We start from the raw sequence: 57,671 nt of genomic DNA, 5'->3' as shown, positions 1-57,671 counted from the left end.
ACATGACGTTCGAGGAGTGATAGACGCCCTCGATCATCGGAATTGTGCCCCAACCAACATCATTGTAATCCTTGATGACCGTTCCTTTGTAATTATAGCTACCCGATTTATACTTCTCGTTCGGACGGAAGACTCCCGCATCAATCGCTGCTGCGAGCGTAAAAATCTTCATCGTTGAACCCGGTTCGAATCGTGAGGATACGGCGAAGTTCGTAAAATCTTTCATGTCACGTAAATTCGGGTTGAACGATGGCCGATCCGCCATGGCAAGGATTTCACCAGTCTTCGCATCCATGACGATACCCGTTGCGTTTTTCGGCTTATACGTGTTGTACATTTTTTGCATCTGTTTCTCAAGCGACTGTTGAATGCGATGATCGATTGTCAAGTACAGATTCGATCCGTCCTTCGGTTCATTCGAGACACGTGAAGAACCTTGGATCAACGGATTACCACTCCGGTCTTTCTCGAAGACGCGTGCACCGTAAGACTCACTCAAGGCATTATCATACTGTTTTTCGATCCCCATTTGTCCCTGTAACGCGACACGACCATTCTCCTCGGTGATCTTTTGGACGAATCCGAGTGTATCGGACAAGAAGATACCGTTCGGATAGTATCGTTTTGGCTCTTCGATCATCCGGATTCCAGGGAGTTTTAACTTGTCGATCTTCTCTTTTTGATCGAGTGTTAAGTCATTTCCCTTTTTTCCGAATTCGATTTGCGAACGTTCTTTGTTCTCAATCAAATAGGTTTCCAGTTCTTTCGTCGTCATTCCAAGTATCGGTGCAAGACCTTCAGCCGTCTTTTTGAAGTCGACGATCGTCTCATCCGGATCCTTGACGCCACCTAGTCGGTAAATACCAATCAGGTGATACGACGGAACATTAATGGCGATTGGAGAACCGAGACGGTCAAAAATTTCACCGCGTTCTGCTCCAAGCGTCTCCTGGGACTCCCATCGCTTTTTCTCAGCATAGGCAATCATATCTTCCCCATGGAATTGTTTAGTTGTCGCTAAGTATAAAAATCTGCCAATAAACACAAAAAAGAGAGTAGCAAATATCACCATGATAAAGGCTACTCTCCAACGGGATTTTTTCAGTGGATTCATTTAGGAATCACCTTGATGTTCCCTTTACGCATATCAAGACCCTGTTCTTTTGCAATCTTATAAATCCGTTCCGGAGAGCTTAAGTTCGTGACCTCTAGTTGTAAACGTTCATTTTCTTTTTTGAGTGACTGTGTGACTTGGTTTTCTTTCGCTAAGTCACGACTGACATTGTACGCCTCGTTGTGCGTACTGATCGTCAAACTCCCAAATAACACAAGACCACCAATCATCGCACTGTATAAGAATTTTTCAAAGGGATACAAGCGATACTTCGGACGGACGGCGACGCGACGTGCGATATCTTCCGTCTTCCGTGGTTCCTGAACAGGTTGTTGACGAACGGGTTGAACCGTTTGGACCGATTTACGAAGTGGTTCTGCCATTGGAATGCTCCTCTCAAGATTCTTTCATTTTTTCAGCGATTCGTAATTTTGCCGATCGAGCGCGACGATTATCATCCAGCTCTTCGACACCAGCTGTAATCGGCTTGCGTGTGACGAGTCGGAGTTCGGGCTCCATCTCGACCGGTATCATCGGCAATCCCGGTGGAAGCTCGGGTAGTGATGATTTTTCTTTGATCGCCTGTTTACACATGCGATCTTCAAGTGAATGGAACGTAATGACACATAAACGTCCACCAACCCGTAATACATCAATTGCTTGGTGTACCGCACGGTCAAAGACGTTCAATTCGTCATTGACGGCAATTCGGATCGCTTGGAACGTCCGTTTCGCAGGGTGACCACCTTTACGTCGTGCTGGTGCTGGAATCGCATCCTTGATCAATTCGACGAGTTCGAACGTCGTCTCAATCGGTTGCTCTTCCCGCGCTTTTTCGATTTTGCGTGCAATTTGTTTTGAGAACTTCTCTTCCCCGTATGTAAAGAAGATACGTACGAGATCATTGTAAGACCATTCATTGACGACTTCGTAGGCAGAAAGTGGAGAAGATTGATCCATGCGCATGTCGAGACGTGCATCGTAATTGTAACTAAATCCCCGTTCCCCTTCGTCTAATTGTGGTGAAGAGACACCAAGATCGAATAAGATGCCGTCTACTTTCTCGACGCCATGTGCTGCTAATTGCTCTTTTAGATAAGCAAAATTACTCTTTATTAAAGTAAAGCGACCTTCATACGCCGCGAGACGTTCTGCTGCATGAGCAAGGGCGACATCATCTTGATCAAATGCGTATAGATGACCTGTCGTCAGTTGTTTGACGATCTCTTCGCTATGTCCTGCTCCACCTAATGTACAATCGACGTAAATACCGTCGGGTTTAATCGCGAGTCCTTCGATTGACTCCCATTTCAATACCGTTTCATGCTCAAACATGTCCTGCCTCACCTTTCACTGTCCTTGAAGGACGTTACTCTTTTTCAATGTATCACATTCTCTCATGAAAACGTTACGAAAATGAGACAGTTTCCTTGATTTATTTAACTTTTGTGTAATTTTCGCTAAAAAATCAAAAAAACCTGCTTGTTTCAGCAGGTTTAAAGGAAAATTTTCAGTTGTTCAGCCGCATTTGCCTCATAAGCGTTCCTTAAGTCCCGAACAAAATCAGGACCATGATGATTCAACCACGGTAAGATGGAGTGAATCCTTTCTTGTGGCGCTCCATCCGGTAGCAAATGATAGGCCGTTTCTTTATACTGTCGCGTCTGTCGATCAAATTGACGTCGATCTTCTGCTAACAAACTAGCAATCGATTGTTCGAGTTGTTTCTTGATTTTCTCACTCTTACTCGAAGTTCGCAGTAGCTGATGTTCGAGCGAAAGAAACTCGGAGACGAAGCTATCTTTCAGCATCGCTGCCGTCTGCACGCGCCCTGTCATCTGCTCTTCCGAATAGACGGGAATCGGAACGCCTGACCGGACGATCTCTTCGAGTGATACGTCGAGTTTCATAAGCCGTTTTTCATCGCTATGACGCACGAGTAATCCGCCCATACGAGGGATTAATAACGGCATCGTCCACTTCAGATGGTGAAACAGTGGGCGTAAGCGCGTCCAGTAAGCTAATTCTCCCGGTCCACCAATGTAGGCAAGCGTCGGGAACAGATAATCCTGCATCAATGGTCGGGTCACGACACTGTTTGAGAATCGTTCCGGACTGGCGTACAGTAACGCGATTAATTCAAGTTCTGTATACTGCTTCCCTTGTTTCGTCTCAAATCCGCTTGCTGTCGGATAAAGCAACTGACGACCGTGATCATCGATGAAAAGATGCGCGGCCTCCTCGTTCAAGAATGTGTCGGGTAATTCTTTCGTCTGTGTTATTCCGTCCGTCAATGCCTGTCTGAATTCCGCATTGTCTTGAATCAATCGTTCAAAAAACGGAATCTCGAGTTCACGGACAGGGTGTGTATCAGCATCAAAGAAGACGATATCGAAATCGATCAATTCGCCGATTAATTGTGAGAAAAACATGCCATACGATGTACATTCTTCAACGAGTTGTTTCAGCCGCGCAACTAATCGTTTCGTGTGGATCGTCTCCGGCATTGCCCGGAACGTTTCTTCAATGATTTCTAGAAGTGCCGGCTGATCAAAAGACAAGCGACTGACCGAGCGGGCAATCGTTTCCGCAGGGGCGACTGCGATTTTTCGCGTTTGAAAATCTGCTGTCGGAACATAAACATGATTGATCTCATCAAAATCGTGATCTTCGGTCGCGAGCCAAAAAATCGGAACGACAGGGCGATCAAGTGTCGCTTCCGCCTGCTGCGCGACCTTAAGACAGGTCAACAGTTTATAGATGGCATATAATGGTCCGCCAAAGATGCCGGTTTGTTGCCCTGTGACCACAGCTTGTGCCTCACCTGTACGAAGTTTCGCGACACGCTCCCGCAATCGCTCCGTCATATTTGGATTTTGGCGTTCGAGTTCGTCCGTTAGCGCCGCAAGATGCGGATAGTGACGCTCTTCAAGTAAGCGGCTTCTCGACGCTAAACCACTCGTTCCGAGGTGATCGACATATGTTAAGAATTCTTCTCGTGAAGCACGATGCATCAGCGAGTTGTCATCATATAAGGCTTCAAATGGTTGTACCTTCAAACAAAATCCCTTCTTTCTTACCTAACTCGTCAGCTGATGAACAGTTGACGTATACCGAGCACGAACAACACGAAATGAACGGGTAACGCTAGCAAGATGATGATCCGCCAACTGTGCCGAATCATTTGTCTTAAATCGACATCAAGTTGCCGAATCCGTTGCCAGAGCGCGTTCAACGCAAACACTACCAACACGACGATGACGATCCATCCTAAGTAATTTGTTCCGGTCAAGGCAATCAATGCGACATGAATGGCATATAGAACAATGAATGTCCCAACGTCGAGTGCGAATCGGACTGCCTTCCCGTGTTTTCGAAACAGAAGTAAAAAGATGAGATACAACGCAAGTAGGCTGAATAAAGGAAAAATGATGAAGACCGTCACTGCGGACCCTCCCTCTGTTTGATCTGTTCATAATAAAAAGATAAACGTGGCGTCGCAGTCGTCGCCTGACGTAACGCGTATCCAAGTATCGGTTCCACTTCTGTTTGGCGTCCTTGCTCAAGATCTCGTAACATCGAAGAACGATTTTTACTCGTGTTCTCCATGATTCGCTCGATTTCGGAATAAGTAATGCTATGATTCGGAAAAATCGTCTGCATTTCGTCAAATAATTGACGTGCTTCTTGTCGATAAGGCATTTCTAACAAGGATCCATTCTCAACACCGTAATATGCCGTCACTGGATTGATGACGACGTTGATGAACAGTTTCGTCAATAAGACCGCTTCCATATCCGACTCGAATTCAAAACGGAGCTGTATTGACGACAAGTTCGAAATTTCTTGATTTCCATATCGAATACGTCCTTGTCCAGTATGCCTGACTTCAAACGGCGCAGTGCGCATGGCTCCATGTTCGACGACACCGAATAAGACTTGCGGCAATTGCTCTTTCCATTTCAAATGATCCATTCCATTTTGCAGGAACATGACGGGACACGTCAGCCGTTTGAGGAATGGAATCACACTTTTTATATCATACGACTTTGTCGCTACAAACACCAAGTCTTCTGACTCGAGTCGATCAATCTTCCGGATTCGTACAAGTCGACTTGCCTGTCCATCGCGAATGATCGAACGTTCCTCTTCTTGTTCTTGTCGAGTATAGAGCGTGACTGCATGCTCTTCCGATAAATAAGAGGCAAGCAATAAACCGATGGCTCCCGCGCCAATGATTCCAACGTTCATCTTCATCATTTCCCCTTTCATGAAAAAAGCGACCCCAAAACCGATTTCTCGATTCGAAGGTCGCTTTTATACCGATCAATCAGCTTACTTGCTGACGATTTCTTTACCTTTGTACGAGCCACATGCTTTACAAACACGGTGTGAAAGTTTCATTTCACCACAGTTTGGGCACTCGACCATACCTGGTACACGGAGTTTGAAATGAGTACGGCGAAGACGTTTGCGTGTTTTCGACGTTCTGCGGAATGGTACTGCCATCGTTGTCCACCTCCTTGAAAAAATACACTCGCCTTTACTTCAGAAATCAGGAATCCTGATCTTTTTTAAAGAACTGAGCGAGACCCGCGAGTCGCGGATCGATTTTTGGTTCGGTTTCCTCTGGATCCTCTTCAGAAAGAATCGTCCAGCCTTCCCCCTCAACCAACTGATTCTCTTCATCATCCCCATGCACTTGCACTGGCACATGAAGTAAAATCAATTCTTGCACGAGCGGTCGAAGATCGACCGTATTCCCGATCGGCACGTTGATGTCATCTGCTTCGTTCGAAACAGCATCAACCTCGAGCAGGAATGGCTCGATGGATTCAATCTCGAATGGATAAGCGACGTCATTTAGCGTCCGGGCATCCGGAAGCGTCATTTCGCCGGTAATCCGGAGATTGAATATTAATTGATTCGATGTAAACGATGCATTTGCACGAACGTGCACAGGTTGCACCGCCCGGATATCCGGATGGAGGGCGACTAGCTCATTGAGCTCGATCGTCTCGTTAACCTGAAGTTGACCCAGATTGCGCAATTTATTCAATTGCATCAGGGACCATTTCATCCGAATCACCTCAATTGCAACAATATGAATTATAGAGAGGACATCTTGTTTTGTCAATGTTTTTTCTTTACACTGAAATCGCTAGAGAACGAACACTTTTGGACGTCTTTATCCATATTACCGCACTTAATTCGGTTTGCAAAGGAGAAAGTTTTCATGAGGATGACAGCTATCATTTCAGAGTACAATCCGTTTCATAATGGACACTATTATCAAGCGACGACAGCACGACGGGAAACGGATGCCGACGTCATCGTCGCCATCATGAGCGGGACGTTCATGCAACGTGGGGAGCCCGCTTTTACAGACAAATGGACACGTGCTCAAGCAGCAGTCGCAAGTGGTGCCGTTGATCTCGTTCTTGAACTCCCCTTTTATTTTGCCGTCCAACGCGCAGATCGGTTTGCGCTCGGTGGGGTGACGATCGCTGAGACGATTGGTTGTGAGTCACTTTCGTTCGGAAGCGAATGTGGAGACATCCATCCCTTTTTGCATGCGGCATCGGAACAAATTGAAGAGACTCTTGCATATAAGCAAGCGTTACGTGACGGATTAACAGCTGGTCTTTCTTCTGCTCACGCTGCTAGTCAAGCGTTCAAGAGTGTCTCACAGACGCTTGATTTGACACAACCGAACAATACACTTGGTTATTATTATGCTCGCGCCGCGAAGACCGTTTCGCTTCATACGACAAAACGAATTGGAAGTGGCTATCATGACCTATCAACCGGAGCTATCATGAGCGCCACTGCGATACGCGCCCATTACCAGACGCACGGTCAGCTGCTCGCACTTCCCGAACAGACGGAGGACGTCCTTACAAACGCTTCTTTCGCTCATTTTTCGCACTATTATCCATGGATTCGACAACGCCTATTGACGACTCCCGTATCTGAGTTGATACGAATCGCCGGAATTGATGCTTCACTAGCTCCTCGTCTCATCGAAGGTGCCAAACAAGCAGAGACGTTCGATTTCTTTTTAAATCACGTCAAAACACGTCGTTATACGCGTACAAGCCTGCAGCGTGCCATTGTCTATCTGTTGACTTCAACGACAACGGAAGAGGTCGCACGGATTGATTATGATCATGTTGATTTCGTTCGCCCCCTCGCTTTTTCAGAACAAGGACGACTGGCACTTAAGAGTATCAAAACGCGTGTCCCTGTTTTAAGTACGTTCACGAGCCATCCTTGGCTAACAAAAGAAAGCCAAGTGACAGCTGCATACGCACTGCCCTTGGCTCGCTACGACGCGTTGCTCGAACACCGTCGTTTTCCTTATTTCGCTGGAAGTTCTTTTAAATAATCAATCGCATCTTCAACTGTCTTGATCGGAACGAGCTTCATGTTCGTTCCGAGTTTTTTAATGGATGGTTTTGCTTCTTTGTAGTTCTCTCCTGCTGGTACGAACATGATTTCAGCTTCTGCCTCGTCAGCAGCGACTACCTTTTGCCACGCACCACCGATCGGTCCAACTTTACCGCCTTCTTCAATCGTTCCTGTACCGGCAATCTTATGTCCTTTCGCCAAATCACCCGGCGTCAATTGATCATAGATTTCAAGCGTGAACATCATTCCTGCAGAAGGACCACCGACATCCTCGATCTGAAACTTAATAGCGGGGTCTGTCGTTACGTTTGAGATCGGTAATGGTTCATAAATACCAAGTCCGACACGTTTGACTTCTTTCGACAACTGATCCACTCGAATCGTCGTCTTCTTGACTTCCGATTTACGCGTGAACTGAATTGGAACGGCTGTTTTTGCTTTTTTCGATTGAATCGTCTTCATGAAGCCATCAAATGACGTAATCGATTTCCCATCGACGCCCGTGATCCGGTCTCCAGCTTTCAGTTTCCCTTCGGCTGGACCACCTGGAATGACACCGGACACATAGACCCCTTTAAAGTCGATATCGACCTTTTTATCAGCTAATTCATAGGCCTCGATCGTCGCATTATGTTGTGCTTCTTCCATGTATAGTTTCTGACGTGTTTCATACTGTGCATCTGACTCTCCGTCGTACAAATAATCACTTACGCTCGACGTTTCGGAAAACGGTAGGAAGAGGCTTTCTACGAGGAAGTAAGGGGTTGCTCGACGTTGGGCGATCGTCAGCATCATCAAATCGCCTGGCTCCTTGTCACCCCCAGACACATCAATCAAATCTTCAGTCGATGTCGCATCACCTGGATAGGAGATAAAATACGGAAGTGGCACGAAAAACACGAGCAAGGCAGCAATGACCGCTGCTAAGGCGGGTTTCCAAGCTTTCATCACAGTTCTCCTCTCGTATATCTCTGACGTAGCGCCTCTTCGACGGAAGATGGCACGAGATCAACGACGGAAGCACCGTATTTGGCCGCTTCCTTGACGATCGAAGAACTTAAGAAGGAATACTGGTTATTCGTCATCATGAACAGTGTCTCGATTTGATCGTTCATCTTTTTGTTGATGGATGCGACCTGCATTTCATACTCAAAGTCCGAGACCGCCCGTAGACCACGGACGATCGCGGTTGCGCCGACTTCCGCTGCGTAATCGACGAGCAAACCATTGAAGGAATCGACCTTGATATGTGGTAGATGCGACGTCACATCTGCAATCAACTCCATCCGTTCCTCAACAGAAAAGAGCGGTTGCTTCGAAGAATTGTTCAATACGGCAACGATGATCTCATCAAAAATCGGAACAGCCCGTTCAATGATGTCTAAATGTCCGTTCGTAATTGGATCAAAGCTCCCTGGGCAAATGGCGATTCGTTTCATACGTGGTCTTCCTCCGCTTCCATAAATTCATATAACGTGATTGAGATGACAGCGGAATAACGAAGTCGACGAACGACCTCTAGCCGTCCGATCCGGTCCGGTAATACAACAGCAGAGTCATGTTCACACACGATGACACCATTGTCTGTCAGCATGTCGTGTTGCTCTATGTACGTGACGTGTTCCGTCAATCGTTCTTTTGCATAGGGAGGGTCTAAATAAATTAATTTAAATGGCTTTTCGGAGGCTAGTTCCGTCAAGGCGATCGTAACGTCTTTTTTCAACACACGTGCTTGATCCGTATAGTGCGTCGTCTGCAAGTTATCTTGAATGGTCTGAATGGCTTTATGGTGTTGGTCGACGAATACCGCCTCATCGCATCCTCTCGAAAGAGACTCGATGCCAAGACCACCACTACCCGCAAACAGATCAAGCGCTCGTCCTCCATTGAAATAGGGACCGATGACGTTGAACAACGATTCTTTTACTTTATCCGTCGTCGGTCGTGTCTGATCCCCTGGTACTGCTTTTAGCCGCGTTCCTTTCCGTTCCCCTGAAATGACTCGCATTTCCTTCATTCCTTTCAACAAAGAAGCGACGAGGATGTCCTCATCGCCCCTTGGATTATGCTTCTTCTTGCATTTTACCTTTTTTATTCGCGAACGTCTCCGTGATGAACGGTCGTTCTGAACGTTTGATCGATTCGACGAACGGAAGAGTCGAAATGACTTCCATCACCTGTTCATGCTGATCTAAATCGACATACAGATGCACGTATCGTTCACGTTTAGACGTAAAGTAGACGTTCCCGTAACGGCGTAATTGACGGGATGCTTTCATCGCATTGACATAGACGATGAGTCCCACTCGTTCCTTGATCACGCCAGCCTACCCCCTTCATCTTCATTATCCGCTACAACTGCAACTTCCACCGGTCGAACAGCCTCCGGCACATCCTTGGTCAAAGAATGGATTCCCCGTTGGTACTTTGATTTGCGGTGATACTTCACCAGCGAGTTTCAGACTAATTTGTCCAAGTAGCGTCTCGAGTTGTTTTTCTGCTTTTTTAAACTGCGCGACTTCCTCTTGTAGATCAAGTCGACGTTTGACTTCATGGACCTTTTTTGTGATCGTCTGATAGTCCGGATGGTACCGTCCAAATCGTTGCACGAGCTCGTAATCTTCTTTGACTTGATGAAAGTCTCGAATGACGGACTGTGCCTCCACTGACTCTTGCTGTGCTTGTTTCGCACATCTATATGCTTGCCCCGTTTCACTTTGAGCGAGAGATCGAATGAGGTCTTCCGCTGCGTTGATGAGGTCAATCGTCTTATCGGTATATATCACAACGAATCTCCTCCTTAACTTTACCATCTTATCATAACATTTCTCTCCCTCCTAGCCCGTTGAATTGTGTATAATTTGTTCAGAAGGAAGGAATGAACTTTATGCAACTGCTCTCTTTTAATATGTTCCGGACGATTGGAATCAAGACGGAACATGCCAAATCAGATTATCACTTTGATTCCTTGAAAAAGATTGAACAGGCGGATGTCGTCTTGTTCCCGGAATACTGGCAAATCCACTCGATCATCTATGGAATGAAGAAGCCGATTTTTCCATCTGCCGCTACGTTCCACCTAGGTCATGACAAAATCGAGATGACTCGGATTTTTCAGACCGTCATTCCGGACAATATCCCTCGGACAGGCATCTACGGGAAAAATGAGTTCACAGTCGATCGAGTCTTACGTGAATTTTCGTTTCCGTTCGTCGCTAAGACAGTCCGTAGCTCGATGGGGCAAGGTGTTCATCTCATCAAAAATGAAGCGGACTGGAAGAAATACACGGATACACACGAGACGTTCTACATCCAAGAGTACATTCCGAACGAAAAGGATTTACGTGTCGTCGTCGTCGGTGATCAAGTCCTCGCGGCATATTGGCGCGTCGGTGGTGCACAGTTCTTAAATAACGTCGCTCAAGGTGGCGTCCTTGATTTCGATGATGTGCCACAAGGTGCAATTGATTTCGTGCTCGCGCTTGCGAAACAGCTTGATATCGATCACGCTGGTTTTGATCTTATCATCCGCGACGGACAATGGTACGTTCTCGAGTTCAATGTCTTCTTTGGTGGTGAAGGACTTAATCACCTCGGCATTCATGCACCAGATACGATCCTTGAGTACGTTGAACGAAAATACGGAAGTTCATGAATTCTTCAAAATGACTTCACAACTTTTACGTCATCGTTTCATTCATTATGGTATGATAGTTTGGAAAGACTAGTATCTACTAGCAAACTGGGGTATAGGGGGATTCAAACATGAAGTTTGAACAATATGGCATCGAAGGCAAGGAACTGAAGTTCGGTCTTCTTGAAACAATTATGGATCATCACCGTTTTGTTCGCGAAGGACAATGGGATTACGAACGTGCGATGTACGACATGAAATACGAAAAACAATCAACAGGCGAAGTATTCTATCTCCGTGTTCCAGTCTATGCGATCCAAGGTGAGATCGAAGACCGTCACGCTGTCGTCCGTATGATGACACCACTTCTAGGGAAACATTACTATCCACACGGCGTCGAGTATGATGAGACGTTCCCACCGGAAATCGTCAAGGACTGCGAACGTCGTTTAGCAGCACTGCTTGAAACACTTGAAAAATAAGCTACACGTAGAGGTTCCAATCGGGACCTCTATTTTTTTCGGTCTTTTTTCCAATAAAAAAGCCGATGACTTCGTACTACTTATGAAGTCATCGGCTCATTACCTATCTGTATAGTGATTGCGCAGCGTTCGTGTGTTTTATCTTAGCGCGTGACGAATTGTACGTAAGACACGACGTCATCGCCGAGTTGAATCTTAAGTTGTTGACGTACATGTTGATAGAGCGCATGCAGTGACGTCGCTGAGACATCCACTTTTACACTAAAAGCAATCTCTTCCCAGTCCATCCGTTTAATCCGATAGTGTCGAACCCCGTAATCTTCGATCGTACAAGCGAGTAACTCCTCGATTGCTTGAACAGAGACGATCACATCTCCTTGCATGTAATCTTCATAAGTCATCTTCCTTCACTCCTTCGCTAGTTGTGTGACTGAAGACATGACTTCTTCCAAGTCGACTGGTTCGTCCGGTGTCTTCGCCATCGAAGAGATCGCCCGAACTTTGTTCTCACGGTCTAAAATAAACATTTGTGTCCCGTGTGTCACTAAGCCGCTTTCTGCTTTTGAATAATAGAAGTTCAACTGACGTGTCAGACGATCGATGACGACTGGGTCTCCTGTCAGTACTCTCCATCCTTCAGCATCTGCTTCGAAGTTGGAAGCATACGTTTTTAAGACTTTCGGTGTATCGACTTTCGGATCGACTGTCACTGCAACGAGCTCGACGTCACTTCCATATAGCTCTTCGCTACGAAGCTTTTTCTCTAGTTTCCGATAATCATTTAGCGTCAATGGACAAATATCAGGACAGTTCGAATAGAAGAATGTCAATACCTTGACCTTTCCATCTTCCGAGTTAAACGACTTACCGTTCACGGCGTTCGTTAATTCAAATGGTGTCGGCTCAGCGATAACAGGCAATTTTTCTTTCATGAAGAAATAATAATATCCCCCGGCTGCCGCAACTAAGATGAGGACAACGGCAGCAACCGTCAAGTAACTATTTTTTTTCAAGTTGGCTCCCCCTTAATGACTCCAGATCGCCCGGAATACGTTCGTCGTCTCACCAGGATCGTAGACGACATATAATAAGCAATAGACGATGACGCCGGTGATTGCCGTCAAAAACCAAATGATCGAAGCAACTGGTCCGATTTTACGATGACGCACAAAGTTCTTCTTATAGGCATGATAGAGCGCCATCAATCCAAGCACCCCACCGGATGTCGCAAGTAGGATGTGGAAAATCAAGAATCCTGTGTAATATGGCTTGACGGATGCAGGACCACCAAAAGCGGTATTACCAAGTAGAATCGTCCGTAAGGCGTACATAATGAAAAACAGTAAAGCGAGTGCAGCAGCGATTGTCATCACGGTTTGGTGAGCTTTCATGTTGCGACGTGTCTGAGCAATCAAGAACCAGCCAATCGCTACGAAAATCGCACTGATGACAATCAGCGATACACAAATCAACGGCAAATAACTCATGTTCCAACTTCCTCCAATTTAATCCGCTTTTGGTGTGAAGGACATGCCTTCATCCACGGCAGTACTTTTCGAACGGCGTACCCATGTAAAGAAGGTCAATCCGAAGAATAGACCGTATACGAGTTCTTGACCGAGCTTCATCAGGACACCACCGAAGCGTTGATCCTCTAGTAAGTCATCAGTCGTTCCAAGCAATCGTTCCAGATTCAACCCGCTCAAATCATTGTTCGGCATACAGTAAGCGAGTACTTTCGCGAACGTCGCTGGATCCTGATACGCTTGATACTGGAAACTTTGACTGAAGATCATGAACGCACAAGCAGGTGTCAATAAGACACCGTTCGCGACGATATAGACCATCTTCTTCAGGTCAGACAAACTATCGTTTTCGTTGACGGGTGCAATGATCGGATACCACATCGTCATGCTCAAGAAAATAAGTGTTCCATGGAACAGACGGTGAACGGTATAGTTCGTCAGGACATAATCAAAAATAAATGGCATATGATAAAACGTAAACAAGGCATTAAAGACGACGAGTGCAATCAACGGCTTGACGAAGAAACGAAGAATCTTCCCAAGATACGGTATATTGAACAAGCGCTTATAAAGCCACTCTGGTAGTGCAATCAACAAGAGCGGCGGTGCGACCATATAGACGAATACCATCTGCAACATATGTGCAGAGAAGGTGATATGCGCTAGCAGGTCTAACGGACTTCCAAAACCGATGTAAAAAACGACCAATGCCGCGAGCATCGAAAATTTTTGTCCGAGCGTTGTTTCCGGCTCGTCCGGACGACGCAGCTTTTCTGTCACGACAGCATATAGGATATACAATCCAACGAGTATCAACGCATAATACGGACTCCATAAGACAGTCCATTCGAATTGCGAAAGTGCTCCCCTTAAATTGCCTAACATATTTCTTCACCCCGTTCCTTTCTCTTACAAACTAAGATTACCGTTCCCCTATTTCATTGTAAAGGTTTCTCATAAAACGATTCCAAAATAAAAGACCATCCTGCTAAACGTTAGCAGAATGGTCACATTTCTTACCAGATTAACAGACGGAGCGTTGCGACGATCGTCAAGGCGACGAATATACCAAGACCCATCATAACTTTGATCCATGTGTTGCCTTTATTGTTCATGTGCATGAACATATAAAGCTGGAGATAAACTTGAACGATTGCCATGATGATCAAGAATCCACCAGCTGCCCAGTGAGGCATGAGATCTGCCATGACTGCACCGAAAGCGATGAGCGTCAAGAAAATCATGAGTGCGAAACTGATGAGTTGCAGTTGAGTCTCACGACCACGTTCTGCTTTCATTTCGAGTTCGACTTGATTGCGTGTTAATTGCGGTTCGTGTTTTTCCATCTTATTTCACCATCCCCATGAGGTAGACGACTGAGAAGATAAAGACCCAGACGACGTCAATGAAGTGCCAGTAAAGACTTGAAACATAATACTTCGGCGCGTTCACGACTGTAATGCCACGATTCCAGTTCCGGATCAACAATGTCGAGATCCAAAGAAGACCAAATAAGACGTGTCCACCGTGGAACCCAACGAGTGTATAGAAGGCAGAACCAAATGCACTCGACGTAAACGTATGACCGATGTGGTAGTAGTGATTGAACTCATAGATCTCACCACTTAAGAATCCAAGACCGAGAAGCAATGTGATGATGAGCCAAAGCTTCATCTTTTTCACATCGTTACGTTTCATTGCCATCATTGCAAGAACGCTTGTCAACGAACTTGTCAAGAGGAGCATCGTCATGATGAAGACGAGACCCATTTCGAAGATGTCATAACTGCGTAGACCTTCTTTAGCACCGGAGTTATGAAGTCCGATGTATGTTCCGAAGAGAGAGGCGAACAAAGTCGTCTCTCCTCCAAGGAAGAACCAGAAGGCTACATATTTATTCTTACCCTCAAGTGTTGCTTTTTCAACATGATCCGGAATACCCGTGATCGGGTTGTTTGGTACTGAATGATGACCCATCTTACTTCGCCTCCTTTTCTGCTTCAAGGCGTAGATCTTCTTCGACGACTGATTTCGGGATGTAGTATCCTTCATCGTCGATCCAAGAACGGAAGAACATCGCGATGAATGTCATCGCAAGACCGATCAAGGCAATGACCAGACCGACAGTACCGTAATCTAGGCGAAGAATGAATCCAAGACCTGCAAGGAACAGACCGACTGACATAACGAACGGCAAGATCGAGTTGTTCGGCATGTGGATATCACCGACTTCTTCCGAAACAGAGACTGTTTTGTTACCTGCCATTTTTTCGAGCCAGTACGTATCTAAACCTTTGACGAGTGGAATTTGTGCGAAGTTGTATTCTGGAGTTGGAACAGGAAGTGTCCACTCAAGCGTACGTCCATCGCCCCATACGTCACGTTTTACATATTCTTTTGACATCAATGCGGCAACGATCGAGATGACGAGAATGATCGTCGACACACCCATGAAAGCTGCACCGATTGAAGAAAGTAAGTTCATTGTTTCCCAGCCTTGGTTTGGCAAGTACGTGAAGACACGACGTGGCATACCTGTAAGACCAAGAATATGTTGTGGGAAGAATGTCAAATGGAAGCCGATGAAGAACAACCAGAATTGAATTTTACCCCAGAACTCGTTGAGTTGTTTCCCGAACATGAGTGGGAACCAGTAGTAAAGACCTGCGAAGAGACCAAAGACGACCCCACCAACGATAACGTAGTGGAAGTGGGCAACGACGAAATAACTGTCGTGGTACTGATAATCGGCAGGTGCTACTGAAAGCATGACCCCTGTCATACCACCAACAAGGAATGATGGAATGAAGGCGACCGAATAAAGCATCGCGACTGGGAACGTCAACTTCCCGCCCCATAGCGTAAAGAGCCAGTTGAAGATCTTGACCCCTGTCGGTACAGCGATCGCCATCGTCGCTACTGCGAAGATCGCGTTCGCAACCGGACCGAGACCGACTGTGAACATGTGGTGAACCCATACCATGAATCCGAGGAAACCGATCAACATCGTCGCAAAGACCATCGTCGTGTATCCGAAGAGACGTTTACGAGCAAACGTAGGGATGATTTCAGAGAAGATACCGAATGCCGGTAAAATCAAGATGTAAACTTCCGGGTGACCGAAGATCCAGAAGAGGTGTTCCCAGATGACGATGTTCCCGCCCGCTGCCGGGTCAAAGAAATGCGCTCCGAAGAGTCGCTCGAACGTCAAGAGGAACAATCCAACCGTAAGTGGTGGGAATGCGAAAACGATCAAGGCAGAAGCAACGAATGCTGTCCATGTGAAGAGCGGCATCCGCATCAGTTTCATACCTGGTGCACGCATGTTCAAAATCGTAACGAGGAAGTTGATCCCCCCCATAAGTGTACCGAAACCAGAAATCTGTAACCCGAGTGAGTAGAAGTCAACACCAAGCGACTCTGGTACTGTCGAGAGTGGTGCGTAAGCTGTCCAACCTGCGTTTGGCGCAGCGCCGAAGAACCATGAAAGGTTCAGTAAGACTCCACCAAAGAAGAACAACCAAAAACCAAGTGCATTTAAGAATGGGAACGCAACATCGCGTGCTCCGATTTGAAGCGGTACTGCTGCGTTCATGTAACCGATCAACATCGGCATCGCTGCCAAGAAGATCATCGTCGTACCGTGCATCGTGATCAATTGGTTAAAAAGTTCACCGCTGACGAAATCGTTCATCGGTTTAATCAATTGAAAACGAATCATTAGGGCTTCTACGCCACCAACTAGAAGGAAGAACAATCCAGAGATGATGTAGAGAATCCCGATTTTCTTATGGTCGACTGTCGTTAGCCAGTCCATGATGCCGCTTTTTTTCTGCGGCATACCCATAGTATGTGTCCCCACTATGATTCCCCCTTAAAAAATTATTGGAGCTTTTTGTCCAATAGATAATCTGCCAATTCGCTCAATTCTTCATCGCTGATCTTATCTTCAGAGAATCCAGGCATTTTTGTACCTTGTTTCTCTTTTTGTGGATCGCGAATCCATTTTTCGAGGTTTTCTTTATCATGCTTGAGGTAACCCGCGATACGCTGACGATCACCGAAGTTCGTCAAGCTAGGTGCGACTTTCCCGCCGCCATGACAGCTGAGACAGTTCTGGGCGTAGACTTGCTCACCAGTCGTCCAGTTCTTTTCATTCTTTTTATCAAGCTGTTTTGTTTCTGCTTCTTTTGCAGATTTCATGTCTTTCAACCATTTGTCGTAGTCATCCTGCTCCATCGCAACGACTTTAAAGTCCATCAATGCGTGAGAAGGACCACACAACTCGGCACATTTACCGTAGTACGTGCCTGCTTCTTTTGCTTGTAACCACATTTCGTTATCAAGACCTGGGTTTGTATCTGTCTTACCAGAAAGAGCCGGTACCCAGAATGAGTGAATGACGTCTTTAGACGTCAAGTTAACCGCAACACGTTTACCGACTGGGATGACAAGTTCTTGTCCTGTCGAAACACCTTTGTCTGGATATTCGAATTCCCACCAGTAAAGGTTCGCTGTAACGTTGATTTGTTCGTTTTTCTTCGCTTCTTTTGCATCCGCAAGTTCAACCGTTGTTTTGATCGTCGGAATTGCAAGAACGATCAAGAGAAGGATCGGAATAACTGTCCAGATGATTTCAAGCGTGTGGTTCCCTTCGACTTGCTTCGGAACCGTGTTATCACCTGATTTACGACGGAATTTCATAAGTACGTAAATATAAATGACGGCTACGATCGCAAGGACGAACAACATGACCCACAAGCTAAGCTTGATGATCTCAAGTTGCATTTCAGCGCCTTCTCCGCGAGGCTGTAGCGCAGACAATTCCGGAATTCCACAACCTGATAACATGAGTGCCATCAAGCCGATTGGAAGAAGCCGGAAGAGCATTTTTACTGATTTTTTCACAACCATCCCCACTTTCTTTGTCCCCAATTTTGTCTTTCGTAATGGTGTACGTGAATTATGTCAAATCGTTTTAGAAAGAAACGAGTACGACCGTCACGATCCAAGCCGTGAAATAAAACAGTGAGAAGAAGAACATCTTCGACGCCCATTTGATTTCGGCTTGTTCATCTTGGATCTTCAGACCTTTCAGTCCCATATAGAGCCAATATCCACCGAGCAATGCCATGACGATCATGTAGATGATGCCATAGTGTGCTAAGAGGAGTGATGATGGAATAAGTACTGCAATCCACCATACAATTTGTCGTTTCGTGATCGCGAATCCGTTTACGACAGGTAACATCGGGATACCTGCTGCCCGATACTCCTCTGTCCGTCGCATCGCGAGTGCGAGGAAATGTGGTGGTTGCCACACGAACATGATGAGGAATAAAATCCACGCATCAATGTGAAGCGTCGGAGTGACTGCCGCAAATCCAATGATTGGTGGCACAGCTCCTGATATACCACCTACGACTGTATTGATCGTGTGTGTTCGCTTTAACCACATCGTATAAATCACGACGTAAACGAATGATCCGATCAATCCGAACACTGCCGCCACATGGTTGACGATCAACAACAATACCGTACCGGTCGCAAGAATCCCGAGTCCTAGCGCGAGTATTCGCTGTCCATCCATCTTCCCAGTAACGCTTGGTCTTCCCATCGTCCGTTCCATCTTATAATCGATGTCCCGGTCAATGTAGTTATTGAGGTAGCAACTTCCGGCAATGACTAATCCACTCCCGAGAAGCGTCCACAGTAACATCCACTTGGTTTGCCATAGATACAATAGGACATCATCCGTTATGTACGATGCCGCTACGACATACCCTGCGAAGACCGTAATCAGATTGGCACGGACGATCCCCATTTTTGCTAGGGTGATATAGTCCTTGAATGTGGGCTGATCCGCCTGCTCGATTGCCATATCCAGTGCCTCTCCAGTAACTTTCGCCATGCTGTTCCCTCCTTTTCACCATCTGCTTCCGTGTAGCACCTAGGCTTCACGTAATTTCTTCACAGAAATAACACAGACATGCCACGAAACGTCCTTTTCTCTATAAAAGATACCACATATTTAGGACCGTGACGTATGAAAATACTTTCGACATAATGAACAAAATGTGAAATCTATGTGATTTTCATCACAGTTCACCATATTTACCTAATACTAGAATAGCGTTGTTCTAAAAGATTGCAAGCGTTTCGAGACTTTTTATGCGATACTAGTCCTATGGAAATCCATGTATTTCGTATTTTTTAGAAAGGTGGTGTCCAAATCTTGAATCGAAAGCTTTCGATGTTTTCAGCCTTCGTCACGTTTACGATGATGATCGTCTTGCTGATGGGTGGGACAGTCACAAAAACGGACTCGGGAGATGGCTGCGGAACAGATTGGCCACTCTGTCATGGGGAACTCATCCCGACAAACCCAAGTGTTGAAACGATGATTGAATATAGTCACCGCGCTGTGACCGGAGTCGTTGGACTCCTAATCATCGCCTTATGTCTCTGGACGCTCGTTGCCTTTAAGGATCGATTAGATACGAAGATTTTTGCATTTCTTGCCTTCATCTTCATGTTGATTCAATCCATCGTCGGAGCAGGAGCTGTCGTTTGGCAACAATCAGATCTCGTCATGGCGTTACATTTTGGTATCTCCTTGATTTCCTTTGCTGCCTTATTGATTTTAACGATATTGATCATGGAGCGTCCTGGTCAGGAATTCAGGGAATCTGTCCCAGCATTCTTGCGGAAGCTCTTGTACGGTCTGCTCGTCTACACGCTGATCGTCGTCTATACTGGTGCTTACGTTCGCCATGTTGGCGCTACATATGCGTGTGTGGGTTGGCCCGTTTGTTCCCAACCGTCGATGACGTTCGAAGCCTGGGTCCAAATGATTCACCGAATCATGGCTGGGCTATTATTCCTCTATACGTTGTTCGTTCATATTACAGCCATTCGCTTAAAACACCGGACGACGACAATCGGCATGGCATTCGCGACGTTCTTCATCTCGTGTCAAGTTGCTACAGGTGCTTGGATCGTTCTCGGTGGACATGCAACATATGTACCGTTACTGCACGCCTTCTTGATTACGTGTTATTTCGGTGTCTTATCTTACTTGACGTATCATGCATTCCGAACACGTAAAGCAAATAGCCGTCTTCAATAAGGTCGTAAAAAAAAAAGGATGTTCCTCCGCTGAGGAATATCCTTTTTTCATTATTTGAATCGAGCGATTGCACGCTTTCGCGCTTCATCATGTGCAACGATTGGTTCTGGGTATCCAGAGTCTTCTCGTTGTTGCTGCGTCGGTTCATGAATATATTGCTTCGACAGATCTTTGATTTCCGTGACATACTGCCGAATGAACTCTCCGTCCTTATCGAACTTCTTTGATTGTGTCGTCGGATTGAAGACTCGGAAGTACGGTACGGCATCCGTCCCGACCGATGCCGCCCATTGCCAACCACCGATGTTCGAAGCCGCTTCATAATCGACGAGTTTCTGTTGGAAATAACGTTCCCCTTTTTGCCAATCGATCAATAGATCTTTTGTCAGGAACGACGCGACGATCATCCGCAGACGATTATGCATCCAACCGGTTTGGTTCAATTGACGCATCGCTGCATCGACGATCGGATAGCCGGTTTTTCCTTCACACCAAGCCTTGAATCCGTCCTCGTTTTCTTCCCACTCGATTTCTCGGTACTGGGTGTTGACCGCTTGTCGTTTCGATTCCGGGAAGTGCATTAAAATCATGTAATAGAACTCACGCCAGATGAGTTCGGTGATGAACGTCTGCTTCCCTTTCGACTCTTTTGCATCTTGAATAGCTGCATAGACCGTTCGAATCCCGATCTCACCGGTCCGTAGATAACGTGAGAGTAAACTCGTACCGTCCATCGCTGGAAGATCACGATTCTCTTCGTAGTTTTCAAGCGATTGCTCGATGAATTTCTTTAAGCGTTGTTTCGCTTGCTTCTCACCCGGATGAAATGCCGCATCAGACTGTGCCTTTTTAAAATAGGCATCAATGAAACTATTAGTGTGCTGGCGCTTATGATAATGATCCCGTAGCGTTTGCCACTTCACTTCATAGGGTGTTGGAATTTCTTTTTTCATGAACGCATTCTTATACGGCGTGAATACTTTATAGAACTTTCCATCCTGCTTTTTAATGTCATGTGGATGGAGCAGATGCCGGTCTAACAAGCGCTCCGTTTGTCGTTTCTTACGTTTTTTGATGATTCCCTCATCCCGCGCCTTGAATGGTTCGACATATTCCGCGTTGAATAACAAAACGTCCGCATCATTGGTTGCATCTAAGAAAGCTTGTTCATCGCCTTCGATGAAGCGAATCGGCATCTCTTTTTCTTTACAATCATCTGAAAACAATTCGAGCGCTTGAAAGAAATATTGTTGCCGCGCTTCATATTCTCCAATGTAATCTGGATTGAGCCAAAAGACGAACTCGACTGTCGCTTTTGGATTTTCCTTCAGTAATTCAATCGCACGTGCCAACATGTGGTTGTCTTGTAATCGAAAATCGCTTCGAATCCAACAAATAATGTTCAACCGTATCCTCTCCCATTACATATTGAATGAAAAACAGGCAGCCCGCCGAGCGTGCGCCTGTTTTTCATTGTGACCTTATACGAATTCAATCAATAAGTCTTGACTCGCAATAGCTTCGCCTTCTTTAACATGGACGGCTTTGATCTCACCGTCTTCTGGTGCTTGGATCGTCGTTTCCATCTTCATCGCTTCCGTAACGAGAAGTTGTTCTCCTTTACGGACACGAGTGCCTGTCTCAACGAGTACCTTCAGCACACTACCCGGCATCGACGCACCGATCTGTTTTGCGTTACTTCGATCTGCTTTTGGACGGCTTGATGAACTTTCCTTAATACTGATGTCCTTGACTTCGACTTCACGAGGAACACCATTCATCTCATAATAGATTGTCCGCATCCCGTGATCGTCTGGCTGACCGATTTGAATCAACTTGAGATATAGTGTCTTCCCTCGTTCAATTTCGACCTCGATCGTTTCGCCTAAGCGCATACCGTGGAAGAATGTATTCGTATCAAGAACCGAGATATCGCCATATCGCGCGACATACGAACTGTAGTCCATGAAGACTTTTGGATAGAGCGCGTAAGCGAGAGCATCAAATTCCGTGACTGGTCGTTCAAGTTTCTCAAACAACTCATTTTTTATTGCATCAAAGTTGAGTGGTTGCATCATCTTACCAGGACGTTCCGTCAACGGAGCAGCTCCCTTCAAGATGGCACGTTGTACTTCTTGCGGGAAACCGTCCGGCGGAGTTCCGATTTCGCCCTTCATCAGTTCAACGACTGAATCCGGGAAATCAAGTCCACTTGCTCGGTGCAGTACGTCTTCTTCCGTCAGATGATGTTGGACCATGAAGAGCGCCATGTCTCCAACGACTTTCGACGACGGTGTGACTTTGACGATATCGCCAAACAACATGTTGACACGCGCATACATTTCTTTGACTTCAGACCAACGATCCGCAAGCCCGACCGCTTTTGCTTGTTGCTGTAAGTTCGAATATTGCCCACCCGGCATCTCATGATCGTAGACGGTTGGATTTGGTGCGATCATATCAAGTTCGAATGCTTGATACAAATGACGCACGTCCTGCCAATAGTCCGAAATCTGTTCGAACTTCTGTGCTGAGACGAGTGGTTGACGTGGATGACCACTTAGGGCATGAATCAAGCTACCACCCGCTGGCTGACTCGTCAGTCCTGACATACTTGATGCCGCGACGTCAACGACGTCGACCCCGGCATCGATCGCACGCGCATACGTATAAATCCCGTTTCCACTCGCATCATGGGTGTGAAGATGGATTGGTAACGATACTGCATCTTTAAGTGCCGATACAAGCGCATAGGCTGCTTCCGGTTTCAAGAGACCCGCCATATCCTTGATGGCAATGATGTGAGCACCGCTCTCTTCCAGTTGTTTCGCCAGATTGACGTAATACGGCAGATGATATTTCGGACGATTCGCATCGAACAGATCCCCTGTGTAACAGACAGCTGCTTCCGCGATTTTACCTGTTGGCAAGACCGCATCGATGGCGAGTTGAATTGATTCCGGGTTGTTCAAGCTGTCGAAAATCCGGAAGACATCGACTCCCGCTTGCGCCGCTTCCTTGACGAAGGTATGGATGACATTGTCTGGATAGTTCTTGTAACCAACGCCGTTCGCACCGCGAAGTAACATCTGAATCAGGACGTTCGGCATCTTTTCACGCAATTTCATCAGACGAACCCATGGATCCTCTGATAAGAATCGATACGCGACATCAAACGTTGCCCCTCCCCATGCCTCGACTGAGAACAATTCAGGAAGCAGTTTCGCTTCCGCCTCTGCGATCGCAACGAGATCCTTCGTCCGCATTCGTGTCGCAAGTAACGATTGATGAGCGTCACGGAATGTCGTATCCGTTAACAAAACGTTGTCTTGTGCTTTCAACCATTTCGCGACAGCTTCCGGTCCTTCTGCATCAAGGATCGCTTTTGCGCCTGGCGTGTAGTCTGCCGGAAGATTTTTTGGAATTCGGACGTCACGCGCAAGTGGCTTGTCCAGTTTTCCGATTCCCGGGAATCCATTGACGGAAACCTCTCCGATGTACGTCAACAGCTTCGTTCCCCGGTCTTGACGTTTTGGGAAGATGAATAATTCTTGTGTATCATCGATAAACGATGTATTGTAATCGCCGCTGACGAACGCGTGGTGTTTCAAGACATTGCTCAAGAATGGGATGTTCGTCTTAATACCACGAATCCGGAATTCACTTAAGTTTCGACGCATTTTCGCGACCGCTTGGTCATACGTCAAACCGTGCGTCGAGATTTTAACGAGCAACGAGTCATAATACGGTGAAATTTCTGCTCCGACATAGGCATTCCCACCATCGAGACGTACACCAAAGCCGCCTGGTGAACGATACGCTTTAATCTTACCTGTATCCGGCAAGAAGCCGTTCTCTGGGTCCTCTGAAGTAATTCGGCTCTGGATCGCAAAACCAAGCATCTTAATCTCTTCTTGTTGTGGAATGCCGACAAGGTCGCTATGTAACGATTCGCCTTCAGCAACACGGATTTGAGTCTGAACGATGTCAACGCCTGTGATCATCTCCGTAATCGTATGCTCGACTTGTACACGTGGGTTGACTTCGATGAAATAGAACGATTCATCTTGTGTGACGAGAAATTCGACCGTACCCGCATTTTCGTATCCGACATGTTTCATCAACGTGACAGCCGCGTCACAGATCTTTTTACGCCCTTCTTTTGAAAGCGTGACACATGGCGCCACTTCGACGACTTTTTGGTGACGTCGTTGTACGGAACAGTCTCGTTCAAACAAATGAATGATGTTTCCATGTGCATCCCCTATGATTTGGACTTCAATATGTTTTGGTCGTTCGATTAATTTTTCAACGTAAATTTCATCCGAACCGAATGCTTTTAAAGCTTCAGATTTCGCTCGTTCAATCATGTCTGGAAGCTCTTCTTCTGTCCGGACGACACGCATACCACGTCCACCACCACCAAGCGATGCTTTGACCATGAGTGGATAGCCTGCTTCTTTTGCGAACGCATACGCTTCATCAATTGATGAGATCGGACCATCTGTTCCTGGAATGACAGGAAGACCCGCTTCAATTGCAGTCGTCCGTGCCCGTACCTTATCTCCGAACTTATACAGGTGATCTTCTTGCGGCCCGATGAAGATGATTCCTTCTTCGCGGCAACGTTTGGCTAGCTCAATATTCTCAGAGAGGAATCCATAACCAGGATGGATCGCATCACATTCGGCTTTTTTCGCTGTTGCGATGATATCTTCAATGTCGAGGTAGGCTTCGATCGGTTTTTTTCCTTCTCCGATCCGGTACGCTTCATCGGCTTTATAACGATGAAGAGAACCCATGTCCTCTCGTGAATAAATAGCAACGGTACGAATACCGAGTTCTGTCGCTGCACGGAAAACGCGAATCGCGATCTCCCCGCGGTTTGCTACGAGAATCTTCTGGATTTTAGTCAACTGATGCTCCCCCTTTAGTTAATGAGCTCGTGGCACTCATCGAACGTGCAGTTTGCACTTCTTTATGATAAGCCACCCGATATTTGTTTTGCATAGAAATGTTTGCCATTACACCAAGCATCGTACTCATGACGAGTAACGATGACCCACCGTAACTGATGAATGGCAAGGTGACACCTGTACCTGGAAACAGACCAGACATGGCTGCAATATTGATACATGTCTGGATGAAAATAATACCGGAAATCCCAAGTGCGAGCATGCTCGAATAAAGTGAGACACACCGGTTAGCGATGATCGCCCCTTGAATCATCAGGTAAAACAATAGACCGAGTACGACAAGGACCCCGATGAAGCCGAGTTCTTCCGAGATGATCGACATGATGTAGTCGGTTTCAGGCTCTGGCAGATAACCATACTTTTGAAAACTATTCCCAAGACCCACTCCGAACAATCCCCCATGGGCAATCGATATGACGGAGTTGATGAGCTGATATCCCTTACCTTCTGCGTCAAGAAAGGGATTCAAACTCGCTTGAATCCGTTGCATCTGATTATCCGAAAAATTGTTCCATGCGTACAAGAAGATGATTGGAACGGTAACGACACATAACATGATGTAACCACTCGGTAATCCTACTGCAAATAAAATCATCGCCGTGATGAGTAACAGAATGAATAATCCGCCGTCATCCGGTTGCATACGAATGATGATCGCGTAAGGTGCAAGTAACACAAGCATTGGAATCAAGATCCAGTCCGAGAAACTAAGTAAAATCCGTTTTCCGGGGGACGTCGCTGGAATTTGACGATGGATGAAGTGATGGACAATCCCAATCACGCCATCCATCTTTCCTTTGTGCTTTTGATCAAAATAACTGGCAAGTCCGACGACAAGCACGAATTTACAAAGCTCGATTGGTTGAATTAAGAAGATACCGAAGTTCAACCAGGCGCGAGCTCCGTTTAGGGGAGCCGAAAATAGTGTTGCCATCAGCATCAACCATGTAATCGCGTACAAGAGTAAACGAATGACTGGTCCACGAAATACTTCATGATTCACTTGCGAAACTAAAAGGAACAGCACGATGGCCATCGCATCGAACATCAACTGCTTCTCAAAGAAGGACGTATTCGCATAATCGCCACCGTTCCAAACGCTGGCACTATAGACCATGACTGTACTGATCGCCATGAGGATGAGCATCGTAAAGAAGAGACCGTAGTCAAAAAATGCTCGTTTTTCTTTAAACTTCGCTAACATATGTACACGTCCTTTTTTTCGTTTTCTAAAAAAAAATACCCAAACGCCGCATTTCACGTTTGAGTAGAAAATCAGCACGTCTCCGCATCATGTAAATCAGATAATTGCTGTTCAAGTGATTCGAGCAACTGTTTCCCTTCACCCGCATCAATCAGTTCAAGACGTACCGCAAAATCAATCTGACGGGACAATCCGAACATTTGTGTATCCAATACTTCCTCGTAAAGAGGACATTGTGGCATCGTTAAATTCGCAAGCTGGACCTCGATCAACCGGCGGATTTTTTGTGCATCCGCTTCTAGTAGCTCAAGAGCGCGCTGGCGATGAACTGTCTCGATTTCAGTTGACAATCCAATCCCTCCTCATCAAATGACGCGTTCCTGTTATAGCTAAACTTTACCTTACTTTCGCCAACAATTCAACGTTTCGGTATAATGGATTTGTTGGACTTACACATTTAGGGGGTATAACAAATGATTTTTCCGATTAACGGTAAAGTACGGCACCAGTTGACGATTGATCCGACAGTTTGGATCTTTGATGAACGAAAGGTTGCGATTGAGAAGATTGGCCAACCAGCAGATACGAGCGAACAAGAAGCGTACTACGCGAAAATGGGGGCAGCGTGGGATAAAGGCATCATGGAAGGCAGTCGTACGGATCATAATCGTCCGATGACACGCGCTGAAAAAGAAGCCGCGCTTCAAGGGTCATTCGCCATGGCGCTCGCACCGTTCATCCGGAATGCTGAACTCTTACCGGAAGCGACCGCTATTCGTTTCGAAGGTGAAGAAACGGTCGAACTTCGACTTGAGCAACTCGACGAAGTGTACCTGCAGTTCTCACAAGACGGCAAAGTGTTAGCAGATGGACCCGTTCACCTGTTGCACGGACAACGGATCGTCAAATCTGTTCACACGGTTACCGTCATATAAGGAAAACGTGGTGCGCCTGAATAGACGCACCACGTTTTTTATAATAAGTCGGCTGCGAGGCGCGCCAGATTCGAGCGTTCCCCTTTGACGAGTTTGACGTGTCCCGTCATTTTCTCATTCTTAAGGCGTTCTACGGCGTAGGATAAACCGTTCGAATATTCATCTAAATACGGGTGATCGATCTGTTGCGGATCACCCACTAACACGATTTTTGAGTTTTCACCGACACGTGTTAAAATCGTCTTGACTTCGTGTTTCGTCAAATTCTGCGCTTCATCGATGATGATGAATTGCCCCGGCATGCTCCGTCCTCGAATATATGTCAACGCTTCCAGTTGAATCGTCTTCATTCCCGCGAGAATGTTACCAAGTTCGTCTCCTGATCCCGTATTAAAGAGATGTTCGAGGTTATCGTAGATCGGTTGCATCCACGGACGAAGCTTTTCCTCCATCTCACCTGGCAAGTAGCCAATATCATTTCCCATCGGCACGACTGGACGAGCAACGACAAGTTTTTTATATTTATGCTCGTCTTCTACTTGCAGGAGCCCCGCAGCGAGTGCAAGTAATGTCTTTCCGGTACCTGCCTTCCCAACGAGTGTAACGAGCGGTACATCGTCTCGAAGTAATAACTCAAACGCCATCCGTTGTTGAACGTTTCGGGGAATAACACCCCAGACTTGATCGACATCGATCGAAAGTGCCCGGATGATCGGCAAATTCTGATCAACGACAGCAATGGCAGAGGCTTTTGACATATTACTTTTTAGAATGATGAATTCATTCGGTTGCACTTTTTCCGGCAATACATCAACTGAAAGTCGTTTATCCTGATAGAAAGCATCGATATATTCCTGATCGACGGTCACTTCGATGAATCCTGTATAAAGACCAGTCAAGTCAGCGATATGATCCGTCATATAGTCCTCAGCGACTAATCCATACGCATCCGCTTTAACGCGGACTAAGATATCTTTTGAGACGAGAATGACATCTCGTGGCGTCGCTTCAGTTTGTTGTTCACGATGAATCGACCATGCGAGCTCGATAATCTTATTATCGTTCGATTCATGGATAAACGGCGAGCCCTCGTAAATGGAGTCACCGATATCGACGCGAAGAATGCCACCGTTACCAAGCGGAACTCCCGCATGAAGCTGACCGGTTTCCCGCAATTGGTCTAAAATGCGAGCTGTTTCTCGTGCGTTGCGCCCCACCTCATCCATGTTGCGTTTTTTTCCATCCAGTTCTTCTAGTACGATCGCTGGTATGACGACATCATGCTCTTGAAACTGAAAGAGAGAAAGTGGATCGTGAAGCATGACATTGGTATCAAGTACGTATATTTTTTTCATTCCATCGTTCGCCCCTTTAGAGTCGAGTTTGTGATGAATGTTACGCTTTTAGGATGCGATGAACAAGTTGATCCAACCGTTCAGCTGCCTGTTCATCGTATGTTTTTTCAATGGTCGGTCGTTGTGTGACAGCTGCTCCATAAAATAAGATGTCACGCACCTCTTCGACGCGCCCCTCATAAAAAGAGAGCGGAAGTGGAAGTGGTTCTTGCGGCGTAAACGCCTTGACGTCCGTACACGTTAAGCTGTGTGTCGACTGCTCTGCAAAGAAGATCAAGGTGAAAACCGGATGTTCTCGTAACGTTTTGACGAGATGAGAATCTGCTTCGATCGCAAAACGAACCGTTTGTGAATCCTTCGCATATACCCAACTAATTGCATGTGTGATCGGCCAATGTTTGGATTGATCATGCGTGATCAAAAAAACAAGTGGTAATTGTGATAACGCATCTACTTGATGTGAGCTGAGATGTTGCTCTACTTTATTTGCCATGACATCACCTCCTCTATGACTTAGTGATGATATTTCGAGATATACTTCTCGATTCCCTTTTTTACATCTGAATAATCTTCTAATATGATATACTAAGAAAAAAAGGGAGGACCCGACATGCGAGTGAAATGTACGATTTGCGATAAGCGTGAGACGATTGATGATTGGTCCTTCACGGCGAAGCGATTACGCAATAAACCAGTTCGTGTCCATCTATGTGATGAGTGTCGATCTCGCGTAGAAGAACGGACACTCGAACGCCATGCCTCTGGACAATTTCATTTATACCCCACTTGGGAAACAAAACGAAAACATTGGTAAATAAAAGGTCTGTGGGAAACTTCCCTGGCAGACCTTTTTTGTTCACCGCTTGATTCGAACCAATCGATCATCCTCGGTCGACGGAGTCCCTCTACCATCTGTATTGTTTGTAATATAATAAATTGACGTCTCATCAATCCACACGTCGCGAATCCGCCCTTGATTTTCGACAATCGTTTTGACCTGTTTCGTCTTTAGATCAATCGCTTGTAATCGTTGACCTACAAGTGTTGCAAAATACAACGTATCATCCGCTTCTGCAATCCCACTTGGTGCAACGGATCGCTCTCCCACTTCGTACCACGGTGTCACGAGTCCCTCTGCTTTCTCTGTTCCTTCAATCGTTGGCCATCCATAATTTTTTTGTTCAATTCGATTAATTTCATCGTGTCCACTTTGTCCGTGCTCACTTGCATACAGTTGGTCATCGACGAAAACAAGCCCTTGTGGATTTCGGTGACCAAGACTATAGACATAGCCTTTTTGATTCCCCTTGAACGGTTTTCCTTCAGGTGTGATGCGTAAAATTTTTCCTGCAAGTGAATCGATGTCTTGCGCCAGTTCAGGATTTGCTGCGTCTCCTGCTGTGACGTATAGTGCACCTTCTGGACCCCACTCAAGTCGTCCTCCGTTGTGAATCGTCGCTCCCGGAATATCGTCGAGTAACACACGCTCTTCGACCCACTGATGGTCTTCCTCTTTGATTGCAATGACACGATTGGTCGCTTGATTTTGTTTTGCATACGTATGATAGACGTATGCCGTCTTATTGTTCTTAAAATCAGGGTCAAGTACCATACCGAGTAATCCACTTTCTCCTTCAGCAATTACATCTTTCTTCAGTTGCAAGCGCATCCTCTCATAATCACCTTGTTTTCCTTTGACGATTGTTCCTTCGCGCTCTGTAATATAAAAAGTCTCTCCTTCGCGAACGATATTCCATGGGGCGTTTAGCTCTTTAAATACGACTCCTTCTTGCGTTTGTGATGATTGCGTATCTTCTTGATTACCTGAATCCTGTTGATTGTTTTTTTGTGTCTTCTGATTGGTTTCCTTTGTTGACGATTCTTCTGACGTTTGTGTACAGCCGATCAGAATACCCGCTAACAGCAGGGGTATGACATACCTTATTTTCACTGTTTTCTCCCCCCTTTTAGTATCCCTGTTCCCGCTACGCTTTAAATCATGCATCTGAATTAGCACAAAAAAAGAACGAACCTCCGAAGAGATTCGTTCTTTTGATTCATGACATGCTTCCGTCAAGAAGCTGTCCGTTCACGTTCACGCTTGACCATCCACATCCGGAAGCGATAAATACCAAGTACGAAGACCATCGCAAGGAGTACTTCAGGAATCGGCCATGTCCAGAAGACAAGCGTCAATGCTGCCGAGAAGACGGCGAGCATGAGATAGACGATCAGTGATTTCCACCATGCTAGTTCCTTAGCAAATCCTAACTTAAAGACGACAAGCGTCAAGATGACGACAGTGATCATTAAAGGATAAAATCCCGTTTCGATGTTATTCGGATCACTTCCGACACCGAGAAGTTTCGCGATGAACGGAATATCGTATTTCGGAAAATCAGAAGCAACGGCAGCTTGTGCATTCATTGCCAATCCCCCTATTCGTTCAAGACTCAATCTTTACCTAGACGACGACGTTTTTCTTGCTTTTCACGTTCGTTTTTGTTCAAGACTTGTTTACGGAGACGAACCGATTGTGGTGTGATTTCACAGTACTCATCTTCATTCAAGAATGTCAACGACTCTTCAAGTGAGAAGACACGTGGACGTTTAAGAACGTTCGTTGAGTCTTTTGCAGATGCACGCATGTTCGTTAATTGTTTTGCTTTAACGACGTTGACAGCGAGATCGACATCACGGTTACATTCGCCGATGATCATACCTTCGTATACTTCAATACCAGGCTCGATGAAGATCGTTCCGCGGTCTTCAAGAGCTGAGATCGCGTAAGCAGTTGCTTTACCCGTTTCGATTGAGACCATAACACCACTACGACGTCCACCGATATCCGCTTGGATGAACGGACGGTATTCTTCGAATGTGTGGTTCATGATTCCGTATCCGCGTGTAGCAGAAAGGAATTCGTTACGGTAACCAATCAAACCACGTGAAGGAACGATGAATTCCATTTTCGTTTGACCGTTGTCCATTGTTTGCATGTTCGTCAATTCACCTTTACGGAGACCAATCGATTCCATGACAGAACCTGTGTACTCTTCTGGTGTATCGATGACGACGCGTTCGAATGGCTCGACTTTGACACCTTCTTCTTCTTTGATGATAACTTGCGGTTTAGATACTTGGATTTCGTATCCTTCACGGCGCATGTTCTCGATCAAGATCCCGAGGTGAAGCTCCCCACGACCAGAAACGATCCAGCGGTCCGGTGAATCCGTGTTTTCGATACGGAGTGAAACGTCCGTCTCAAGTTCTTTTTCAAGACGCTCTTCGATTTTACGTGAAGTAACAAGATCCCCTTCACGACCAGCGAATGGCGAGTTATTGACGATGAATGTCATTTGAAGCGTTGGCTCATCGATACGTAATAATGGGAGTGGATCAACGTGTGAAGTTGGGCAAACTGTTTCACCGACGTTGATGTCTTCCATACCAGCGATCGCAATCAAGTCTCCTGCTTTTGCAGTTTCGATTTCGACACGTTTTAGACCGAAGTAACCGAACAACTTCGTGACACGGAAGTTCTTCGTTGAACCGTCAAGTTTTGAAAGTGAAACGCTATCGCCAACTTTGATTTCGCCACGGAAGACACGACCAACACCGATCCGTCCGAGGTAGTTATCATAGTCAAGCATCGTAACTTGGAACTGAAGTGGCTCCATTGTGTTATCGACAGGTGCTGGTGTATGCTCAAGAATTAAATCAAGAACGTTCGTGATTGTATCTTCTTGTTTATCTAATTCAGGTTCGAATGAACTTGAGCCGTTGACTGCCGATGCATAAACGACTGGGAATTCGAGTTGATCTTCGTCAGCTCCGAGGTCGATCAAGAGATCCACGACTTCGTCGACGACTTCAAGAGGACGGACCATCGGTTTGTCGATTTTGTTGACGACGACAATTGGTTGAAGTCCTTGCTCGAGTGCTTTTTTCAAAACGAAACGTGTTTGTGGCATACAGCCTTCACGTGCATCGACAACGAGGATGACGCCATCCACCATACGCATGATTCGCTCAACTTCTCCACCGAAATCGGCGTGTCCTGGCGTATCAACGATGTTGATGCGTGTGTTTTTGTAGTCGATTGCAGTGTTTTTCGCAAGAATCGTGATTCCACGTTCCCGCTCGATGTCATTTGAGTCCATTGCGCGTTCTTCGACTTGTTCGTTCGTACGGAACGTACCAGACTGTTTTAAAAGCTCATCGACTAATGTTGTTTTACCATGGTCAACGTGAGCGATGATCGCAACGTTGCGTAAATCATTTCGTACTAATGTTGTCATAGGTGTGTACCTCTTTCTATTCATTTAAATAAATCTTATCATACTTTCGGTCAACTTTAAGAGTATAGCACAGGTAGAGTCCTAATTGGCAATGACTAAGATTCGACATCATCTCGAAAGCCTTTTCATTATTCTTCATTCACGCTACACTGTTAACGTACTCACGGGTAGAGGGGGAAAAAACATGCGTCTACTATTTTTGTTACTTGCCATGCTTGCAGTAGGATCCATGGCAGGCATCGGCATTTTCATCGCGGAACAAAACGTACCGATGACGATCGCCTCTGTCGTCTTGATGATAGTTGCGATGGGTGCCGGATTCGTTTTAAAGGCACGTTTGCGCAAACAAACATGACTGAGAAGGTTCCTTTCGTTTAAAACGAAAGGACCTTTTTTCAATCCTCTTGTGTTTGTACAAACGTCAATACATCTTCAACGAATGTCTGGCTCCCTGCTAATACACTCGTTTGCTCGAGAAACGACATCGGCTCTCCGGTAATCGTCCCGACACGTCCACCAAGCTCTTCAATCAATAATTGACCGGCTGCATAATCCCAAGGCATGTTACGCATCGTGATATATCCATCAACGCGTCCGGCAGCCGTCCATGCGAGTTCAAGGGAAGCTGCACCAATCGCTCGTACACCTACTGCGTGTCGCACGAGCGGCGCAAGACGATCCGTGTTAATTCGACGGTTCGGCGTCACCCAAGTAGCATTCATACAGATGATCGCTTCCTTAACGCTCCGTTCTGTCAGTTGAGGTAACCGAATACCGTTTTGATAAGCCCCTTGTCCTTTGATGACATGAAATAGCTCGTCAGCCATGACATCATAAACAAATCCGTACCGTAATTCCCCTTCCATCATGATCGCAATTGAGATGGCGAACATTCGCTTTTGACGGATGAAGTTCATCGTTCCGTCGATCGGATCAACGAACCAAATCGTACCTTCGAGTGTATCGGGTCGAGCGATGCGCCCCTCTTCACCATAAATATGATGATCCGGATAGCGATCTAGAATACCTTTAATCAATAAATCCTCGACGGCTTGATCAATCTCCGTCACTAAATCACTTTTTCCGGTTTTCTGTTCAATGTGATACGACACATCAATCTTTTCGCGAATGTATTTCCCTGCTCGCTTGATCAAGTCTATCGCATCCAACTCGATTTGCATCTTCCTTCACTCCTTCATCATCGTTTCCAGCTTCTTCTATAGTAACAAAAAAAGAAAACCAGCGAACGATTCGCTGGTTGAAGTGGTGATATTTTATTATAAGGTAGAGAAAAGGACGTTGAAATCAAGCTTCAAGACGTACCATCTCTTGACGATATTTTTCGAGGCGCTCTTTACTTGCACCAACAGCTTCTGCGTCACTTGCCACCATCGCATCATGTAATGTAGCAAGCTCATAGTCGATTTCGAGACGCAATACAGGAATGCGTTTTTCTGCATCTTTTCTCTTGTATGCTTCTATCACTTGTTTCACAGTAACCACACTCCTTCGCGGGATAAACAGAAGTTTAATTTGTCAGACAATTGCGACTTATCAGTGGATTGAATCAATAATAGTACGATTCAACTTAGATGTAAAGCATCTAATTTTAAAAAATACAGTTTCACATATTTGTAAGGATAACGTCTTGTATGTAGTATATAGCCGCTTCCCTTCCACTTTAAACAAATGATGATCATTTTCCGCACATTTCCAGTCCGTATAAAAGATAAGACTCCTATACGATCGCATAGGAGTCTTATCTTTTATGATGTCATTATTTTTTCATGCGCACGATTGGATCTTCTTGGCGTTTTGCCTGTTGCATCGTCCGATAACTTGAGCAACCTGTCTCTTCCATATAAAACTGATCCCACTGTTTTTCCTCGGATTTCGAGGTGACGATTTGCTTAAATTCCCGATATGCCTCGAGCAAACGTTGTCGTTCTACACCTGATTCATACGCTTGTTCGACTAAATTGAAAAAGTCGATGACTTTCACAATTTCTTCCGTCGACCAATCGGAATTGAGCGGATAATTCAATGCCATCATTCCCACTTCCTTTCTGCACTTTTCTATTTTACACGGAAAAGAAGCATAAAACAGTTGCAACCGTCCGAAAACTTGTTATAGTTAGCTTGTTTGATTGTATTTTTATTCGGTTTTAAGGGGGGGAAATCTGGTGCAAACAAAAAGCTTAACACAGCTCGATACACCTTTATTCGATGCGCTACTCGCGCATGCGAAACGTCAACCAATTCAATTTCATATTCCCGGTCATAAAAATGGTCAAGGAATGGATCCAGCCTTTCGATCGTTCATCGGTCAGAATGCGCTCGATATCGATTTAATCAATATCGCTCCCCTTGATGATCTTCATCATCCAAAGGCAATCATTAAGGAAGCTCATCAATTGGCAGCTCAAGCCTTCCATGCCGACGAAACGTTCTTTTCCGTACAAGGAACGTCAACCGCAATCATGGCAATGATCATGAGCGTCGTCGGACCTGATGATAAAATTCTCGTTCCTCGGAATGTTCATAAATCGGTGATGTCAGCTATCGTTCTTTCTGGTGCGCACCCGATTTTCATTCATCCTGAATTCGATGAGACATTTGGTATCGCACACGGTATCACACCAAGCGCGGTAGAACGTGCCCTTGCACTTCATCCTGATACAAAGGCAGTGCTCGTCATCAACCCGACCTATTTCGGCGTTGCTGGCGACTTGGAGAGCATCGTCAAACTTTCCCATAGTAAGGGTATTCCGGTACTCGTCGACGAAGCACACGGCGTCCATATCGCCTTCCACGAAGATATGCCGTTATCTGCGATGCAAGCAGGAGCTGATCTCGCAGCAACGAGTGTCCATAAACTCGGTGGATCACTCACTGGAAGCTCTGTTTTAAACGTTCGCCGGGGTCTTGTCTCTCCGGATAAGGTCCAAGCGGTACTCTCGATGTTGACGACGACTTCAACATCCTATCTACTGCTTGCTTCTCTTGACTGCGCACGGCGCCATCTTGCAATCAACGGTGAAGCGATGAATCGTCGGGCACTCGAACTCGCGACACGGATGCGTTTCGGATTAGCGAAGCTTCCTTATCTCGCCGTTTTCGGCGAATCCGATCTTCATTCAAGTGCGACGTTCGCTTTTGATCCAACGAAAGTGCTCGTTTCCGTTAAGGGACTTGGTATCTCTGGTCACCTTGTCGAAGAGTTTTTGCGTGAAGAACATCGGATCGAAGTTGAACTTTCTGATTTAAATAATATCCTTGTCATCATCACTTCTGGTGACTCGGAAGAGACAATCGATGCATTCCTACATGCGATGTCTTTACTTGTTGCACGCTATCAGAATAATGGCGCTGAAACGACTGATCACTCAATCGTCCTTCCAGACATTCCAGCGCTCGCTCTCAGCCCACGTGATGCTTTCTATGAAGAAACAGAGACAATTCCGTTAGTCGATGCGGTCGGACGGATTTCAGCTGAATTCATGATGGTGTATCCTCCTGGTATTCCCATCTTTATTCCTGGCGAAATGATCACGGCAGACAATCTTGCCTATATTAAAGAAAACATTGAAGCTGGTCTTCCGGTTCAAGGTCTTGAGGATCATTCGCTCGAGACGATCAAAGTCATTCAGCAATCGAATGCAATTCGGTGAAGACAAAACAAAGCAGTAATCCTTACTAGATGAGGATTACTGCTTTTTTAATTGGATCGTTTCATTCTGCATATTCATCGTTTGGCGAACAAGGAATGAATGCCGCTAATGCTTCACCAATTAATGCAACATCCTCTTGCTCAATTGCAAAAGTACGAGCTAAAACTTCTCCATTTAACACATCCTGTTGATCAAATAACGCTGACTGACCACCGGTTAAACTAACGACGAGTACTTTCCCAAAAAATTGTCCTGTACAGATGACAGCGAAATCATAGCGAGCGAATGCGGTCGTCCAGCCTACAAAGCGAACCTTATCCATCTCTGATACGTAATACAGCTCCTCTAAGGCAGTCACGGATTCCATATGCGTCCACCCTCTCCATTTTTTATTCTTTTCCTTTTTTGAATCAAGACAAAACAAAAAAAACACCTCATACACGGTCGGCTCCCCGTGCATGAGGTGTTTCGGAATTATTTAATGATATGGATCGGGCTACCGATTGCAACTTCAGCAGTTTCCATTGCGATTTCACCAAGTGATGGGTGCGCGTGGATTGTGAGTGCGATATCTTCAGCTGTCATACCAGACTCGATTGCGAGTCCCATTTCAGCGATCATATCAGAAGCGCCTGTACCAGCGATTTGCGCGCCGATCAAGAGACCATCTGATTTACGAGTAATCATTTTCAAGAAGCCGTCTGGCTCGTTGAGTGCAAGTGCACGACCATTCGCAGCGTAAGGGAATTTAGACGCGACATAGTCGAGTCCTTCTTCTTTCGCTTGTGCTTCCGTGTAACCGACTGTAGCGAGTTCTGGGTCTGTGAAGACGACCGCTGGAATCGCGCTGTAGTCGAGGTATGCAGGGTGTCCTGCAGCTGCTTCAGCAGCGATTTTAGCTTCGAATGAAGCTTTGTGCGCAAGTGGTGGTCCTGGAACGATATCACCGATTGCGTAAATGTTTTCGTTTGAAGTACGGCACTGATCGTCGATTTCAACAAGACCACGGTCGCTGACTTTGACTTCTGCCATTTCAAGACCAAGATCACTTGTGTTAGGACGACGACCAACAGTGACGAGGACGTAGTCCGCTTCAACTGTTTGTGCTTCACCGTTGACTTCGAATGTTACTTTAACACCATCTTCTGACTCTACCACACTTTGTGCAAGTGCTTCGTTGTGGATCGTGATGTTACCTTTTTGTTTGAGCTTTTTCTTGACTACTTGTGTCATAGCAGGCTCGAAACCAGAAAGGATGTCTTTTGTTCCTTCAAGAATGACGACTTCTGTATCGAAGTTCGCATACGCTGTACCAAGCTCCATCCCGATGTATCCGCCACCGATGACGATGAGTTTTTTCGGGATTTCAGGAAGGTTCAATGCGCCTGTTGAAGAAAGAACGCGTTTTGACCATTTGAAAGCTGGAAGTTCGATTGGAGTCGAACCAGTCGCGATGATACATTTCTTGAATTTGTAAGGAGTCGAAGAATCTTCGTTGATGATACGAACTGTATCTTCTGATTGGAAGTAAGCTTCCCCAACGACAGTCTCGACTTTGTTGCCTTTAAGAAGACCACTAACGCCGCCAGTCAATTTGTTGACGACAGATTGTTTCCAAGATTGAACTTTCGAGAAATCGACAGTTGCATTCTCAGAAGTGATCCCCATATCGCTTGAACCTTTAGCGTGCTGGAAGTTATGTCCTGCAGTGATCAAGGCTTTTGATGGGATACATCCTACGTTTAAGCAGACACCGCCGACGTTTTCACGTTCAACGATTGTTACTTTCATACCAAGTTGCGCGCCGCGGATTGCAGCAACGTAACCACCAGGGCCAGCCCCGATTACGAGTAAATCTGTTTCTTGTGCGAATTCACCTACTACCATTGCTTATCCCTCCATGATGAGAAGTTGTGGGTCGTTCAATAGGCGTTTAACTAAGTTAAGCGCGTTTTGTGCAGTTGCACCATCGATGAGACGGTGGTCGAAGCTGAATGAAAGTGCAAGAACTGGTGCAGCAACGATTTCGCCGTTTTTGACGACCGCTTTTTCAGCGATACGACCGATACCGAGGATTGCAACTTCTGGGTGGTTGATGACTGGTGTGAACCATTGACCGCCAGCAGAACCGATGTTAGTGATCGTGATTGATCCGCCTTTCATCTCGTCGCCAGAAAGTTTTCCGTCACGTGCTTTACCAGCAAGGTCATTGATGTTGTCAGCAAGTGCGAAGATCGATTTACGATCTGCATCTTTGACGACTGGTACGACAAGACCGTTGTCTGTATCAGCAGCAATACCGATGTTGAAGTAGTTTTTGTAGACGATTTCTTCGTTTACATCGTCGATTGATGCGTTGATTGCCGGGTATTTTTTAGCAGCAGCAGTCAATGCTTTTACGACGAACGGAAGGTAAGTCAATTTCGTACCTTGAGCAGCCGCAACTTCTTTGAAGTTTTTACGGAGTGCAACGAGGTTCGTAACATCCACTTCGTCCATGAGTGTTACGTGTGGAGCTGTATGTTTCGAATTAACCATTGCTTTCGAAATCGCTTTACGGATTCCTTTGATTTTCTCGCGTGTTTCAAGTTCAGGTTGAGCAGCAACGTATGGCTTCACTTCTGTTTTTGGTGCAGAAGCAGCTGGTGCTTTTTCTTCAGTTGCTGGTGCATCAGAAGTTTGTCCACCGTTTGCGAATGCATCGATGTCTTCTTTAACGACACGACCGTTGTCTCCAGAACCTTGGACTTCACGGATGTCGACACCTTTTTCACGTGCATATTTACGGACAGATGGCATCGCGATGACGCGTTCTGATTTATGGATTTGAACCTCGTTTGGTTTGTCTTCCACTTTTTGATCCGTATCTTGAACGTCTTTCGCATTTTCTTCAGCTTTTGGTTGCTCTGCTTCTTCAGAAGGAGCAGAACCTTCGCCTTCGACTTCGAAAGTGATGAGGACGTCGCCAACGACAGCTACGACACCTTCGTCAACTTTTACTTCTTTAACAGTACCATCAACTGGCGATGGAATTTCAACGACTGCTTTATCGTTTTGTACTTCAAGAAGAACATCATCTTCTTTGACAGTGTCGCCCGCTTTTACGAACCACTTTACGATTTCACCTTCATGAATACCCTCACCGATATCCGGCAATTTGAATTCAAATAAACCCATTTGAATATGCCTCCTTTTAGTTCACTCTTCTAGTCGATTGTTATCTGTAAAAACGGAAGCAAGGAGAGAATGTACCCCTCTCCTTATTTTCCGAAATGCTCTTAGAAATTGTAGACAGTCTTGACTTTCTCGACGATATCTTTGTGATCCGGGATCCAGACGTCTTCACCTTGTGCGAATGGGAAGATCGTATCTGGAGCAGCAACACGAAGAATCGGTGCTTCGAGGTCAAGGATTGCACGTTCTTGGATTTCAGTTGCAACCATTGCAGCGATACCCGCTTGTTTTTGTGCTTCTTGAACGACGACGACACGGTTTGTTTTCTTGACAGAAGCAAGAATCGTATCGATATCGATCGGGCTGATCGTCATCAAGTCGATGATTTCGACGCTGATGTTTTCTTTTTCAAGCTCTTCTGCTGCTTTAAGTGAAGCGTGCACCATCGCACCGTAAGTGACGATTGTTACATCTGTACCTTCACGTTTTACATCAGCTTTTCCGAGTTCGATCGTGTAATCGCCCTCTGGCACTTCACCGCGGAATGAACGGTAGAGTTTCATGTGCTCGAGGAATACGACTGGGTCGTTATCACGGATTGACGCGATCAAGAGACCTTTTGCATCGTATGGTGTTGAAGGAATGACAACTTTAAGTCCTGGTGACTGAGCCATGAGTCCTTCGAGGTTATCTGCGTGAAGTTCCGGTGTTTTAACACCGCCACCGAATGGTGAACGGATTGTTACAGGTGCATTGTATGTGCCACCTGAACGGTAACGGAGACGCGCGAGTTGTGCTGCAACTGAATCGAATACTTCGAATACGAATCCGAAGAATTGGATTTCCATGATTGGACGGAATCCTGTCAGACTGAATCCGACAGCAAGACCACCAATACCTGATTCCGCAAGTGGTGTATCGAAGACACGGTCTTCGCCGAGCTCATCTTGAAGACCTTCTGTCGCACGGAATACCCCACCGTTTTTACCGACGTCTTCACCGAACAAGAGAACTTGTTCGTCGCGTTTCATCTCGACGCGCATTGCGTCAGTGATCGCTTGGATCATCGTCATTTGTGCCATGGGTTATTTCGACTCCTTTGCTGTATACTCATCAAGCTGCTCTTGCAGGTTTAGTGGAAGCTTTTCAGCCATCACGTTGATGAAATCTGTAACTTTTTGTTTTGGTTCTTTGTCAGCTTGTGCAAGTGCTTCCTTAACGTCAGCTTTAGCTTGCTCGATGACTTCGTTCTCTTTATCTTCGTTCCAAAGACCTTTTGCTTCCATGAAAGCACGGAAACGGACGAGTGGATCTTGTGCTTGATACTCATCATCCATGTCTTTTGTACGGTAACGTGTTGGATCATCACCAGCGAGTGTGTGTGGTCCATAACGGTAAGTCAATGTTTCGATCAATGTCGGAACACCGTTAAGTGCTTCTACGCGTGCTTGTTTCGTAGCTGCGTATACAGCAAGAACGTCCATACCGTCGACTTGGATACCATTGATACCAGCAGCAACAGCTTTTTGAGCGATTGTTTTCGCCATAGATTGTTTTTCGACAGGTGTCGAGATTGCGAAACGGTTGTTTTGAACGACGAAGATTGCAGGTGCTTTGAAAGCTCCAGCGAAGTTCATACCTTCATAGAAGTCCCCTTGTGAAGAACCACCATCACCTGTGTAAGTGATCGCTACTTGTTCTTTACCGCTTTTCTTAAGACCGAGAGCAACACCAGCCGCTTGAACGATCTGCGCACCGATGATGATTTGTGGCATTAAGACGTTAACACCTTCAGGAATCTGACCACCTGTGATGTGACCGCGTGAGAACAAGAATGCTTTGTAAAGTGGGAAGCCATGGAAGACCATTTGTGGAATATCACGGTATCCAGGAAGAATCCAGTCATCTTTATCCAAAGCGAATTGCGTACCGATCATTGACGCTTCTTGTCCAGCTACTGGAGCGTAGAAACCAAGACGTCCTTGACGGTTAAGTGAGATTGCACGTTGGTCCCAGATACGTGTGTATACGAGACGGCGCATTAATTCCGTAAGCTCTTCATCCGAGAGGTCTGGCATAGCGTCTTTATTGACGACTTCACCTTTCTCGTCAAGAATGCGGAACGTTTCAAAGTTTTCTTCCACGTTTTTAAACATGTTTACGTTCATCTTTTCACCTCATCCTTTCACTGCGTTCAGCGAAATATTCCTCTGACTGATTTGCCCACATGACAATAGTGTCCAAAAAAACGAAGTCCCGTGTGACTATCCTTTGAACATGTGTCTGTGTACCTATTCAGTTGAGTAAACTGTATTATCATGAATCGACACGTTATAGTGTCTTGTTCATTACGTTACAAGTATAAATCTGTAACACCTTAAAATCAAAGGAAATGTTTTATTTTTTTCGCGTTTCACATTGTGAATTCAATCACAAAACTAGAATATTCCATCTTCTGTATCATTCGATATTTTCCTACTGTGTTAGTTGTCATCATTCCCCACTTTCCTATGCTATACTTTTTGTAGACGAAAGGAGTGTTGTTCATGATCACCATGAATGAAATCGTACGCGAAGACGTTCCTGCTCTTCACGAACGGTCAGTAGAAGTGACCTTCCCTCTCAGCGATGAGGATAAGGAAACGATGCGACTCATGCGCGAGTTCCTCGCCAACAGTCAAGATGATGAAATTGCGAAGAAATACGATTTACGAAGCGGCATTGGACTTGCAGCACCACAAATCGGTGTCAACAAGCGCATGTTCGCAATCCGCTTACCGGATGGTGATGATTTGCTGGAATTTGGTATCTATAATCCAAAAATCATCAGTCATTCCGTCGAGCAGACGTATTTAACGGGCGGCGAAGGATGTCTGTCCGTCGACCGTGAAGTCGAAGGACATGTACCGCGCTATATGCGTATTACCCTAACTGGCATCGATCATAACGGAAATCCGGTAAAATTACGTTTAAAAGGGATGAAAGCAATCGTCTGTCAACACGAATATGATCATTTAGATGGTGTCATGTTCTATGATCGGATTGATAAAAAAGAACCATTCAAGGAATATGGTCCTGCCACATAATACAAAAATCCTCGTTTCCGTTTCCGGAAACGAGGATTTTTTCGAATCAGACTTCCATGATGATCGGCATGACCATCGGATGACGTTGTGTTTTTTCAGTTAAATACGGTGTGAGCGTATCATTGATGACTTGTTTGATGTCCGTCCATTTCGTGTTACGGTTCGCAAGCGATTGATCAAGCGAACGCTTAAGTAGACGTTCAGCATCTTTAATCAAATTACCTGACTCACGCATGTAGACGAAACCACGCGAGATGATATCCGGTCCTGAGACGAGACGATTCGTTTTAGAGTCAAGCGTCACGACAACGACGACAAGTCCCTCTTCTGAGAGAATACGGCGGTCTCGTAAGACGATGTTACCGATATCACCGATTCCTTTTCCATCGACATAAACGGCATTCGCTTGAATCTTCCCAGTGATAGCGGCTGCATTCGCATCTAATGCCAGTACTTCACCGTTATCCATGACGAAGCAGTTCTCTTCCGGTACACCAGCATCCATCGCAAGCGACATATGCTTCTTCAGCATCCGGTATTCCCCGTGAATCGGCATGAAGTATTTCGGATTCAATAGACGTAACATGAGCAACTGCTCTTGTTGACTACCGTGACCTGATGTATGGATGTCATTTAATTTACCGTACATGACATCCGCGCCAGCTTTGTACAACTGGTTGATCGTCTTTCCGACTGAGACGACGTTCCCCGGGATAGGTGACGAAGAGAAGATGACGAGATCATCTGGAATGATTGAAATTTGACGGTGTGTTCCGTTTGCGATACGGCTAAGGGCCGCCATCGGTTCTCCTTGTGAACCGGTACAAAGGATCGTCAACTCGTTTGATTTATAACGCTTCATCTCGTTCGGCTCGATGATCGTACCCTTCGGCGCCTTGATGAAGTCAAGTTCTTGACCAATCATCATGACCTTATCCATGCTACGTCCGAAAACGACGATTTTTCGTCCTGCTTCAACAGAAGCATTGACGACTTGTTGGAGACGATAGATGTTCGATGCGAATGTCGCGAAAATGATTCGTCCTTCCGCCTTACGGAAGATGTCTGAAATCGTTTCCCCAACGACACGTTCGCTCATCGTAAAACCTTCCACTTCAGCGTTCGTAGAATCCGATAAAAGGCACAAGACGCCTTCCTTACCAAGTTCAGCCATTTTCGCTAAATCAGCAGGTTCTCCGACCGGTGTGAAATCGAACTTAAAGTCCCCTGTATGCACGATATTGCCTTGTGGTGTCTTGACGACGACACCGAACGAGTTCGGAATCGAGTGTGTCGTACGGAAGAACGAGATACTCGTCTTCCGAAACTTGATGATCGAATCTTCATCGATTTCATGAAGTTCTGCATTCCGAAGCAAACCGTGTTCTTCTAGTTTGACTTTAATGAGACCCATTGCAATTTTTCCAGCGTAAATCGGTAAGTTTACTTGTTTAAGCAAGAAAGGAAGACCGCCAATATGGTCTTCGTGACCGTGCGTGATGAAGACCCCTTTGACCTTATCTTTGTTCTTGATCAAATAAGTGTAGTCCGGAATGACATAGTCGATTCCGAGTAATTCATCCTCAGGGAACATGACACCCGCGTCGATGACGATGATTTCATCTTGGAATTGAACGACATACGTGTTCTTTCCGATTTCCCCGAGTCCACCGAGTGCGAAGACGGCGGCTTGATGGTTTTTGACGAACTTCATTCGAACGTCGCAACCTTGAAGTCAGGATGTTGTTGTTCGTATGTCAAAAATTCTCCACTAACTTCGCGGATGAACTCAATGTTGATCTCTTTGAGGTGGTCAATCGTTGATCGCACGTCACGAATGCTTTCCCCTTCTACATACATCGTTTCTGTCCGTTCACGAACAGGTGCTTCCGAACGAAGCGGTTGGTAAAATACTTTAAAAATCATGTCTAGCAACTCCTTATCAGTACATTGTTTTTTGTCCTTAGTACAGTATACACGATACATGGACTATTTTTCATCCTTATTCCGCATGTTCCCTTCCGGCAACACGCTTTTGGTTATGCTATACTTTCACATGAACAGGTCATTTCGACCAATTAAAAAGAGAAGGTGAAACCATGGCAAATCAGAAAGTCGTCTTTTTCGATATCGACGGAACCTTATTGCATGATGGTCATTTCGTTCCGGAATCAACAAAACAGGCAATTCGTCAACTTCAAGAAAACGGTGTATATGTAGCGCTCGCGACTGGACGCGGTCCCGCAATGTTATCTGGGATTCGTGAGTTGCTCAACATTGATACGATCATCGGTTACAACGGGCAAATTGTCGTTCATCAAAACGAAATCATCTACAAGCGTCCACAACCTAAAGTCGATCTGACACATTTGACGCAACAAGCAAAGGAAAACGGACATACGCTTGTCTATCTTGGCGAAACAAAAGGTTTTACAACGAAATCAAATGATTTTCATGTCGTTGATTCGCTCGGAGATCTCGACATGCCGTTACCGCTTCACGATGAAGAAGCCTTCTTGTCTCACGATGTGTTTCAAACGCTTGTCTACTGCACGGCAGAAGAAGAAGCAGATTACATCAAACGTTACGATGCTTTTGATTTCATTCGCTGGCATCCCCATGCGATGGATGTCATCAACGTTGGATCCTCGAAAGCAGAAGGCATCAAACAGTTCTTGAAATTGACAAACATTCGCCGCGAGGATACCTTCGCTTTTGGAGATGCTCTCAATGACCTTGAAATGCTACGCTATGTCGGAACCGGTATTGCAATGGGCAACGGACTTCCGGAAACAAAAGCCGCTGCCGATTATGTCACGAAACCAATTCTTGAAGACGGTATCGCACATGGACTTAAAGAATTCCAACTCATCTAATAGATAGATGTAAAGCTGAGGCATGCCTCAGCTTTTTTTAGTTCTTTACTTTATGAATCGCGCGTTCTAAGCGATCAAGATCTTCGTTCTCACCAATGACGACGAGATAATCGCCTTTTTCGATGACTTCATCTGCCTGCAAGGAGATCATGACATTTTCACCCCGTTTGATGGCGACAACATTTGCTCCATATTTACTTCGTAAGTCGAGATCAATCAAGGTTTGTTTTGCCATCCGATCACTGACTTTAATCTCAACGATTGAGAATTCTTGTGATAAGTCTAAGTAGTCAAGGATATTCGAACTCATCAATCCGTTCGCAATCCGAACCCCCATATCCCGCTCAGGGTGAACGATGAAATCCGCTCCAATTTTTCGCAATACTTTTTCATGGTAATCATTCGTTGCTTTGACGGTGATCGATTGCACCCCGAGCTCTTTTAAAATTAACGTCGTCAAGATAGACGCTTGAATGTTTTCCCCAATAGCGACGATGACATGATCAAAGTTTCGAATCCCCAAACTTTTTAAAACGTTCTCATCGGTCGTATCGGCAATGACAGAATGTGTCGCAATCCCCATGAATTCGTTGACACGTTCCTCATCGGAATCAATTGCCAAGACATCATAGCCGTTTTTCGATAATTCGCGGACAATCGAGCCACCAAAACGCCCTAGTCCGATTACTGCAAACTCTCCATTCATTTTCACAACTCTCCTTCACAATCGCTCTTCATTAGTAGTGTACCCGATTCAATTTAAAAATACTATAAACGCCTCTGCGAATCGCAGAGGCGTTTATCCATTCATTATTTTGATGATTTTCCACGTACATAATCGTTATCGAACAAGAAGAGCCGTAAAATCAAATACAACGCCGGAATTAAGAGTAAAAGTCCGAAGATGAAAACGACTACGAGTGCGGAAGCCATCGTTTCGTTTACGACTGCTTTGTTGATATCGATATATGGATACAAGATATACGGCAAGTGTGTATATCCGTAACCGAACCACGCGACTGCATACTGTAACATGACCGCGACGAACGCGATGCCATAGTTTTTCTTCATATAGACGAGTGTCACGGCAATGAGGAAAAATAAGAAACTAGCAGCGAACCACCACCAGTTGCCGTTTAGGATATTTTCATAATGCCATGCCGCTTGGTTCTTCAGTCCAAAGAAGACGAGCGCACAGACGAGGATTGTTGGTCCACTCCAAAAGAGTGCCCATTTCCGAATAAGTGGCGTAGCTCCCTCATCTTTCGCTTTATCCGCGTAGAATAAGAGGAACATCGCGCTGATGTATAAGACAGATACGATAGCGAGCGCTACGACCGTCCACGAGTAAAAGTTCGAAAATAATTTCGTTCCTAAAAACTCAACTGTATCATTCGTTTTGCGGATGAAACCACCTTGACTGATTGTCAATGTCGTCGACATCGCAGCAGGAATCAGCAACCCTGTCGCTCCATATAAAAATGTGTAGAACATGCTGTCGTTTGATCCATAATTGGCGAACGCATAAAAACTACCACGAATCGCAATCAAGACAAGAACAATTGACGCTGGTACGAGTAGTGCCGTACCGAAATAATAAGCGGAGTCTGGGAAGAACCCAACTAGTCCTACGAAGAAGAATACGAAGAAGACATTCGTTACCTCCCAAACAGGAGAGAGGTAACGAAGAATCAATCGATTCGTCAGATGATCCCGCTTCGTATATTTTGAATAAAAGGCGTAAAATCCAGCACCGAAGTCAATTGAGGCAACGATGAGATATCCGTACAGGAAAGTCCAAAGGACCGTGATCCCTAGTGTTTGAACGTCCAAATCGTTCCCTCCTTACTTGTTATCATCCACGAACATTGCTTCACCGCGTGCATGGTGGTTTTCAGCAAGTTCTTGAAGTTCTTTTCCAACCGTGTTTTTCTTAAACATCCGTAATAAGACGACCGTACAAATCGTACCAAGCAACAAGTACAATGCACTGAATAAAATGAGCATCGGACCAACCGCTGTTGAAGTCGTCGCCGCGTCCGCTGTTCGCATGATACCGTAAAGCGTCCAAGGTTGACGACCAATCTCAGCGTACATCCATCCCGCTTCGATTGAAATCATCGCTAACGGACCACCGATGAACACCCCTCGTAAAATCCACTTATTATATGGATTCAATTTTTTCAATCGGAATGCCAAGATGAACAAAGCAGAGATAGCAGTCAAGTACATCCCAATCGATACCATGATATCAAAGAAATAGTGGACGATCAGTGGTGCTTGATCTTCTTTTGCGAATTCGTTTAAACCGATGACTTCCGTATTCGGAGCCCCACCTGCAAGAATTGAGAGCGCATATGGGATTTTGACGGCTCCTTTGATTTCATAACTGCCGTCTTCTTGCTGATCAAGTATCCCACCAAAAATCAATTCTGCTTCATTTGTCGTATCAAAATGCCATTCCGCAGCTGCTAGTTTTTCTGGCTGGTATTTCGCTAAATATTTCCCTGAGAAGTCACCGACAAGTGCTGTCGAGAACGCGAAAATCAGACCAGCCATGACAGTGAGACGAAGAGCTTTCTTATGATATGCCGTCTCTGCTGCTGAGAGTGTCTTTTTGCGAAGCAAATGGAACGCCGCGATTGCTGCCAAGATAAAGGCAACAGTCAAGTAAGCTGAAACGATGACGTGTGTCGCCTTCGTCGGTGTCGCTGTATTAAACATTGCTTTTAATGGTTCGATTTGCGTTAACGTACCATTGACGATCTTAAATCCTTCTGGTGAGTTCATGAAGGAGTTGACTGTCGTGATGAAGAACGCTGATGCTGTCGCACCAATGACGACTGGAATCCCAATCAACCAGTGCAACCATGGATTTTTGAACCGGTCCCACGTATACAAGTAAATACCAAGGAAAATCGCTTCAAAGAAGAACGCGAACGTTTCCATAAATAGTGGCAAAGCAATTGTTTGACCCGCTACTTGCATGAGTGACGGCCAAAGTAATGATAGTTGCAAGCCGATTGCCGTCCCTGTTACGACACCGACTGCTACGGTAACGACGTATCCACGCGTCCACCGTCTTGCTAATAAGATATAATCTGGATCTTTGCGTTTCAGACCGATGAATTCAGCTGCCAGTACCATGAGCGGTACTCCGACACCAATCGTCGCGAAAATAATATGAAACGCTAGTGTGAGCCCTGTCAACAATCGACTGAGCACTACGGGATCATTGAACATGTATTTAGCCCCCTCTTCCTAAAACATACTTCTCTATATGGTCTATAACCGTATCATAGAGAACATAACCCTTTGTGTCTGTTTATAATGTTTGATGTAACAAATTGTTCACATATACACGTGATTTTTTTCACAAAATGTTCGAAAACTCTTATTCCTACATATATTAAAAACTTTCCCATTCCTGAATTCGAAAGGGAAAGCTTTATATCCTTTATTATTTCATAAAAATTTTTAAACATACTCTCGGAAATAATGGTCAAGTAAATCAATGACAAAAGAAATGGCTGATTCATCCGGGTTTAATGTTGGTTGATGCAAACCAGATGTCGGATTATCGACGCCGAGCCAGAACATCATCCCTGGGATCTCTTTCAGCATGAAACCAAAATCTTCCCCTGTCATCGCCGCGTCACATTCGATATAGTTGGCATTCATCTTTACGAATGATGAGAATTTATCCACGATTTGCCGGTCGTTGACGACTTCATAATAGCGATTACCGAATTGCAGATCGATTTTAACACCAAACGAAGCTTCGATTCCTCGAATGATGTCACGGACACGACGTTCGAGTTTTTCCATGTCTTCGCCGTTTAGCGCACGCATCGTTCCGTCAAGAACCGCTCTACCGGCAATGACATTCTCACGAATACCTGCATCCACTTTCCCAATCGTGATGACACTACAATTCATCGGATTAATGGATCGACTGACGATCGTTTGCAATTGCATGATCAAGGCTGCTTGCGCAACAACTGTATCAATCGTCAAATGAGGAAAAGCCGCATGACCACTTTGACCATAGATCGTGATATGAACTTCTCGAGCACTCGCGAACAGTACGCCTGGACGACTAGCAATCGTACCGACTGGATATTCCGGTGCAACGTGAAGACCATACATCTCACTCGGACGATATTTTTCAAACAATGGACTTTTAATCATCGGCTCCGCCCCGCCCGGTCCTTCTTCTGCCGGTTGGAATAAAAAGACGACATCATCCATGACTGGTAGTTCAACGATCCGTTTCATCAACCCTAAAGCAATCGAGGCATGCATGTCATGACCACATGCATGCATGAACCCTGGGTGTTCTGAGCAATACGGAAGCCCTGTCGCTTCTTCAATCGGTAACCCATCAATATCTGCGCGATACCCGATCGTTCGGTTTCCAGTCAATCCTTTCACTCGAACGAAAACACCTGTTTCAAATGTGTCATATGTGACACGATCTGGCGGATATGTACGAATTTGTTCCAATATAAAAGCTTGCGTCTTAAATTCCTTGAACCCTGGTTCCGGTATTTTATGAAGCGCGCGCCGCATCTCAATGGCGTATTCCATCTGACTGACTTCCTCCTTCTTCTTTTACGATGTCCCAAAAAGCTTGGACTTGTTTTAATTCAAGCATCGATTCCGTGGACAAGATCCAAGTATCTCGCTTCAGTACTTTTCCGGATGATGTCTTCAACGGAAGCTGCATGACTTCATTCGATTGCTGAATCGTCGACTCAGGTAAGATAGCAAAACCGATGCCATGTAACGCCATCTGTTTGCATGTCTCGATTTGGTCGACGACCAAAGTCCGAGAGGGTGGACTTGCGAACCGATCTTGCCACCACTCTAAAATTTCTTGATAGTACGTCGAATCACTTTTGAACTGGATGAACGGGCGATCCGTCACACGCAATTGTTCAATCGACGTCAACTCACTATCAACTAGATAGAGCGGGTCTGAGAAAAGGCGCTCTTTAACACCTTTCCAGTCCGGGTTTCCACGAATGATCCCGATATGAAAGTGTTCCTCTAACATATGACGCATCATCTCACTTGACCATCCGGTGACCAACTGGACACGCACATGCGGATAACGCTCGACGAATCGTTTTAAGACACGCGGGAGCCAGTATTGTCCCATGATGGAGGCGACAGCAATCCGAAGCGTTCCGTAAACGGCACCCTCTTCTGCCGTCAATTCACTTTTTAGTTCGAGTTCCTTCCGATTCATCTCTTTTGCGAGACCAATCACTTTTTCTCCTTGCGGTGTGATGCTTAAGCCACGCGATGAACGAATGAATAGTTTGGTTCCCCAGCGTCTCTCAATCGCAACAAGACGTTGACTAAGCGCAGGTTGTGAAACGAATAATCGTTCAGCAGCTCGCCTCATATTCAATTCTTCCGATAAAGTGATCAACATTTCCATTTCCGACACTTGCAATGTGAGATTCGACTCCTCATGATATAAGATGGCATTAGTTTAACACGTTAGAAAGGACGATACATATGACACGCTATCATTTTATGTTCATCATCTCAACGATTGCAACGCTTGGCAGTCTCTATTTTAGTGAAATTCGTGGATTCATTCCCTGCCCTCTCTGTTGGTGGCAACGACTATTCATGTATACGACAGCCTTTTATTTGCTCATATCCTTGTTCCGGTCGAAAACGATCGATCCACTCTTTGTACGCCTATATGTGCTTGCCGGCTTTGGTGTCGCCTTGTACCATGTCATCCTTGAGCGTTTACCCGATGGCGAAGCGTTATGTTCGAGTGGCTGTCTCATCAAATGGGTCAACTATTTCGGTTTCTTGACGATTCCGATGATGAGTCTCATTGCCTTTACATTACTCTTGATTCTAGCGTTCTATCCAGCACGTTCGAACAATGAAGCGTAAGATATGAATCTTTGGTCAATACAAAGAAGGAGAAGTCAATTCGGCTTCTCCTTTCTTTTGTCGTTTTACATCACGTCCATCGATTGAAAACACTTACGGCGCTTGAGAACGCAAGCTCTGAGAGTTGTCCCGTCCCTTCACACCAGTCTCCGACGAAAGCAACACCTGCATGTCCCGGAATTTGAGTCGCAAGAGGACCTTGCCCCATTTTCCATTTGATTTCTTGTACGACTGCTCGTTTAATCGTTCGTTCTGCAACGATACGTTCTCTCCAGTCTGTGAAATGAACGTCAAGCATCTGTTCGATTCCCGTTCGAACATGTCCGATATAATCAGGATCCTCAAGTCGATCGTGTTCAAGATAAGCGATTGCTTGAAGGACTTGACCATCCTTTGGTGCGAGGCTTGCATCATAATGCGATAAATCCGTGATGAACGCTCGATGCGAACGGTCGTAGATGTATGAATACGGTGTTTGGATATAAGGCTGAAGTCCGAGATCATACACGAAAACTTCGACGGGTTCATGACTCGCATGCGGTGTCACGAATTTTTGGATCGTCGTTGGAGTCGCCATTTTTAAGATTTCACGTGGTGGTACGGCAAAGATGATCCGTTCCACATTCCATTCTTGTTTTTTTCGATCACGTACCAAGAATCCTGTCGTAGTCAATTCGACTGCTGTTATTTTTGTTTTTTTCAAGATCTCTCCACGGTTCTCTAGGATGATCCGTTCCAATTCCTGTACTAACCCTTGCCAGCCCCCTTCGATGTATGAGACAGGCTTTCGCGTCCGAAAAAGCTTTTGATAATACTCGAAATAGACATCTGATGGAATTTTTTCTGGTTCTGCCGTAAAAAAATTCGTTGATGCCAAATCAAGCATTAACTGTGCCACTTGTTCATCGACGCGTTCTGTTTTTAACCATTGCCCGATGGATTGTTGCGGATTCCCTCGTTCGACTCGTAAAATCGTTTTAATAATCTCCCATGTAAAACGTACTTTGTTCGTTCCTTCGATGACTTCTGTTTTCAGTAGTCCCCAGGCATTCGTAGGAACAGCCGTCAAATGACCTGAAAACTCATATTTCGCACGACTCGCTGAAAAATCAAGCCACGTCACTTCGATACCGAGTTGTTTCGTTAATTTGCGAAGAATTGATTGATCGCGTCCATAAATCGCATGGGCACCGTAATTAAATGTAAAGCCCTTTACGGTTTGAGAGGTGGCACGTCCTCCGAGTAATCCAGCATCCCAGAGCGTGACCGGTGTTCCTTGTTTTGCAAATAACGCCGCTGCTGTCAATCCGGATAACCCTCCACCTATGATCCCAATCGTCATACTCTCGCCTCCTCAACCATCGTTTCTCTTCTTTTCCCATAACGACCGGAGAAGAATCGAAGAACATGAAAAAAGACATGATTTCAATCATGAAATCATATCTCCTTATTTTTGATTATGCTTTCCACCATTCATCAAGTGGTGAGACGGGCATATGATGCTTATGTCCAACACGTTTATACTGCGTCTCTAACTTTTCTTGACTTGCTTCTGAAATCGACTTACCTTCCAAATAATCATCAATTTCTTCGTATGTCATTCCGAGTGCCACTTCGTCTGGTAGTGCCGGACGATTTTCTTCAAGGTCTGCTGTCGGAACTTTTTCAATCAAGACTTCTGGGGCGTTCAAGTAACGTAAGAGTTGTTTCCCTTGCCGTTTATTCAGTCCCGTTAATGGTGTTAAATCACATGCACCATCCCCATGTTTCGTGTAGAATCCCGTCACGAATTCGGCTGCATGATCCGTTCCAACGACTAAACAGCCATAATGAGCGGCTAAATCATATTGACTCTTCATTCGTTCTCGCGCTTTCGTATTTCCTTTGCTAAAGTCTGAAAGTTCTGCACCTGTCGCCTCTTCGAATGCCCGCATCGATGCTTCGACCGCTGGTTTGATATTCACACGAAGCGAATGATCCGGTTGAATAAAAGTCAAGGCTGCCTGTGCGTCTGCTTCATCTTGTTGTTCACCGTAAGGCAAGCGGACCGCATAAAATGAGACATCTTGTCCCTCTTCTTTTCGCAACTCTTCAACTGCTAGTTGGCATAGACGACCTGCGAGCGTTGAATCTTGTCCCCCGGAGATGCCTAATACGAATCCCTTCGCCCCTGTATGCTTGAGATACGCCTTCAAGAAGGCTACCCGCTCGTTTACTTCTTGGGCTGGATCAATGATAGGTTTAACGCCTGTTACTTGGATGATTTCTTGTTGCATGAATAAATTCACTCCTTCACATCGTTTTGATCGTCATTTTGAATCAATCATTTGGTGATCCGTCGTTTGTTTTGCATTTGCTCCTTTGAACTGGCGGATTGTCGATACGCGAACTTCCTTGCTATCACCTAAAGAGGAGATCGGTAATTCAACCGTGTACTGTTTCGTTTCGCGTTTTGTGAACGTATCCTTCTCAATCGCTTGCGTGAATACTTGCTCTTTCTCAAAATCATACGTTACGTGTTGTTTCGCATCAATCAATTGAGCCTGAAATCGTTGCGAGGAAGGATATGTCACGTTTACACTGTGATCATTTGGATTCGTTAAGGAAATGTCTAATTGCATCATACTGTCTTGCTTTGTCGTTTTGACTGCAATCTGAATCGGTTCGTTCATGGTTTTTGTTGCCTGTTGTTTCTTTTCTTGGCAACCTGCTAAACAAACAGTAAGCAGCAACAGAATGAAAACGAGACGTTTCATTTCATCCCTCCTTTTATCTAATCAATTTTATCACAAAAAAAAGCGAGAGAGGATTTCCTCTCTCGCACATTTCATCTCTTATGCTACAGGTAAAGTAGATGGATTCATCTTGAATGAAAACAATTGCTCTAAACCTGTCGCAAACAGTTCGTCACAAATATCTTCTGCCGCGTTTGCTGGTGCAACCAATGTAATCGTACGACTGTCAATTGTTTCGATCGTGACATATACCCCTGTTGTTGTCCGTTCCTTGTATCCTACTGCTAAATCAGTTTCAGCGAAAAGTAACATATCCCCGATTCTCCCCTTTTCTCATTCATATGCCAAGCCAAAAGATGACCTACATGCTTCGAATTCGTTATTGTAGGTTTACTGTATCAAAGAGATGAAAAAAGAAGAGAATAGTCATTCGACATTTCATTTCAAAACAATATTCCAGTTCAAATAGGGATATTTTGGAATAATCTATATAGTTGTTGCATGCAAGCGTTTTTACGAGCGTTTCCAACACATTTCATTTCGATTTCAAAAAGATGACAACATAATTTTGATTATTTTACCATCATTTTTAGATAACAGGGAAAATATACCTAGACAATCGATGGCTCATTTTGTCGAATGATTCTTTCACACAATATTATTTTGAGTTCTCATGAACTTTCATCTATCATTCGATTCATTTGTTGCCAGACCGTCCCTAGTGCTTCTTCCCCACTTTCGATTCGAGTCAAGGCGAGTTCCGCCTGTAAAGCGACTTCATATTCTCGGTCTCGGCTCGCTTCACGCAGTCTTGGAATCGACTGTTCTGTTCCAACATCGAACAGGAATCGAGCAGCCCGCCAACGTACTAGTTTATTTTTATCCGTCAAAGCCTCCATCATCATTGGTTCAGCCTCTGGCATCGCCCAATCCGAAATCGTATCACCTGCTGTTCGTCGTACGATACCTGATGGATCATGGAGTGCACTTGTCAGATACTCTAATAATTCTTCCCGATGTTCTTCGAACATCCCAAGCTTTACGATTGCTTGACGACGAATTTGCATTTTTTCATCCTGTAATAATCGTGCATACGCCGGAACCCATTCCATTTCAACAGGCAGTTCATCAAGCGCCGCAAATCGTTCTTTCCAATCAGACGAACGAATAGCTTGACCACTAAAGGCAATATCTTCCCCTGCTGCGAGCGACTTGAGACGTTCGATACGTTCGACTGGATATGCGATCTCAATCTCATTCGCTACTTCACGCAAACTTTCGTCAAGGTCACCGTATCGAGGTGCTTGTTCCACCCAGCGTCGATCGCTAATGACATTCTGAACGAATGGTTGGACGAATAGCGCTGCTTCTCGGAATCGTTCTGGCAACCCTTCTCGTTTTTCTTCTAATCCTTTCACACCTTTGATTTGCATTGGTACGCCTAAAATGAACTGTACAAATAAATGGACTGGCTCATACTCAGCATCTGTCTCGTGCTGTTCAATGTCATTTAACGTTTCACCGAACGCACGTCGTATATCGATGACAAGCGAACGCCAATCATATTTCGGATAACGCTCGATCGATAAAAAGTCACTGACCTGATAAACAAACTTAACGCCAGGTATTTCAAGTAATCGCTGAATGTGTTCCGGTGCGCCAAAGGCATGCTCGAATGTCTGCCCCTTTTCCGAAAAGACCTCATCAACGATGACTTTCATGTTATTTGGACTTGGTGTTGGTTCAATCGCTACGATTTTCATGTGTATCCCCTCCACTTCTATCATTTCAGATATCTAATCTGAAATGCAAAGCAAATGCCCTACAGACATGACCGTAGGGCAAAAACTTACTTGAATGCTTCTTCGATAATTGCAACGAAGGCATCCGGTGTCTCAAGCATCCCCATGTGTCCACTGTCTGTTGACCGATGTATGAGATGATCATTTGTTGGTGTAAACGCACTTTCCTCTGAGATCAATGGATCCTTCGTACCATGAATGATGACACCTTTTACGTTTGCTTTCGTTAAAGCTTTCGTCATATCCCGACGATCTCGCATCGCAGAGAGTGCACGGATGGCTCCTTCGACGGTCATCATATACCCAATTTCAAGTGCTTCAGCAACAGCGAATTCATCGGCTCCTTCCGCAAATAAGGACGGAACAAGACCATTGACAAATTCTCTTACACCAACTTCTTCGACGCGCGTGATATTTTGATTTCGTTTTTGTTTCGCTTGTTCATCATCTGCTTTCGCCGTTGAGTAAACGAGACCATATCCACTGATTTGTTCGGCATACCTTTCCACGATTGCAGCCGTGATGTACCCGCCAAAAGAGTGACCAACGATGATTGGCTTTTCAACACCACGTCGCTCTAGATCATCCATGACCCATTCTGCGAATCCCTCAATCGTATCAGGTCCGACATCCAGTCCTTCATGTCCTGGTAAACTCAACGGTAAAACTTCAAAAGAATATCGTAAATTTGCCTCTACCCGATTAAAATAATCTGTCCCTCCTGTAAATCCATGTAGGAGTACAAGTGTTTGTTTTTCCATTGACTACCTCATCCCTTCCACTCAGATGCGAGCATACGGTACATCGTCAAGTTCATGAAACGACCATGACTATATGCATAATCTTCTAATAATCCTTCTGCTTGAAACCCTAATTTTTGCACCAATGCATTGGAAGCAAGATTCTCAGGTGCTACGAGAGCACTGATGCGATGGAGAGCGAATTCCTCAAATCCGTAAGTCAGAACAGCTCGAGCCGCTTCGGAAGCCACCCCGCGTTGCCAATACTCTTGACTGACTTCAAAGCCAATTTCAGCTCGATGGTATTGGGAGAGCCAGTTATGAAAACCAATCGTACCGATCAATTGATTCGTTTCTGCATCAGCAATTGCCCAGCGAATCGCTTTACCTTGTGTAAACTGTTCCTTGAAGTAACTGATGACATTTTTTGCTTCATAGACTGTCACAAGCGGATCTGATCCGTAATAGTACATGACTTCATCATCTGATAGGATTTTAAACAATTCACGTGCGTCACGGTTTTCGAGCTCACGTAATACGAAGCGCTCGGTTCGCAATTCCGGGAATGGCTTTCGCAAGCCCCACATGCTCCATC

64 protein-coding genes (1 of these 64 running past the window's edge) are annotated in these 57,671 nt (G+C 45.3%); 11 read left to right on the top strand and 53 right to left on the bottom strand.

What is annotated here, in order from left to right; all coding sequences use genetic code 11:
- The 8 genes from BW42_RS02000 to BW42_RS01965 form a co-directional block, all read right to left on the bottom strand.
- Positions 1-988, bottom strand: the beginning of a protein-coding gene (locus BW42_RS02000) for a penicillin-binding protein (RefSeq protein ID WP_231496838.1). Its footprint begins 1,025 nt before the window's first position; only the first 988 of its 2,013 coding nucleotides appear in the window; it begins with the start codon at positions 986-988; its stop codon lies beyond the left edge, outside the window.
- 122 nt (positions 989-1,110) lie between these two features.
- Positions 1,111-1,497: a cell division protein FtsL gene (gene ftsL / locus BW42_RS01995; protein WP_023468808.1), complete on the bottom strand. Its 387-nt coding sequence runs from the start codon at positions 1,495-1,497 to the stop codon at positions 1,111-1,113.
- A 13-nt stretch (positions 1,498-1,510) separates the two neighbouring features.
- Positions 1,511-2,449 (bottom strand): 16S rRNA (cytosine(1402)-N(4))-methyltransferase RsmH, encoded by a 939-nt coding sequence (gene rsmH, locus BW42_RS01990; RefSeq protein ID WP_035406788.1) that lies wholly within the window; start codon positions 2,447-2,449, stop codon positions 1,511-1,513.
- A gap of 161 nt (positions 2,450-2,610) precedes the next feature.
- The gene (gene bshC / locus BW42_RS01985; RefSeq protein WP_035406785.1) at positions 2,611-4,173 is read right to left on the bottom strand and encodes a bacillithiol biosynthesis cysteine-adding enzyme BshC; all 1,563 of its coding nucleotides are present in this window, start codon (positions 4,171-4,173) and stop codon (positions 2,611-2,613) included.
- Positions 4,174-4,202: 29 nt separating this feature from the next.
- Positions 4,203-4,559, bottom strand: coding sequence for a DUF3397 family protein (locus BW42_RS01980; protein ID WP_035406782.1), 357 nt, complete (start codon positions 4,557-4,559; stop codon positions 4,203-4,205).
- A complete protein-coding gene (locus BW42_RS01975; protein WP_035409503.1) occupies positions 4,556-5,365 on the bottom strand; it encodes a ketopantoate reductase family protein in 810 nt (269 codons plus the stop codon). Before BW42_RS01975 ends, BW42_RS01980 begins: the two co-directional genes overlap by 4 nt.
- Positions 5,366-5,449: 84 nt before the next feature.
- Positions 5,450-5,623, bottom strand: a complete 174-nt coding sequence (rpmF, locus tag BW42_RS01970; RefSeq protein WP_012370841.1) for a 50S ribosomal protein L32 — start codon at positions 5,621-5,623, stop codon at positions 5,450-5,452.
- Between the two features lie 46 nt (positions 5,624-5,669).
- Positions 5,670-6,194 carry a DUF177 domain-containing protein gene (locus tag BW42_RS01965; RefSeq protein WP_023468813.1) on the bottom strand — a complete coding sequence of 175 codons (525 nt, stop codon included), beginning with the start codon at positions 6,192-6,194 and terminating at the stop codon, positions 5,670-5,672.
- A gap of 156 nt (positions 6,195-6,350) precedes the next feature.
- On the opposite strand from BW42_RS01965, the gene BW42_RS01960 reads away from it, so the two are divergent.
- Positions 6,351-7,502: a nucleotidyltransferase family protein gene (locus tag BW42_RS01960; protein WP_035406780.1), complete on the top strand. Its 1,152-nt coding sequence runs from the start codon at positions 6,351-6,353 to the stop codon at positions 7,500-7,502.
- On the opposite strand, the gene BW42_RS01955 is transcribed toward BW42_RS01960, so the two are convergent.
- The 5 genes from BW42_RS01955 to BW42_RS01935 are packed head-to-tail and all read right to left on the bottom strand — an operon-like array spanning position 7,475 to position 10,311.
- The gene (locus BW42_RS01955) at positions 7,475-8,473 is read right to left on the bottom strand and encodes a SepM family pheromone-processing serine protease (protein WP_052018992.1); all 999 of its coding nucleotides are present in this window, start codon (positions 8,471-8,473) and stop codon (positions 7,475-7,477) included. The genes BW42_RS01960 and BW42_RS01955 overlap by 28 nt on opposite strands.
- Positions 8,473-8,964: a pantetheine-phosphate adenylyltransferase gene (gene coaD, locus BW42_RS01950; protein ID WP_035406774.1), complete on the bottom strand. Its 492-nt coding sequence runs from the start codon at positions 8,962-8,964 to the stop codon at positions 8,473-8,475. The genes BW42_RS01955 and coaD overlap by 1 nt, the downstream gene beginning before the upstream one ends.
- Entirely contained in the window at positions 8,961-9,542 is a 582-nt protein-coding gene (rsmD, locus tag BW42_RS01945; RefSeq protein WP_081780349.1) for a 16S rRNA (guanine(966)-N(2))-methyltransferase RsmD, read from the bottom strand. Before rsmD ends, coaD begins: the two co-directional genes overlap by 4 nt.
- 46 nt (positions 9,543-9,588) lie before the next feature.
- Entirely contained in the window at positions 9,589-9,846 is a 258-nt protein-coding gene (locus BW42_RS01940) for a YlbG family protein (RefSeq protein ID WP_035406768.1), read from the bottom strand.
- Between the two features lie 24 nt (positions 9,847-9,870).
- Positions 9,871-10,311, bottom strand: coding sequence for a YlbF family regulator (locus BW42_RS01935; RefSeq protein ID WP_035406766.1), 441 nt, complete (start codon positions 10,309-10,311; stop codon positions 9,871-9,873).
- A gap of 101 nt (positions 10,312-10,412) precedes the next feature.
- On the opposite strand from BW42_RS01935, the gene BW42_RS01930 reads away from it, so the two are divergent.
- Both BW42_RS01930 and BW42_RS01925 read left to right on the top strand, forming a co-directional pair.
- On the top strand, positions 10,413-11,180 hold the full coding sequence (locus BW42_RS01930; protein ID WP_231496837.1) for a RimK family alpha-L-glutamate ligase: 768 nt from the start codon (positions 10,413-10,415) through the stop codon (positions 11,178-11,180).
- A gap of 110 nt (positions 11,181-11,290) precedes the next feature.
- Positions 11,291-11,641: a YugN family protein gene (locus BW42_RS01925; RefSeq protein ID WP_035406760.1), complete on the top strand. Its 351-nt coding sequence runs from the start codon at positions 11,291-11,293 to the stop codon at positions 11,639-11,641.
- 143 nt (positions 11,642-11,784) lie between these two features.
- On the opposite strand, the gene BW42_RS01920 is transcribed toward BW42_RS01925, so the two are convergent.
- From BW42_RS01920 to cyoE, 9 genes are all read right to left on the bottom strand, one after another.
- Positions 11,785-12,042, bottom strand: coding sequence for a hypothetical protein (locus BW42_RS01920; RefSeq protein WP_035406757.1), 258 nt, complete (start codon positions 12,040-12,042; stop codon positions 11,785-11,787).
- Between the two features lie 6 nt (positions 12,043-12,048).
- Entirely contained in the window at positions 12,049-12,654 is a 606-nt protein-coding gene (locus BW42_RS01915; RefSeq protein WP_035406755.1) for an SCO family protein, read from the bottom strand.
- A 12-nt stretch (positions 12,655-12,666) separates the two neighbouring features.
- On the bottom strand, positions 12,667-13,128 hold the full coding sequence (locus BW42_RS01910) for a DUF420 domain-containing protein (RefSeq protein WP_035406752.1): 462 nt from the start codon (positions 13,126-13,128) through the stop codon (positions 12,667-12,669).
- An 18-nt stretch (positions 13,129-13,146) separates the two neighbouring features.
- On the bottom strand, positions 13,147-14,052 hold the full coding sequence (gene ctaG / locus BW42_RS01905) for a cytochrome c oxidase assembly factor CtaG (protein ID WP_035406749.1): 906 nt from the start codon (positions 14,050-14,052) through the stop codon (positions 13,147-13,149).
- A gap of 131 nt (positions 14,053-14,183) precedes the next feature.
- Positions 14,184-14,513, bottom strand: a complete 330-nt coding sequence (locus BW42_RS01900) for a cytochrome C oxidase subunit IV family protein (protein WP_035406746.1) — start codon at positions 14,511-14,513, stop codon at positions 14,184-14,186.
- Between the two features lies 1 nt (position 14,514).
- On the bottom strand, positions 14,515-15,144 hold the full coding sequence (locus BW42_RS01895; protein ID WP_035406743.1) for a cytochrome c oxidase subunit 3: 630 nt from the start codon (positions 15,142-15,144) through the stop codon (positions 14,515-14,517).
- Between the two features lies 1 nt (position 15,145).
- Positions 15,146-17,014 carry a cytochrome c oxidase subunit I gene (gene ctaD / locus BW42_RS01890; RefSeq protein ID WP_052018991.1) on the bottom strand — a complete coding sequence of 623 codons (1,869 nt, stop codon included), beginning with the start codon at positions 17,012-17,014 and terminating at the stop codon, positions 15,146-15,148.
- Between the two features lie 35 nt (positions 17,015-17,049).
- Positions 17,050-18,081, bottom strand: a complete 1,032-nt coding sequence (coxB, locus tag BW42_RS01885; RefSeq protein ID WP_081780348.1) for a cytochrome c oxidase subunit II — start codon at positions 18,079-18,081, stop codon at positions 17,050-17,052.
- 64 nt (positions 18,082-18,145) lie between these two features.
- Positions 18,146-19,078, bottom strand: coding sequence for a heme o synthase (gene cyoE, locus BW42_RS01880; protein WP_035406737.1), 933 nt, complete (start codon positions 19,076-19,078; stop codon positions 18,146-18,148).
- 324 nt (positions 19,079-19,402) lie between these two features.
- Here cyoE and BW42_RS01875 point away from each other — a divergent pair, with 324 nt between their 5' ends.
- Positions 19,403-20,296 carry a heme A synthase gene (locus BW42_RS01875; RefSeq protein ID WP_052018990.1) on the top strand — a complete coding sequence of 298 codons (894 nt, stop codon included), beginning with the start codon at positions 19,403-19,405 and terminating at the stop codon, positions 20,294-20,296.
- 50 nt (positions 20,297-20,346) lie between these two features.
- Here BW42_RS01875 and BW42_RS01870 read toward each other — a convergent pair whose 3' ends face one another.
- The 4 genes from BW42_RS01870 to BW42_RS01855 all read right to left on the bottom strand — a co-directional run bounded on the left by BW42_RS01870 (position 20,347) and on the right by BW42_RS01855 (position 26,826).
- Positions 20,347-21,702 carry a deoxyribodipyrimidine photo-lyase gene (locus tag BW42_RS01870; RefSeq protein ID WP_035406733.1) on the bottom strand — a complete coding sequence of 452 codons (1,356 nt, stop codon included), beginning with the start codon at positions 21,700-21,702 and terminating at the stop codon, positions 20,347-20,349.
- A 75-nt stretch (positions 21,703-21,777) separates the two neighbouring features.
- A complete protein-coding gene (locus tag BW42_RS01865; protein ID WP_035406731.1) occupies positions 21,778-25,212 on the bottom strand; it encodes a pyruvate carboxylase in 3,435 nt (1,144 codons plus the stop codon).
- Entirely contained in the window at positions 25,205-26,476 is a 1,272-nt protein-coding gene (locus tag BW42_RS01860; protein WP_035406728.1) for an FtsW/RodA/SpoVE family cell cycle protein, read from the bottom strand. Before BW42_RS01860 ends, BW42_RS01865 begins: the two co-directional genes overlap by 8 nt.
- Before the next feature lie 71 nt (positions 26,477-26,547).
- Positions 26,548-26,826 carry a YlaN family protein gene (locus tag BW42_RS01855; protein ID WP_023468835.1) on the bottom strand — a complete coding sequence of 93 codons (279 nt, stop codon included), beginning with the start codon at positions 26,824-26,826 and terminating at the stop codon, positions 26,548-26,550.
- A 123-nt stretch (positions 26,827-26,949) separates the two neighbouring features.
- On the opposite strand from BW42_RS01855, the gene BW42_RS01850 reads away from it, so the two are divergent.
- A complete protein-coding gene (locus tag BW42_RS01850; protein ID WP_035406725.1) occupies positions 26,950-27,411 on the top strand; it encodes a hypothetical protein in 462 nt (153 codons plus the stop codon).
- A gap of 38 nt (positions 27,412-27,449) precedes the next feature.
- Here the strand turns inward: BW42_RS01850 and BW42_RS01845 are convergent, their stop codons facing one another.
- Entirely contained in the window at positions 27,450-28,766 is a 1,317-nt protein-coding gene (locus tag BW42_RS01845; RefSeq protein ID WP_035406722.1) for a PhoH family protein, read from the bottom strand.
- A 40-nt stretch (positions 28,767-28,806) separates the two neighbouring features.
- On the bottom strand, positions 28,807-29,259 hold the full coding sequence (locus BW42_RS01840) for a hypothetical protein (protein WP_035406719.1): 453 nt from the start codon (positions 29,257-29,259) through the stop codon (positions 28,807-28,809).
- Positions 29,260-29,376: 117 nt separating this feature from the next.
- On the opposite strand from BW42_RS01840, the gene BW42_RS01835 reads away from it, so the two are divergent.
- Positions 29,377-29,580 carry a YlaI family protein gene (locus tag BW42_RS01835; RefSeq protein ID WP_035406716.1) on the top strand — a complete coding sequence of 68 codons (204 nt, stop codon included), beginning with the start codon at positions 29,377-29,379 and terminating at the stop codon, positions 29,578-29,580.
- Positions 29,581-29,622: 42 nt separating this feature from the next.
- Here the strand turns inward: BW42_RS01835 and BW42_RS01830 are convergent, their stop codons facing one another.
- The 3 genes from BW42_RS01830 to typA form a co-directional block, all read right to left on the bottom strand.
- Positions 29,623-30,717 (bottom strand): sorbosone dehydrogenase family protein, encoded by a 1,095-nt coding sequence (locus BW42_RS01830; protein ID WP_231496836.1) that lies wholly within the window; start codon positions 30,715-30,717, stop codon positions 29,623-29,625.
- Between the two features lie 122 nt (positions 30,718-30,839).
- Positions 30,840-31,193 (bottom strand): YlaH-like family protein, encoded by a 354-nt coding sequence (locus tag BW42_RS01825; protein WP_035406714.1) that lies wholly within the window; start codon positions 31,191-31,193, stop codon positions 30,840-30,842.
- A gap of 26 nt (positions 31,194-31,219) precedes the next feature.
- A complete protein-coding gene (gene typA / locus BW42_RS01820; RefSeq protein WP_035406711.1) occupies positions 31,220-33,067 on the bottom strand; it encodes a translational GTPase TypA in 1,848 nt (615 codons plus the stop codon).
- Positions 33,068-33,251: 184 nt separating this feature from the next.
- Here typA and BW42_RS16390 point away from each other — a divergent pair, with 184 nt between their 5' ends.
- Positions 33,252-33,422 carry a DUF5325 family protein gene (locus tag BW42_RS16390; RefSeq protein WP_162236131.1) on the top strand — a complete coding sequence of 57 codons (171 nt, stop codon included), beginning with the start codon at positions 33,252-33,254 and terminating at the stop codon, positions 33,420-33,422.
- Positions 33,423-33,462: 40 nt separating this feature from the next.
- On the opposite strand, the gene BW42_RS01815 is transcribed toward BW42_RS16390, so the two are convergent.
- From BW42_RS01815 to BW42_RS01805, 3 genes are all read right to left on the bottom strand, one after another.
- On the bottom strand, positions 33,463-34,248 hold the full coding sequence (locus tag BW42_RS01815) for an inositol monophosphatase family protein (protein WP_035406708.1): 786 nt from the start codon (positions 34,246-34,248) through the stop codon (positions 33,463-33,465).
- Positions 34,249-34,372: 124 nt separating this feature from the next.
- Entirely contained in the window at positions 34,373-34,561 is a 189-nt protein-coding gene (locus BW42_RS01810) for a hypothetical protein (protein WP_023468845.1), read from the bottom strand.
- A gap of 283 nt (positions 34,562-34,844) precedes the next feature.
- The gene (locus tag BW42_RS01805) at positions 34,845-35,117 is read right to left on the bottom strand and encodes a UPF0223 family protein (RefSeq protein WP_035406705.1); all 273 of its coding nucleotides are present in this window, start codon (positions 35,115-35,117) and stop codon (positions 34,845-34,847) included.
- A 133-nt stretch (positions 35,118-35,250) separates the two neighbouring features.
- Here BW42_RS01805 and BW42_RS01800 point away from each other — a divergent pair, with 133 nt between their 5' ends.
- Complete coding sequence (locus tag BW42_RS01800; protein ID WP_035406702.1) at positions 35,251-36,738, top strand: aminotransferase class I/II-fold pyridoxal phosphate-dependent enzyme; 1,488 nt, start codon at positions 35,251-35,253, stop codon at positions 36,736-36,738.
- Between the two features lie 61 nt (positions 36,739-36,799).
- Here BW42_RS01800 and BW42_RS01795 read toward each other — a convergent pair whose 3' ends face one another.
- The 5 genes from BW42_RS01795 to pdhA all read right to left on the bottom strand — a co-directional run bounded on the left by BW42_RS01795 (position 36,800) and on the right by pdhA (position 42,080).
- On the bottom strand, positions 36,800-37,105 hold the full coding sequence (locus BW42_RS01795) for an SAV0927 family protein (protein WP_035406699.1): 306 nt from the start codon (positions 37,103-37,105) through the stop codon (positions 36,800-36,802).
- Between the two features lie 107 nt (positions 37,106-37,212).
- Complete coding sequence (gene lpdA, locus BW42_RS01790) at positions 37,213-38,625, bottom strand: dihydrolipoyl dehydrogenase (RefSeq protein ID WP_035406696.1); 1,413 nt, start codon at positions 38,623-38,625, stop codon at positions 37,213-37,215.
- Between the two features lie 3 nt (positions 38,626-38,628).
- Positions 38,629-39,915: a dihydrolipoamide acetyltransferase family protein gene (locus BW42_RS01785; protein ID WP_035406694.1), complete on the bottom strand. Its 1,287-nt coding sequence runs from the start codon at positions 39,913-39,915 to the stop codon at positions 38,629-38,631.
- Between the two features lie 101 nt (positions 39,916-40,016).
- On the bottom strand, positions 40,017-40,994 hold the full coding sequence (locus BW42_RS01780) for an alpha-ketoacid dehydrogenase subunit beta (protein WP_035406692.1): 978 nt from the start codon (positions 40,992-40,994) through the stop codon (positions 40,017-40,019).
- A gap of 3 nt (positions 40,995-40,997) precedes the next feature.
- Positions 40,998-42,080, bottom strand: coding sequence for a pyruvate dehydrogenase (acetyl-transferring) E1 component subunit alpha (pdhA, locus tag BW42_RS01775; RefSeq protein ID WP_035406689.1), 1,083 nt, complete (start codon positions 42,078-42,080; stop codon positions 40,998-41,000).
- Between the two features lie 378 nt (positions 42,081-42,458).
- Here pdhA and def point away from each other — a divergent pair, with 378 nt between their 5' ends.
- The gene (def, locus tag BW42_RS01770; RefSeq protein WP_023468853.1) at positions 42,459-42,998 is read left to right on the top strand and encodes a peptide deformylase; all 540 of its coding nucleotides are present in this window, start codon (positions 42,459-42,461) and stop codon (positions 42,996-42,998) included.
- 46 nt (positions 42,999-43,044) lie between these two features.
- Here def and rnjA read toward each other — a convergent pair whose 3' ends face one another.
- On the bottom strand, positions 43,045-44,712 hold the full coding sequence (rnjA, locus tag BW42_RS01765; protein WP_035406688.1) for a ribonuclease J1: 1,668 nt from the start codon (positions 44,710-44,712) through the stop codon (positions 43,045-43,047).
- On the bottom strand, positions 44,709-44,924 hold the full coding sequence (locus tag BW42_RS01760) for a DNA-dependent RNA polymerase subunit epsilon (RefSeq protein WP_029342182.1): 216 nt from the start codon (positions 44,922-44,924) through the stop codon (positions 44,709-44,711). The genes rnjA and BW42_RS01760 overlap by 4 nt, the downstream gene beginning before the upstream one ends.
- A 173-nt stretch (positions 44,925-45,097) precedes the next feature.
- Between BW42_RS01760 and BW42_RS01755 the strand changes: the two genes are divergently transcribed.
- Positions 45,098-45,874, top strand: coding sequence for a Cof-type HAD-IIB family hydrolase (locus BW42_RS01755; protein ID WP_035406686.1), 777 nt, complete (start codon positions 45,098-45,100; stop codon positions 45,872-45,874).
- 37 nt (positions 45,875-45,911) lie between these two features.
- Here BW42_RS01755 and BW42_RS01750 read toward each other — a convergent pair whose 3' ends face one another.
- From BW42_RS01750 to BW42_RS01730, 5 genes are all read right to left on the bottom strand, one after another.
- Positions 45,912-46,580, bottom strand: a complete 669-nt coding sequence (locus tag BW42_RS01750; protein WP_035406684.1) for a TrkA family potassium uptake protein — start codon at positions 46,578-46,580, stop codon at positions 45,912-45,914.
- A gap of 104 nt (positions 46,581-46,684) precedes the next feature.
- Positions 46,685-47,707: a cytochrome d ubiquinol oxidase subunit II gene (locus BW42_RS01745; RefSeq protein ID WP_035406681.1), complete on the bottom strand. Its 1,023-nt coding sequence runs from the start codon at positions 47,705-47,707 to the stop codon at positions 46,685-46,687.
- Positions 47,708-47,719: 12 nt separating this feature from the next.
- Positions 47,720-49,117 (bottom strand): cytochrome ubiquinol oxidase subunit I, encoded by a 1,398-nt coding sequence (locus BW42_RS01740; protein ID WP_035406678.1) that lies wholly within the window; start codon positions 49,115-49,117, stop codon positions 47,720-47,722.
- A 234-nt stretch (positions 49,118-49,351) separates the two neighbouring features.
- Positions 49,352-50,464: an N-acetyldiaminopimelate deacetylase gene (locus tag BW42_RS01735; protein WP_035406676.1), complete on the bottom strand. Its 1,113-nt coding sequence runs from the start codon at positions 50,462-50,464 to the stop codon at positions 49,352-49,354.
- Positions 50,448-51,338 (bottom strand): LysR family transcriptional regulator, encoded by an 891-nt coding sequence (locus BW42_RS01730; protein WP_023468861.1) that lies wholly within the window; start codon positions 51,336-51,338, stop codon positions 50,448-50,450. The genes BW42_RS01735 and BW42_RS01730 overlap by 17 nt, the downstream gene beginning before the upstream one ends.
- Positions 51,339-51,403: 65 nt before the next feature.
- Between BW42_RS01730 and BW42_RS01725 the strand changes: the two genes are divergently transcribed.
- Entirely contained in the window at positions 51,404-51,799 is a 396-nt protein-coding gene (locus BW42_RS01725) for a disulfide bond formation protein B (RefSeq protein WP_035406674.1), read from the top strand.
- A 70-nt stretch (positions 51,800-51,869) separates the two neighbouring features.
- On the opposite strand, the gene BW42_RS01720 is transcribed toward BW42_RS01725, so the two are convergent.
- From BW42_RS01720 to BW42_RS01690, 7 genes are all read right to left on the bottom strand, one after another.
- Positions 51,870-53,141, bottom strand: coding sequence for an FAD-dependent oxidoreductase (locus BW42_RS01720; protein WP_035406672.1), 1,272 nt, complete (start codon positions 53,139-53,141; stop codon positions 51,870-51,872).
- Positions 53,142-53,256: 115 nt separating this feature from the next.
- Positions 53,257-54,075, bottom strand: a complete 819-nt coding sequence (nadE, locus tag BW42_RS01715; RefSeq protein WP_035406669.1) for an ammonia-dependent NAD(+) synthetase — start codon at positions 54,073-54,075, stop codon at positions 53,257-53,259.
- 33 nt (positions 54,076-54,108) lie between these two features.
- On the bottom strand, positions 54,109-54,555 hold the full coding sequence (locus BW42_RS01710; protein WP_035406667.1) for a BsuPI-related putative proteinase inhibitor: 447 nt from the start codon (positions 54,553-54,555) through the stop codon (positions 54,109-54,111).
- 78 nt (positions 54,556-54,633) lie between these two features.
- Positions 54,634-54,846 (bottom strand): hypothetical protein, encoded by a 213-nt coding sequence (locus BW42_RS01705; protein WP_035406663.1) that lies wholly within the window; start codon positions 54,844-54,846, stop codon positions 54,634-54,636.
- 359 nt (positions 54,847-55,205) lie between these two features.
- Positions 55,206-56,297 carry a conserved virulence factor C family protein gene (locus tag BW42_RS01700; protein ID WP_035406660.1) on the bottom strand — a complete coding sequence of 364 codons (1,092 nt, stop codon included), beginning with the start codon at positions 56,295-56,297 and terminating at the stop codon, positions 55,206-55,208.
- An 86-nt stretch (positions 56,298-56,383) separates the two neighbouring features.
- A complete protein-coding gene (locus tag BW42_RS01695; RefSeq protein WP_035406657.1) occupies positions 56,384-57,097 on the bottom strand; it encodes an alpha/beta fold hydrolase in 714 nt (237 codons plus the stop codon).
- Between the two features lie 8 nt (positions 57,098-57,105).
- Entirely contained in the window at positions 57,106-57,663 is a 558-nt protein-coding gene (locus tag BW42_RS01690; protein WP_035406655.1) for a GNAT family N-acetyltransferase, read from the bottom strand.
- Positions 57,664-57,671 lie beyond the last annotated feature (8 nt).

Source organism: Exiguobacterium sp. RIT341 (genome assembly GCF_000632205.1).
Taxonomy (GTDB): Bacteria; Bacillota; Bacilli; order Exiguobacteriales; family Exiguobacteriaceae; genus Exiguobacterium_A.
This window is presented reverse-complemented; position numbering and strand designations above follow the sequence as displayed.

Excerpts from the sequence above, each read along its gene's own strand:
- BW42_RS01725 (WP_035406674.1), top strand. The coding sequence starts at position 51,404 with ATGACACGCTATCATTTTATGTTCATCATCTCAACGATTGCAACGCTT.
- BW42_RS01900 (WP_035406746.1), bottom strand. The coding sequence starts at position 14,513 with ATGGAAAAACACGAACCGCAATTAACACGCAATCAAGTCGAACTCGAA.
- BW42_RS01750 (WP_035406684.1), bottom strand. The coding sequence starts at position 46,580 with ATGAATGGAGAGTTTGCAGTAATCGGACTAGGGCGTTTTGGTGGCTCG.
- BW42_RS01760 (WP_029342182.1), bottom strand. The coding sequence starts at position 44,924 with ATGATTTTTAAAGTATTTTACCAACCGCTTCGTTCGGAAGCACCTGTT.
- BW42_RS01850 (WP_035406725.1), top strand. The coding sequence starts at position 26,950 with ATGATTTTTCCGATTAACGGTAAAGTACGGCACCAGTTGACGATTGAT.
- BW42_RS01705 (WP_035406663.1), bottom strand. The coding sequence starts at position 54,846 with ATGTTACTTTTCGCTGAAACTGATTTAGCAGTAGGATACAAGGAACGG.
- BW42_RS01930 (WP_231496837.1), top strand. The coding sequence starts at position 10,413 with ATGCAACTGCTCTCTTTTAATATGTTCCGGACGATTGGAATCAAGACG.
- BW42_RS01780 (WP_035406692.1), bottom strand. The coding sequence starts at position 40,994 with ATGGCACAAATGACGATGATCCAAGCGATCACTGACGCAATGCGCGTC.
- BW42_RS01895 (WP_035406743.1), bottom strand. The coding sequence starts at position 15,144 with ATGGGTCATCATTCAGTACCAAACAACCCGATCACGGGTATTCCGGAT.
- nadE (WP_035406669.1), bottom strand. The coding sequence starts at position 54,075 with ATGCAACAAGAAATCATCCAAGTAACAGGCGTTAAACCTATCATTGAT.
- BW42_RS01735 (WP_035406676.1), bottom strand. The coding sequence starts at position 50,464 with ATGGAATACGCCATTGAGATGCGGCGCGCGCTTCATAAAATACCGGAA.
- BW42_RS01955 (WP_052018992.1), bottom strand. The coding sequence starts at position 8,473 with ATGAAAGCTTGGAAACCCGCCTTAGCAGCGGTCATTGCTGCCTTGCTC.
- rpmF (WP_012370841.1), bottom strand. The coding sequence starts at position 5,623 with ATGGCAGTACCATTCCGCAGAACGTCGAAAACACGCAAACGTCTTCGC.
- coxB (WP_081780348.1), bottom strand. The coding sequence starts at position 18,081 with ATGGTTGTGAAAAAATCAGTAAAAATGCTCTTCCGGCTTCTTCCAATC.
- BW42_RS01825 (WP_035406714.1), bottom strand. The coding sequence starts at position 31,193 with ATGAATGCACAAGCTGCCGTTGCTTCTGATTTTCCGAAATACGATATT.
- BW42_RS01925 (WP_035406760.1), top strand. The coding sequence starts at position 11,291 with ATGAAGTTTGAACAATATGGCATCGAAGGCAAGGAACTGAAGTTCGGT.
- BW42_RS01695 (WP_035406657.1), bottom strand. The coding sequence starts at position 57,097 with ATGGAAAAACAAACACTTGTACTCCTACATGGATTTACAGGAGGGACA.
- typA (WP_035406711.1), bottom strand. The coding sequence starts at position 33,067 with ATGACAACATTAGTACGAAATGATTTACGCAACGTTGCGATCATCGCT.
- BW42_RS01805 (WP_035406705.1), bottom strand. The coding sequence starts at position 35,117 with ATGGCATTGAATTATCCGCTCAATTCCGATTGGTCGACGGAAGAAATT.
- BW42_RS01690 (WP_035406655.1), bottom strand. The coding sequence starts at position 57,663 with ATGTGGGGCTTGCGAAAGCCATTCCCGGAATTGCGAACCGAGCGCTTC.
- BW42_RS01975 (WP_035409503.1), bottom strand. The coding sequence starts at position 5,365 with ATGAACGTTGGAATCATTGGCGCGGGAGCCATCGGTTTATTGCTTGCC.
- pdhA (WP_035406689.1), bottom strand. The coding sequence starts at position 42,080 with ATGAACGTAAACATGTTTAAAAACGTGGAAGAAAACTTTGAAACGTTC.
- lpdA (WP_035406696.1), bottom strand. The coding sequence starts at position 38,625 with ATGGTAGTAGGTGAATTCGCACAAGAAACAGATTTACTCGTAATCGGG.
- rsmD (WP_081780349.1), bottom strand. The coding sequence starts at position 9,542 with ATGAAGGAAATGCGAGTCATTTCAGGGGAACGGAAAGGAACGCGGCTA.
- BW42_RS01815 (WP_035406708.1), bottom strand. The coding sequence starts at position 34,248 with ATGCAAATCGAGTTGGATGCGATAGACTTGATCAAGCGAGCAGGGAAA.
- rnjA (WP_035406688.1), bottom strand. The coding sequence starts at position 44,712 with ATGAAGTTCGTCAAAAACCATCAAGCCGCCGTCTTCGCACTCGGTGGA.
- ctaG (WP_035406749.1), bottom strand. The coding sequence starts at position 14,052 with ATGTTAGGCAATTTAAGGGGAGCACTTTCGCAATTCGAATGGACTGTC.
- BW42_RS01755 (WP_035406686.1), top strand. The coding sequence starts at position 45,098 with ATGGCAAATCAGAAAGTCGTCTTTTTCGATATCGACGGAACCTTATTG.
- BW42_RS01920 (WP_035406757.1), bottom strand. The coding sequence starts at position 12,042 with ATGACTTATGAAGATTACATGCAAGGAGATGTGATCGTCTCTGTTCAA.
- BW42_RS01720 (WP_035406672.1), bottom strand. The coding sequence starts at position 53,141 with ATGACGATTGGGATCATAGGTGGAGGGTTATCCGGATTGACAGCAGCG.
- BW42_RS01710 (WP_035406667.1), bottom strand. The coding sequence starts at position 54,555 with ATGAAACGTCTCGTTTTCATTCTGTTGCTGCTTACTGTTTGTTTAGCA.
- cyoE (WP_035406737.1), bottom strand. The coding sequence starts at position 19,078 with ATGGCGAAAGTTACTGGAGAGGCACTGGATATGGCAATCGAGCAGGCG.
- def (WP_023468853.1), top strand. The coding sequence starts at position 42,459 with ATGATCACCATGAATGAAATCGTACGCGAAGACGTTCCTGCTCTTCAC.
- coaD (WP_035406774.1), bottom strand. The coding sequence starts at position 8,964 with ATGAAACGAATCGCCATTTGCCCAGGGAGCTTTGATCCAATTACGAAC.
- ftsL (WP_023468808.1), bottom strand. The coding sequence starts at position 1,497 with ATGGCAGAACCACTTCGTAAATCGGTCCAAACGGTTCAACCCGTTCGT.
- BW42_RS01860 (WP_035406728.1), bottom strand. The coding sequence starts at position 26,476 with ATGTTAGCGAAGTTTAAAGAAAAACGAGCATTTTTTGACTACGGTCTC.
- rsmH (WP_035406788.1), bottom strand. The coding sequence starts at position 2,449 with ATGTTTGAGCATGAAACGGTATTGAAATGGGAGTCAATCGAAGGACTC.
- BW42_RS01835 (WP_035406716.1), top strand. The coding sequence starts at position 29,377 with ATGCGAGTGAAATGTACGATTTGCGATAAGCGTGAGACGATTGATGAT.
- BW42_RS01785 (WP_035406694.1), bottom strand. The coding sequence starts at position 39,915 with ATGGGTTTATTTGAATTCAAATTGCCGGATATCGGTGAGGGTATTCAT.
- ctaD (WP_052018991.1), bottom strand. The coding sequence starts at position 17,014 with ATGGGTATGCCGCAGAAAAAAAGCGGCATCATGGACTGGCTAACGACA.
- BW42_RS16390 (WP_162236131.1), top strand. The coding sequence starts at position 33,252 with ATGCGTCTACTATTTTTGTTACTTGCCATGCTTGCAGTAGGATCCATG.
- BW42_RS01845 (WP_035406722.1), bottom strand. The coding sequence starts at position 28,766 with ATGAAAAAAATATACGTACTTGATACCAATGTCATGCTTCACGATCCA.
- BW42_RS01965 (WP_023468813.1), bottom strand. The coding sequence starts at position 6,194 with ATGAAATGGTCCCTGATGCAATTGAATAAATTGCGCAATCTGGGTCAA.
- BW42_RS01960 (WP_035406780.1), top strand. The coding sequence starts at position 6,351 with ATGAGGATGACAGCTATCATTTCAGAGTACAATCCGTTTCATAATGGA.
- BW42_RS01700 (WP_035406660.1), bottom strand. The coding sequence starts at position 56,297 with ATGAAAATCGTAGCGATTGAACCAACACCAAGTCCAAATAACATGAAA.
- BW42_RS01740 (WP_035406678.1), bottom strand. The coding sequence starts at position 49,117 with ATGTTCAATGATCCCGTAGTGCTCAGTCGATTGTTGACAGGGCTCACA.
- BW42_RS01795 (WP_035406699.1), bottom strand. The coding sequence starts at position 37,105 with ATGGAATCCGTGACTGCCTTAGAGGAGCTGTATTACGTATCAGAGATG.
- BW42_RS01840 (WP_035406719.1), bottom strand. The coding sequence starts at position 29,259 with ATGGCAAATAAAGTAGAGCAACATCTCAGCTCACATCAAGTAGATGCG.
- BW42_RS01910 (WP_035406752.1), bottom strand. The coding sequence starts at position 13,128 with ATGAGTTATTTGCCGTTGATTTGTGTATCGCTGATTGTCATCAGTGCG.